The sequence below is a fragment of the Pseudomonas sp. UV AK001 genome (assembly GCF_046097675.1).
GTDB lineage: Bacteria > Pseudomonadota > Gammaproteobacteria > Pseudomonadales > Pseudomonadaceae > Aquipseudomonas > Aquipseudomonas kribbensis.
Genome location: NZ_JBJUVZ010000006.1, coordinates 173,015 through 226,813, shown reverse-complemented (window position 1 = coordinate 226,813; position 53,799 = coordinate 173,015). Strand labels below are relative to the sequence as shown.

At 60.8% G+C, this 53,799-nt stretch carries 60 protein-coding genes (2 of these 60 only partly in view); 28 read left to right on the top strand and 32 right to left on the bottom strand.

Annotated elements, in window-relative coordinates:
- Both ACKLNA_RS18235 and ACKLNA_RS18230 read left to right on the top strand, forming a co-directional pair.
- Positions 1–67 carry the 3' end of a PAS domain-containing protein gene (locus tag ACKLNA_RS18235; RefSeq protein WP_408986651.1) on the top strand. It extends 410 nt beyond the left edge of the window, so the window shows 67 of its 477 coding nt (coding positions 411–477); the start codon falls outside the window, past its left edge; it ends in the stop codon at positions 65–67.
- A 54-nt stretch (positions 68–121) separates the two neighbouring features.
- Positions 122–727: a hypothetical protein gene (locus ACKLNA_RS18230; RefSeq protein WP_114881443.1), complete on the top strand. Its 606-nt coding sequence runs from the start codon at positions 122–124 to the stop codon at positions 725–727.
- Positions 728–730: 3 nt separating this feature from the next.
- Here the strand turns inward: ACKLNA_RS18230 and ACKLNA_RS18225 are convergent, their stop codons facing one another.
- Complete coding sequence (locus ACKLNA_RS18225) at positions 731–1,690, bottom strand: MerR family transcriptional regulator (RefSeq protein WP_408986650.1); 960 nt, start codon at positions 1,688–1,690, stop codon at positions 731–733.
- 213 nt (positions 1,691–1,903) lie between these two features.
- On the opposite strand from ACKLNA_RS18225, the gene ACKLNA_RS18220 reads away from it, so the two are divergent.
- From ACKLNA_RS18220 to ACKLNA_RS18195, 6 genes are all read left to right on the top strand, one after another.
- Positions 1,904–2,473 carry an antibiotic biosynthesis monooxygenase gene (locus ACKLNA_RS18220; RefSeq protein WP_408986649.1) on the top strand — a complete coding sequence of 190 codons (570 nt, stop codon included), beginning with the start codon at positions 1,904–1,906 and terminating at the stop codon, positions 2,471–2,473.
- 56 nt (positions 2,474–2,529) lie between these two features.
- The gene (gene folM, locus ACKLNA_RS18215) at positions 2,530–3,240 is read left to right on the top strand and encodes a dihydromonapterin reductase (RefSeq protein ID WP_408986648.1); all 711 of its coding nucleotides are present in this window, start codon (positions 2,530–2,532) and stop codon (positions 3,238–3,240) included.
- A gap of 22 nt (positions 3,241–3,262) precedes the next feature.
- The gene (gene folE / locus ACKLNA_RS18210) at positions 3,263–3,823 is read left to right on the top strand and encodes a GTP cyclohydrolase I FolE (RefSeq protein WP_408986647.1); all 561 of its coding nucleotides are present in this window, start codon (positions 3,263–3,265) and stop codon (positions 3,821–3,823) included.
- On the top strand, positions 3,824–4,195 hold the full coding sequence (folX, locus tag ACKLNA_RS18205) for a dihydroneopterin triphosphate 2'-epimerase (RefSeq protein WP_408986646.1): 372 nt from the start codon (positions 3,824–3,826) through the stop codon (positions 4,193–4,195).
- A 68-nt stretch (positions 4,196–4,263) separates the two neighbouring features.
- Positions 4,264–4,560, top strand: coding sequence for a DUF1244 domain-containing protein (locus tag ACKLNA_RS18200; protein ID WP_085711760.1), 297 nt, complete (start codon positions 4,264–4,266; stop codon positions 4,558–4,560).
- Positions 4,553–4,891, top strand: a complete 339-nt coding sequence (locus ACKLNA_RS18195; protein ID WP_011332495.1) for a HopJ type III effector protein — start codon at positions 4,553–4,555, stop codon at positions 4,889–4,891. Before ACKLNA_RS18200 ends, ACKLNA_RS18195 begins: the two co-directional genes overlap by 8 nt.
- Before the next feature lie 64 nt (positions 4,892–4,955).
- Here the strand turns inward: ACKLNA_RS18195 and trxB are convergent, their stop codons facing one another.
- Positions 4,956–5,918, bottom strand: a complete 963-nt coding sequence (trxB, locus tag ACKLNA_RS18190) for a thioredoxin-disulfide reductase (RefSeq protein ID WP_085711762.1) — start codon at positions 5,916–5,918, stop codon at positions 4,956–4,958.
- A 312-nt stretch (positions 5,919–6,230) separates the two neighbouring features.
- Between trxB and cysZ the strand changes: the two genes are divergently transcribed.
- Positions 6,231–6,983, top strand: coding sequence for a sulfate transporter CysZ (gene cysZ / locus ACKLNA_RS18185; RefSeq protein WP_114881439.1), 753 nt, complete (start codon positions 6,231–6,233; stop codon positions 6,981–6,983).
- Between the two features lie 42 nt (positions 6,984–7,025).
- Positions 7,026–8,246: a glycosyltransferase family 4 protein gene (locus ACKLNA_RS18180; protein ID WP_408986645.1), complete on the top strand. Its 1,221-nt coding sequence runs from the start codon at positions 7,026–7,028 to the stop codon at positions 8,244–8,246.
- On the opposite strand, the gene ACKLNA_RS18175 is transcribed toward ACKLNA_RS18180, so the two are convergent.
- The 3 genes from ACKLNA_RS18175 to ACKLNA_RS18165 all read right to left on the bottom strand — a co-directional run bounded on the left by ACKLNA_RS18175 (position 8,215) and on the right by ACKLNA_RS18165 (position 10,567).
- Complete coding sequence (locus ACKLNA_RS18175) at positions 8,215–9,318, bottom strand: NADH:flavin oxidoreductase (RefSeq protein ID WP_408986644.1); 1,104 nt, start codon at positions 9,316–9,318, stop codon at positions 8,215–8,217. The two genes, ACKLNA_RS18180 and ACKLNA_RS18175, sit on opposite strands and share 32 nt — an antisense overlap.
- A 158-nt stretch (positions 9,319–9,476) precedes the next feature.
- A complete protein-coding gene (locus ACKLNA_RS18170; RefSeq protein WP_007959082.1) occupies positions 9,477–9,959 on the bottom strand; it encodes a glutathione peroxidase in 483 nt (160 codons plus the stop codon).
- Between the two features lie 122 nt (positions 9,960–10,081).
- Positions 10,082–10,567 (bottom strand): peptidylprolyl isomerase, encoded by a 486-nt coding sequence (locus tag ACKLNA_RS18165; protein WP_085711766.1) that lies wholly within the window; start codon positions 10,565–10,567, stop codon positions 10,082–10,084.
- Here ACKLNA_RS18165 and ACKLNA_RS18160 point away from each other — a divergent pair.
- The 3 genes from ACKLNA_RS18160 (at position 10,536) to ACKLNA_RS18150 (ending at position 13,933) form a co-directional block, all read left to right on the top strand.
- Positions 10,536–10,862 carry a DUF3565 domain-containing protein gene (locus tag ACKLNA_RS18160; protein ID WP_408986643.1) on the top strand — a complete coding sequence of 109 codons (327 nt, stop codon included), beginning with the start codon at positions 10,536–10,538 and terminating at the stop codon, positions 10,860–10,862. The two genes, ACKLNA_RS18165 and ACKLNA_RS18160, sit on opposite strands and share 32 nt — an antisense overlap.
- 61 nt (positions 10,863–10,923) lie before the next feature.
- On the top strand, positions 10,924–13,023 hold the full coding sequence (pta, locus tag ACKLNA_RS18155) for a phosphate acetyltransferase (RefSeq protein WP_119426715.1): 2,100 nt from the start codon (positions 10,924–10,926) through the stop codon (positions 13,021–13,023).
- 4 nt (positions 13,024–13,027) lie between these two features.
- Positions 13,028–13,933, top strand: coding sequence for an acyltransferase (locus ACKLNA_RS18150; protein ID WP_408986642.1), 906 nt, complete (start codon positions 13,028–13,030; stop codon positions 13,931–13,933).
- 89 nt (positions 13,934–14,022) lie between these two features.
- On the opposite strand, the gene cysN is transcribed toward ACKLNA_RS18150, so the two are convergent.
- The 3 genes from cysN to ACKLNA_RS18135 all read right to left on the bottom strand — a co-directional run bounded on the left by cysN (position 14,023) and on the right by ACKLNA_RS18135 (position 17,755).
- Positions 14,023–15,921, bottom strand: a complete 1,899-nt coding sequence (gene cysN / locus ACKLNA_RS18145) for a sulfate adenylyltransferase subunit CysN (protein WP_408986641.1) — start codon at positions 15,919–15,921, stop codon at positions 14,023–14,025.
- 9 nt (positions 15,922–15,930) lie between these two features.
- Entirely contained in the window at positions 15,931–16,848 is a 918-nt protein-coding gene (gene cysD / locus ACKLNA_RS18140) for a sulfate adenylyltransferase subunit CysD (protein WP_007953546.1), read from the bottom strand.
- A gap of 148 nt (positions 16,849–16,996) precedes the next feature.
- On the bottom strand, positions 16,997–17,755 hold the full coding sequence (locus ACKLNA_RS18135) for a Nif3-like dinuclear metal center hexameric protein (protein WP_248738300.1): 759 nt from the start codon (positions 17,753–17,755) through the stop codon (positions 16,997–16,999).
- Positions 17,756–17,858: 103 nt separating this feature from the next.
- Here ACKLNA_RS18135 and algW point away from each other — a divergent pair, with 103 nt between their 5' ends.
- Both algW and ACKLNA_RS18125 read left to right on the top strand, forming a co-directional pair.
- Positions 17,859–19,016, top strand: a complete 1,158-nt coding sequence (algW, locus tag ACKLNA_RS18130) for a Do family serine endopeptidase AlgW (protein WP_408986640.1) — start codon at positions 17,859–17,861, stop codon at positions 19,014–19,016.
- 166 nt (positions 19,017–19,182) lie between these two features.
- Positions 19,183–19,563: a hypothetical protein gene (locus ACKLNA_RS18125; protein ID WP_408986639.1), complete on the top strand. Its 381-nt coding sequence runs from the start codon at positions 19,183–19,185 to the stop codon at positions 19,561–19,563.
- An 82-nt stretch (positions 19,564–19,645) separates the two neighbouring features.
- On the opposite strand, the gene hisC is transcribed toward ACKLNA_RS18125, so the two are convergent.
- From hisC to ACKLNA_RS18075, 10 genes are all read right to left on the bottom strand, one after another.
- Entirely contained in the window at positions 19,646–20,698 is a 1,053-nt protein-coding gene (gene hisC / locus ACKLNA_RS18120; protein ID WP_408986638.1) for a histidinol-phosphate transaminase, read from the bottom strand.
- Between the two features lie 2 nt (positions 20,699–20,700).
- Positions 20,701–22,026: a histidinol dehydrogenase gene (gene hisD, locus ACKLNA_RS18115; RefSeq protein ID WP_085711773.1), complete on the bottom strand. Its 1,326-nt coding sequence runs from the start codon at positions 22,024–22,026 to the stop codon at positions 20,701–20,703.
- 125 nt (positions 22,027–22,151) lie between these two features.
- On the bottom strand, positions 22,152–22,787 hold the full coding sequence (hisG, locus tag ACKLNA_RS18110; protein ID WP_007953554.1) for an ATP phosphoribosyltransferase: 636 nt from the start codon (positions 22,785–22,787) through the stop codon (positions 22,152–22,154).
- A 127-nt stretch (positions 22,788–22,914) separates the two neighbouring features.
- Entirely contained in the window at positions 22,915–24,180 is a 1,266-nt protein-coding gene (murA, locus tag ACKLNA_RS18105) for a UDP-N-acetylglucosamine 1-carboxyvinyltransferase (RefSeq protein ID WP_114881431.1), read from the bottom strand.
- A 22-nt stretch (positions 24,181–24,202) separates the two neighbouring features.
- Positions 24,203–24,442, bottom strand: coding sequence for a BolA family protein (locus tag ACKLNA_RS18100; protein WP_096818978.1), 240 nt, complete (start codon positions 24,440–24,442; stop codon positions 24,203–24,205).
- 115 nt (positions 24,443–24,557) lie between these two features.
- Positions 24,558–24,863: a lipid asymmetry maintenance protein MlaB gene (locus ACKLNA_RS18095; protein ID WP_085711775.1), complete on the bottom strand. Its 306-nt coding sequence runs from the start codon at positions 24,861–24,863 to the stop codon at positions 24,558–24,560.
- Positions 24,860–25,510 (bottom strand): phospholipid-binding protein MlaC, encoded by a 651-nt coding sequence (locus ACKLNA_RS18090; protein ID WP_085711776.1) that lies wholly within the window; start codon positions 25,508–25,510, stop codon positions 24,860–24,862. The genes ACKLNA_RS18095 and ACKLNA_RS18090 overlap by 4 nt, the downstream gene beginning before the upstream one ends.
- An 11-nt stretch (positions 25,511–25,521) precedes the next feature.
- Positions 25,522–25,989 (bottom strand): outer membrane lipid asymmetry maintenance protein MlaD, encoded by a 468-nt coding sequence (gene mlaD / locus ACKLNA_RS18085; protein WP_085711777.1) that lies wholly within the window; start codon positions 25,987–25,989, stop codon positions 25,522–25,524.
- Positions 25,989–26,786 (bottom strand): lipid asymmetry maintenance ABC transporter permease subunit MlaE, encoded by a 798-nt coding sequence (mlaE, locus tag ACKLNA_RS18080; RefSeq protein WP_114881430.1) that lies wholly within the window; start codon positions 26,784–26,786, stop codon positions 25,989–25,991. The genes mlaD and mlaE overlap by 1 nt, the downstream gene beginning before the upstream one ends.
- Entirely contained in the window at positions 26,786–27,595 is an 810-nt protein-coding gene (locus tag ACKLNA_RS18075; protein ID WP_085711779.1) for an ATP-binding cassette domain-containing protein, read from the bottom strand. Before ACKLNA_RS18075 ends, mlaE begins: the two co-directional genes overlap by 1 nt.
- A 276-nt stretch (positions 27,596–27,871) precedes the next feature.
- On the opposite strand from ACKLNA_RS18075, the gene ACKLNA_RS18070 reads away from it, so the two are divergent.
- The 10 genes from ACKLNA_RS18070 to ACKLNA_RS18025 all read left to right on the top strand — a co-directional run bounded on the left by ACKLNA_RS18070 (position 27,872) and on the right by ACKLNA_RS18025 (position 34,898).
- Positions 27,872–28,846, top strand: a complete 975-nt coding sequence (locus ACKLNA_RS18070) for a KpsF/GutQ family sugar-phosphate isomerase (protein ID WP_085711780.1) — start codon at positions 27,872–27,874, stop codon at positions 28,844–28,846.
- Positions 28,847–29,371, top strand: coding sequence for an HAD family hydrolase (locus ACKLNA_RS18065; protein ID WP_011332476.1), 525 nt, complete (start codon positions 28,847–28,849; stop codon positions 29,369–29,371).
- A gap of 8 nt (positions 29,372–29,379) precedes the next feature.
- Positions 29,380–29,952: an LPS export ABC transporter periplasmic protein LptC gene (gene lptC, locus ACKLNA_RS18060; RefSeq protein ID WP_085711782.1), complete on the top strand. Its 573-nt coding sequence runs from the start codon at positions 29,380–29,382 to the stop codon at positions 29,950–29,952.
- Positions 29,939–30,484 (top strand): lipopolysaccharide transport periplasmic protein LptA, encoded by a 546-nt coding sequence (gene lptA, locus ACKLNA_RS18055; protein WP_065260850.1) that lies wholly within the window; start codon positions 29,939–29,941, stop codon positions 30,482–30,484. Before lptC ends, lptA begins: the two co-directional genes overlap by 14 nt.
- Complete coding sequence (gene lptB / locus ACKLNA_RS18050; protein ID WP_007953572.1) at positions 30,484–31,209, top strand: LPS export ABC transporter ATP-binding protein; 726 nt, start codon at positions 30,484–30,486, stop codon at positions 31,207–31,209. Before lptA ends, lptB begins: the two co-directional genes overlap by 1 nt.
- 186 nt (positions 31,210–31,395) lie before the next feature.
- Positions 31,396–32,889, top strand: a complete 1,494-nt coding sequence (locus ACKLNA_RS18045) for an RNA polymerase factor sigma-54 (RefSeq protein ID WP_085711783.1) — start codon at positions 31,396–31,398, stop codon at positions 32,887–32,889.
- Between the two features lie 73 nt (positions 32,890–32,962).
- Complete coding sequence (gene hpf / locus ACKLNA_RS18040; protein WP_007953578.1) at positions 32,963–33,271, top strand: ribosome hibernation-promoting factor, HPF/YfiA family; 309 nt, start codon at positions 32,963–32,965, stop codon at positions 33,269–33,271.
- A gap of 11 nt (positions 33,272–33,282) precedes the next feature.
- The gene (ptsN, locus tag ACKLNA_RS18035; protein WP_085711784.1) at positions 33,283–33,747 is read left to right on the top strand and encodes a PTS IIA-like nitrogen regulatory protein PtsN; all 465 of its coding nucleotides are present in this window, start codon (positions 33,283–33,285) and stop codon (positions 33,745–33,747) included.
- Positions 33,748–33,749: 2 nt separating this feature from the next.
- Entirely contained in the window at positions 33,750–34,607 is an 858-nt protein-coding gene (gene rapZ / locus ACKLNA_RS18030) for an RNase adapter RapZ (protein ID WP_096818961.1), read from the top strand.
- Between the two features lie 15 nt (positions 34,608–34,622).
- A complete protein-coding gene (locus ACKLNA_RS18025) occupies positions 34,623–34,898 on the top strand; it encodes an HPr family phosphocarrier protein (protein WP_085711786.1) in 276 nt (91 codons plus the stop codon).
- A gap of 37 nt (positions 34,899–34,935) precedes the next feature.
- Here the strand turns inward: ACKLNA_RS18025 and ACKLNA_RS18020 are convergent, their stop codons facing one another.
- The 6 genes from ACKLNA_RS18020 to pmbA all read right to left on the bottom strand — a co-directional run bounded on the left by ACKLNA_RS18020 (position 34,936) and on the right by pmbA (position 40,212).
- Positions 34,936–35,829: a ZIP family metal transporter gene (locus ACKLNA_RS18020; protein WP_408986637.1), complete on the bottom strand. Its 894-nt coding sequence runs from the start codon at positions 35,827–35,829 to the stop codon at positions 34,936–34,938.
- 30 nt (positions 35,830–35,859) lie between these two features.
- Positions 35,860–36,471: a superoxide dismutase gene (locus ACKLNA_RS18015; RefSeq protein WP_408986731.1), complete on the bottom strand. Its 612-nt coding sequence runs from the start codon at positions 36,469–36,471 to the stop codon at positions 35,860–35,862.
- 1 nt (position 36,472) lies between these two features.
- A complete protein-coding gene (locus tag ACKLNA_RS18010; protein WP_114881426.1) occupies positions 36,473–36,913 on the bottom strand; it encodes a hypothetical protein in 441 nt (146 codons plus the stop codon).
- A gap of 27 nt (positions 36,914–36,940) precedes the next feature.
- Entirely contained in the window at positions 36,941–38,317 is a 1,377-nt protein-coding gene (locus tag ACKLNA_RS18005) for a class II fumarate hydratase (RefSeq protein ID WP_408986636.1), read from the bottom strand.
- On the bottom strand, positions 38,298–38,705 hold the full coding sequence (locus tag ACKLNA_RS18000; protein ID WP_248743961.1) for a FagA protein: 408 nt from the start codon (positions 38,703–38,705) through the stop codon (positions 38,298–38,300). The genes ACKLNA_RS18005 and ACKLNA_RS18000 overlap by 20 nt, the downstream gene beginning before the upstream one ends.
- Before the next feature lie 160 nt (positions 38,706–38,865).
- Entirely contained in the window at positions 38,866–40,212 is a 1,347-nt protein-coding gene (gene pmbA / locus ACKLNA_RS17995) for a metalloprotease PmbA (protein ID WP_408986635.1), read from the bottom strand.
- Positions 40,213–40,320: 108 nt separating this feature from the next.
- On the opposite strand from pmbA, the gene yjgA reads away from it, so the two are divergent.
- The gene (yjgA, locus tag ACKLNA_RS17990; protein ID WP_305836625.1) at positions 40,321–40,845 is read left to right on the top strand and encodes a ribosome biogenesis factor YjgA; all 525 of its coding nucleotides are present in this window, start codon (positions 40,321–40,323) and stop codon (positions 40,843–40,845) included.
- A gap of 51 nt (positions 40,846–40,896) precedes the next feature.
- Here yjgA and tldD read toward each other — a convergent pair whose 3' ends face one another.
- The 8 genes from tldD to mreB all read right to left on the bottom strand — a co-directional run bounded on the left by tldD (position 40,897) and on the right by mreB (position 52,102).
- Complete coding sequence (gene tldD / locus ACKLNA_RS17985) at positions 40,897–42,339, bottom strand: metalloprotease TldD (protein WP_085711794.1); 1,443 nt, start codon at positions 42,337–42,339, stop codon at positions 40,897–40,899.
- Positions 42,340–42,344: 5 nt separating this feature from the next.
- Positions 42,345–43,205, bottom strand: a complete 861-nt coding sequence (locus ACKLNA_RS17980; protein ID WP_408986634.1) for a carbon-nitrogen hydrolase family protein — start codon at positions 43,203–43,205, stop codon at positions 42,345–42,347.
- A 58-nt stretch (positions 43,206–43,263) separates the two neighbouring features.
- Positions 43,264–47,067, bottom strand: coding sequence for a YhdP family protein (locus tag ACKLNA_RS17975; protein ID WP_408986633.1), 3,804 nt, complete (start codon positions 47,065–47,067; stop codon positions 43,264–43,266).
- Positions 47,068–47,142: 75 nt separating this feature from the next.
- Positions 47,143–48,600: a ribonuclease G gene (gene rng, locus ACKLNA_RS17970; RefSeq protein ID WP_065260839.1), complete on the bottom strand. Its 1,458-nt coding sequence runs from the start codon at positions 48,598–48,600 to the stop codon at positions 47,143–47,145.
- A gap of 58 nt (positions 48,601–48,658) precedes the next feature.
- Entirely contained in the window at positions 48,659–49,255 is a 597-nt protein-coding gene (locus ACKLNA_RS17965) for a Maf family protein (RefSeq protein ID WP_408986632.1), read from the bottom strand.
- Between the two features lie 43 nt (positions 49,256–49,298).
- Complete coding sequence (mreD, locus tag ACKLNA_RS17960) at positions 49,299–49,790, bottom strand: rod shape-determining protein MreD (RefSeq protein WP_085711798.1); 492 nt, start codon at positions 49,788–49,790, stop codon at positions 49,299–49,301.
- On the bottom strand, positions 49,790–50,923 hold the full coding sequence (gene mreC, locus ACKLNA_RS17955; RefSeq protein ID WP_408986730.1) for a rod shape-determining protein MreC: 1,134 nt from the start codon (positions 50,921–50,923) through the stop codon (positions 49,790–49,792). The genes mreD and mreC overlap by 1 nt, the downstream gene beginning before the upstream one ends.
- 141 nt (positions 50,924–51,064) lie before the next feature.
- Positions 51,065–52,102, bottom strand: coding sequence for a rod shape-determining protein MreB (mreB, locus tag ACKLNA_RS17950; protein WP_002555108.1), 1,038 nt, complete (start codon positions 52,100–52,102; stop codon positions 51,065–51,067).
- Between the two features lie 211 nt (positions 52,103–52,313).
- On the opposite strand from mreB, the gene gatC reads away from it, so the two are divergent.
- Both gatC and gatA read left to right on the top strand, forming a co-directional pair.
- Entirely contained in the window at positions 52,314–52,601 is a 288-nt protein-coding gene (gene gatC, locus ACKLNA_RS17945; protein WP_007953612.1) for an Asp-tRNA(Asn)/Glu-tRNA(Gln) amidotransferase subunit GatC, read from the top strand.
- A gap of 16 nt (positions 52,602–52,617) precedes the next feature.
- A protein-coding gene (gatA, locus tag ACKLNA_RS17940; protein ID WP_408986631.1) for an Asp-tRNA(Asn)/Glu-tRNA(Gln) amidotransferase subunit GatA crosses the window boundary here: on the top strand, positions 52,618–53,799 show its 5' portion. 270 nt of this gene lie beyond the right edge of the window; only the first 1,182 of its 1,452 coding nucleotides appear in the window; the start codon lies at positions 52,618–52,620; its stop codon lies beyond the right edge, outside the window.

The window sequence follows — 53,799 nt, the reverse complement described above, 5'->3', positions numbered from 1 at the left end:
CGCGGCACTTGAAGCAGAAATCGCTGCCCTGAAAACGACGAACGGCGCAAACAAAACTGCGAACTAAGTGTCATTAACTACAATCACCAATGACTTTGTAATTATTTATTTCGAGCTAGCCATGCAACGCGACGCCCTCCTGACCCAGGATGAGCTGGATTTCATCCAGACCATGCAACACAACCCGCAGCTCAATGTGCGGGATGCGACGTCGAGCCTGCTGGTCAATGGTGGTTCGCAGATCCGTGATCTGCTTACGCGCCTGGCGGCCCATGAACAAGTCACCATCCAGGCCAACTTCGAAAACCAGCAGATGACCTTTCCGCTGCATCTGGTGGAAGACGAATTCCATGCCCTGCATTTGCGTCTGGGTGTACCAAGCATTTATGAAGACGGACCGATGGTGCGCCCATGGCGTCTGGCCCTTGAAGAACCGGTAGCTCTGGAGAATGCCAAAGGCCAACCGGGCATGCTGTGGGTTCACGAGGTTTCGCATAAAGGCGTGTTGCTGGAAGTGCGCAACAAGACCAAGCCACCGAAGCATTTCGCCCTGTGGTTCAGCCCTTCAGGCTATGAGCGGATTTCCCTGCGCGGCACCTTCGAACGGGAAACCGAAAGCGGTTTCTTCGCTTACGACCTGAGCCAGAGCGACGCTGACGAAACCGAGCGGCTGCGCCAGTTCATCCTTCAGCAACATCGCCTGACCCACCCTGCCCTGCACACCTGAGCCTCAGGTATCCAGCGTCCCCGCGAGAAACTGATTCATGCGTTGACGCATGGTTGTCCCTTCATTGCCCAGACAGCCCACCGAAGATCCGGCCAGGCTGTCCTGCGCCAGATCCGCTGCATCCCCTGCCAACATCAGCTGACAATCGAGGCTCAGGGCCAGGCGATTCAAACGTCTTGGCAATTCCGCGGTCGGGGCGTGATTGGAAAACAGCACCAGCGCCACAGGCCGGGTCTTTTCACACACCAGCGTCAGCTCATCGAACGGCTGGCCGGTGGTCAGCACACGAACGCCAGCATCATTGCCACTGAGAAACAGCGCCGCCACCAGCAATTCAAGCTCGCGACATTGCCCCGCCAGAGCGCTGACAATCACCTTGCGCGGTTGCGAACCACGCAGCATGACGATGCGCTGAAGCACCCGCGCTCTCAAAAACCCATCGAAAAACAGCCACTCGCTGGTTTGCCCGAATGAATCCTGGCGCTGCAACAGCTGCAGCCACAGCGGCATGAGAATGTCCTGAAATACCACAGGCAGCGCGTAAGAAGAGAAGATCTGCCCGTAGACCCGATCCAGTTCCTGGTCATCGAACGAACTGACCGCCCGCTGAACCTGCTCCTGCCATTGCAGGTAGTCGGCCTGTACCAGGTCATCGGGAATGATATGCGCGAGTGCCTTCATCGGCTCGGTCTTGGCCAGGATCCTGCCGACCTTGCTCACCGAGACGCCACGATCGATCCAATCGACGATACTGCGAACGCGCTCGATATCGGTCATCGAGTACAACCGGTGCCCACTTTCGGTGCGTATCGGCTGGATCAGACCATAGCGCCGCTCCCATGCGCGCAGCGTGACCGGGTTGACACCGGTCAGCCGTGCCACCTCGCGTATGGGGAAAAGCTCCTCGTGCTCAAGCGCAACATATGCCTGCGAGGAAGGGCGAACGTCAGTAATGACAGGCATGTGTGCAGACACGTCCTTGTTGGCGTAGTTGGATCCCATTCTATCCCTGATGCCCCATTCCGATTCAAGCGATGAAATGGGACGAACGTCTATGGTTCCGTCACAATAATCAGGAATAATCCTTGCTTGTCGAAAAGCGCAGCCCTCTACCCCGGTGCTGCGTCAGGCGAAACTCCTACCCGGAGCGACGCACATGCAATTCGGAGATACACAATGTCTACTTCCCCCGTCACGCTGATGGTCGCCCGTCGCGTCGCCGATGGTCGCTATCAGGATCTGATCGCCTGGCTGCGCGAAGGCGAACAACTGGCCACCGATTTTCCCGGCTATCTCGGTTCCGGCGTCCTGGCTCCGCCTCCCGGCGATAATGAATTCCAGATCATTTTCCGCTTTGTCGACGAACAGACTCTGCATGCCTGGGAGCACTCTGCATCGCGCACCGCGTGGCTGTCCCGTGGCAGTGATCTGTTCGCCCATCCGAAGGAACACCGGGTCAGCGGCATCGAAGGCTGGTTCGGCGCAGCAGGCGTCCGCCCACCGCGCTGGAAACAGGCCGTAGCCATCTGGTTGGCGTTCTTCCCGGTGTCACTGCTGTTCAACTTCGTGCTGGGTCCACTGCTCGGTGAAATGAGCCTGTTGCCCCGCGTATTCATCAGCACGCTGTGCCTGACACCGTTGATGGTCTATTTCTTCATCCCGCTGTCGACGCGTCTGCTGGCCGGCTGGCTCAACAGCGCCCCGACCCGTCCATTGCCCGGTGCGGCGCCCGCGCAAAATCGCTGAAACCATCGCTCGCGTCGCTGTTATAGTTTTTGCTCAGACCTCGACGCGAGCCGTTCATGACCTCTCTTGCAGCTCCCATTCTCATTACTGGCGCCGGCCAGCGTGTCGGGCTGCATTGCGCGCAGCGGCTGCTGGAAGACGGCCACCGGGTCATCTTCACCTACCGCAGCGAACGCCCCGGTGTGAAAACGTTAAGGGATCTGGGCGCCATCGGGGTATTCGCGGATTTTTCCAGTGAGGCCTCGATCCTCGCTTTCATCGCTGAACTGAAGACCCACACCGACAGCCTGCGGGCCATCGTGCACAACGCCTCCGAATGGCTGGCGGAAAACGGCGACGGTGAAGCCGAAGCCTTCACCCGCATGTTCAACATCCACATGCTGGCGCCGTACCTGATCAATCTGCATTGCGCTGATTTGCTGCAACGTTCGAACCCCGCCGACATTATTCACATCAGCGACGACGTCACGCGCAAGGGCAGCAGCAAACACATCGGCTATTGCGCCAGCAAGGCCGGGCTCGACAGCCTCACGCTGTCCTTCGCCGCGCGCTACGCTCCACAAATCAAGGTCAACGGTATCGCACCCGCCCTGCTATTGTTCAAACCCGACGATGACGCCGCGTACCGCGCCAGGGCGCTGGCCAAGTCCGCGCTGGGCATCGAGCCGGGCAGCGAAGTGATCTATCAGAGCCTGCGCTATCTGCTCGACAACCCTTATGTCACCGGCACCACCCTGACCGTCAACGGCGGGCGGCACGTCAAGTAATACGCCCCCGCGAGGATGCTCCATGAGCCGCTCACTGCCCGAAAACTACCGCGAGATCCTCATTGGCCTCGGTGAAGATCCCGACCGTGAAGGCTTGCTCGACACCCCCGAGCGCGCAGCCAAGGCCATGCAGTATCTGTGTCACGGCTATGAACAGAGCGTCGACGAGATCGTCAATGGTGCGCTGTTCGCTTCCGACAGCGACGAGATGATCATCGTCGCCGACATCGAGCTCTACTCGTTGTGCGAACATCACTTGCTGCCCTTCATCGGCAAGGCCCATGTGGCTTATATTCCGACAGGCAAGGTACTGGGACTGTCGAAGATCGCACGGCTGGTGGACATGTTCGCCCGCCGCCTGCAGATCCAGGAAAACCTCACCCGACAGATCGCCGAGGCGGTGCAGCAAGTCACCGATGCCGCCGGTGTCGCGGTGGTCATCGAAGCCCGGCACATGTGCATGATGATGCGCGGTGTCGAGAAACAGAATTCGACCATGAACACCTCGGTCATGCTCGGTGCCTTCCGCGAGTCGAGCAACACCCGACAGGAGTTCCTGCAATTGATTGGACGGAGCAAGTAAATGCCACAACTTCAACCGGGAATGGCGCGCATCCGGATCAAGGATCTGCGCCTGCGCACCTTTATCGGGATCAACGAGGACGAAATCCTCAACAAGCAGGATGTGCTGATCAACCTGACCATCCTGTACGCCGCGCAGGAAGCGGTGCGTGACAACGACATCGACCACGCGCTGAACTACCGCACCATCACCAAGGCGATCATCGCCCATGTGGAGGGCAACCGTTTTGCGCTGCTCGAACGCCTGACCCAGGAGTTGCTGGATCTGGTGATGGCCAACGAATCGGTGCTGTACGCCGAGGTCGAAGTCGACAAGCCTCACGCATTGCGTTTTGCCGAGTCGGTGTCGATCACCCTCGCCGCCAGCCGCTGAGTGCGTCTGGCGCTCCGGGCGTCAGACTTTTATCATCCGCGCCACGATTTGACTGCACAGAGCCCATCATGACCGAGCAACAACGCCTCGAACTCGAAGCCGCCGCCTTCCGCCGGCTGGTCGCCCACCTGGACAGCCGCAAGGACGTGCAGAACATCGACCTGATGAACCTTTCCGGCTTCTGCCGCAATTGCCTGTCGAAGTGGTACAAGGCCGCCGCCGACGAGCGCCAGATCGAGGTCAGCCTCGACGATGCCCGGGAAGTGGTTTACGGCATGCCGTACGCCGAGTGGAAAGCCCAATATCAGCAAGAAGCCAGCGCCGAACAACAAGCGGCGTTCGCCAAAGGAAAACCCAATGAGTGATCTGAACACCCTGCGCGCCAGCCTCAAGAGCGGCGAACACGTTTTTGCCGACACCTTGTCCTTCATCGCCGCCGGCTACGACTACCAGCCTCAGGCGTTCAACAACGGCGGTGTGGAAAACGCGGCCGGGCAGAACGAAGGTTCGTGCAAGACGTTGGGTCTGGCGCTGCTGGAAGGCTTGAGCGATGAAGAAGCGCTGCTGGCGTTCGGCGAACACTACCGTTCGGTCGTGGCGACGCCTGAAGGCAGCGATCACGGCAATATCCGTGCGCTGATCCAGCACGGTCTGGCTGGCGTGAAGTTCGAAGCGCAACCGCTGACCCGCCGTTGATTCTTCGTCGAATCGCGAGCATGAAAAAACCGGCCGATTGGCCGGTTTTTTCGTTTCTGCGATCTTAGAACGAAGCGTTCTGCAGATCGTCCAGATAACGCTCGGTGTCCAGGGCCGCCATGCAGCCGGCGCCGGCCGAGGTGATGGCCTGACGGTAAACGTGGTCGGCCACGTCGCCGGCAGCGAAGATGCCCTCGACGCTGGTCGCGGTGGCGTTGCCTTCACGGCCGCCCTGAACCACCAGGTAGCCGTCCTTCAGCTCCAACTGACCTTCGAACAGCGAGGTGTTCGGAGTGTGGCCGATCGCGATGAACACGCCGTCGACCTTGATTTCGTCGAAGCTGCCGTCGTTGTTCTTCAGACGTGCACCGGTCACGCCCATGTTGTCGCCCAGCACTTCGTCCAGGGTCGCGTTCAGCTTCAGCTCGATCTTGCCTTCGGCCACACGGGCGTTGAGCTTGTCGATCAGGATCTTCTCGGCGCGGAAGGTTTCGCGACGGTGGATCAGGGTGACCTTGCTGGCGATGTTGGCCAGGTACAGGGCTTCTTCGACAGCAGTGTTGCCGCCACCGACCACGGCCACCGGCTTGTTGCGATAGAAGAAACCGTCGCAGGTCGCGCAGGCCGAAACGCCTTTGCCCATGAACGCTTCTTCCGACGGCAGGCCCAGGTAACGAGCGCTGGCGCCGGTGGCGATGATCAGGGCGTCGCAGGTGTAAGTGCCGCTGTCGCCGGTCAGGCTGTACGGTTTGGAAGCGAAGTCCACGGCGTTGATGTGATCGAAGACGATCTCGGTTTCAAAACGCTCGGCGTGCTCGCGCATGCGCTCCATCAGCACCGGACCGGTCAGGCCGTGGACGTCGCCCGGCCAGTTGTCGACTTCGGTGGTGGTGGTCAGTTGACCGCCGGCCTGCATGCCGGTGATCAGCAGCGGCTTGAGGTTGGCACGGGCAGCGTAGACAGCAGCGCTGTAACCGGCAGGGCCGGAACCGAGAATGATCACTCGCGAATGACGGACTTCAGACATGAACCTGTCTCCTGTTGACCGGCCGATACATCAGGCGCGGACGCCGGACTGCCGGCGAGAATAAAAAAGGACTGTGGATAACCTTGGGGAAGGCGTGAGCTCGACAGTCCTGTAAAAAGTTGGGTGCAGCGTATCGAGGGGGGCAAGATTAAGGAAATACGGTTTAACAATCCAGCTCATAGGTGGTCTCTATGCCGACACACTGACGAGATGGACGTCTTTGTTACAGTGAATGTCGATCCCGCTGCCGCGCTTTCACAGCTTATGCAAAGCCGGTAAGGTCGGCGCGTTTTCCCTTGCTCGGAGCACCCTATGCCCGCCCCTGTTCTCTCCGGCCCGCAATACCTGCGCGAAGGCCTGAAACTGGTCCTGAGTCCTGGCCTGCGCCTGTTCGTGCTGCTGCCGCTGGCGATCAATCTGGTGCTGTTCGTCGGATTGATCTATTTCGCCGGCCACCAGTTCAGCCTGTGGGTCGATTCCCTGATGCCGTCGCTCCCCGACTGGCTGAGCTTCCTGAGCTACATTCTATGGCCGCTGTTCGTGGTGCTGGTGGCGTTGATGGTGTTCTTCACTTTCACCATGCTCGCCAACGTGATCGCCGCGCCGTTCAACGGTTTTCTCGCGGAAAAAGTCGAAGTCGTGGTGCGCGGCACCGACGACTTCCCGGCCTTCAGTTGGGGCGAACTGATCGCGATGATCCCGCGCACCCTCGCCCGTGAAATGCGCAAACTGGGCTACTTCCTGCCCCGGGCCATCGGCCTGTTCATCCTGTCGTTCATCCCGATGGTAAACATTATCGCCGCGCCGCTGTGGCTGCTGTTCGGCGTATGGATGATGGCGATCCAGTACATCGACTACCCGGCGGACAACCACAAACTGGGCTGGAACGAGATGCTCGCCTGGCTGCGCCAGAAGCGCTGGCAGAGCATGAGCTTCGGCGGGATCGTTTACCTGGCGCTGCTGATTCCGGTGGTGAACATCCTGATGATGCCCGCTGCCGTGGCCGGGGCTACGTTGTTCTGGGTGCGCGAGCGCGGGGCCGAAAATCTTGTGACACAACGCTGAGCGCACGTCACAAATCCATCATCCGAACGTCACAAGCGCGACATGGCCTCAGCCGACACTGAGGCCATGACGACAGCTCTACACATCACTCTGATCAGCGAAACCTTCCCACCGGAAATCAACGGCGTGGCCAATACCCTTGGCCGCTTGTGCGACGGCTTGCGCGCGCGGGGGCATCGGGTGGAGCTGGTGCGGCCGCGTCAGGGTGACGATCCGCAACGCACTGAGGACGACGCGCTGCTGTTGTGCCGGGGCTGGCCGCTGCCGGGTTATCCGGGGTTGCAATGGGGTCAGTCGTCGATGCACAAATTGTTGCGGCGCTGGACACGTCAGCGCCCGGACGTGCTGTACATCGCCACCGAAGGTCCGCTCGGGTTGTCGGCACTGCGCGCGGCACGTCGCCTGGGCATCGCCGTGGTCAGCGGTTTCCACACCAATTTCCAGCAGTACACCAACCAGTACGGTCTAGGCCTGCTGACGCGTTTGCTGACTCATTATCTGCGCTGGTTCCACAATCGTTCGGCACTGACCCTGGTGCCTAGCGTCAGCCAGCGCCTGGAACTGGAACGGCGGCATTTCGATCGCCTCGCGCTGCTGTCCCGAGGCGTCGACAGCCAGTTGTTCCACCCGACCAAACGCCTGAACGCCTTGCGCGAACAATGGGGATTGAGCGAGCAGGACATCGCCGTGATTCACGTAGGACGCCTGGCGCCGGAAAAGAATCTTGGTCTGCTCAAACGCTGCTTCGACAAGCTCGCCGGCGCGTACCCGCAACGCAATCTGAAACTGATCATCGTCGGTGACGGACCGCAGCGTGTAGCTCTGGAAAAGGAATTGCCCGACGCGATCTTCTGCGGCTCCCAACGTGGCGAAGCATTGGCGGCGCACTATGCGTCCGGCGATCTGTTCCTGTTTCCGAGCATGACCGAGACCTTCGGCAACGTCGTGCTGGAAGCCCTGGCGTCAGGTCTTGGCGTGGTGGCCTACGATCAGGCGGCGGCTGCGCAGCATATTCGCCACGGCTACAACGGCGTGCTGGCGATGCCGGGGGATGAAGAAGCGTTTTGCGATGCAGCGCAGTGGCTGCTGGAAGAGGATGAAACCTTGCGCTGCGTCAGATTGAACGCTCGCCAGCATGCCAGTCGTCAAGGCTGGGCGGCCATCATCGAGCAGTTTGAAAACCACTTGCAGGGAGCTTGCCGCGACCTGCGCGACAAGCCCCCCACTGCAATCAAACCAGCGTCATCAACGCCTCACGGCTGAACGGCAGAATGTCCTGCTCGCGACCTTCGCGCACTTTCTGCGCCCAGTCCGGATCCACCAGCAGCGCACGGCCCACGGCCACCAGATCGAACTCATCGTTGTTCAGACGCTCCAGCAGCTTTTCCAGGCTGGCCGGTTGCGCCACCTTGTCGGTGTTGACCATGAACTGCAGGAACTCGCCATCGAGGCCAACGCTGCCGACGGTGATGGTCGGTTTGCCGGTCAGCTTGCGAGTCCAGCCCGCCAGGTTCAGTTCGGAACCGTCGAATTCCGGCTCCCAGAAACGGCGCGTCGAGCAGTGGAAAATATCCACGCCGGCGTCGGACAACGGTTTGAGGAACTCGCCCAGCGCCTCCGGGGTTTGCACCAGACGTGCGGTGTAATCCTGCTGTTTCCACTGCGAGAAGCGGAAGATGATCGGGAAGCCCTCGCCCACGGCAGCGCGCACGGCCTGGATCAACTCGATGGCGAAACGCGACCGGTTGGCCAGGCTGCCGCCGTATTCGTCGGTGCGCTGGTTGCTGCCTTCCCAGAAGAACTGGTCGATCAGGTAACCGTGGGCGCCGTGGATCTCCACGCCGTCCATGCCGATGCTCTGGGCATCTTTGGCCGCTTGGGCGAAGGCTGCGATCACGTCCTGGATATCCTGTTTGGTCATGCCGTGCACCACGACCTGACCGTCCTTGAGTTTCTCGGTCGGACCATAACCCGGCACGCTGGCATCCGGCTCGGTGCCGATGCGGCGAACGCTGCCGACGTGCCACAGTTGCGGAACGATCTTGCCGCCTTCGGCGTGCACTGCGTCGATGACTTTCTTCCAGCCGGCCAATGCTGCTTCACCAAAGAATTGCGGCACATTCGGGTAACCGTTGGAGGCCTTGTGGCCGACGGTGGTGCCCTCGGTGATGATCAGGCCGACACCGGCCGCCGCGCGACGACGGTAGTACTCGATCACTTTGGAATTGGGTACGCCACCCGGAGAGAACGAACGGGTCATCGGTGCCATGACCACGCGGGTCGGTAGTTCGAGGGCACCGAGCTGGAACGGTTTGAACAAGGCTTGAACAGGCATGGGAGGCTCCACGAAAAATTGATCGGCGGGCATTGAATTCAATATGACGGCGATAATATGCGGAGTTCCAACTGTGTCATAGCACTATTGATCTGAATGATTAAGGGTCAAAAGGCAGGCAAAAAAAATCGCAGCTCGATGGCTGCGATTTTCGCGTTTCAGCTCAGGGCTTTTTCGATCGCCGTGATCACCGAAGGATCATCCGGCGCCGTGCGCGGCGAGAAACGGGCCAGTACACGACCGTCCTTGCCGAGCAGGAATTTCTCGAAATTCCAGGTGATGTCGCCGGGAAATTCGGCGCCCTCGCCCGCCAGCAGACGGTAGAGCTGATGACGGTCGTGGCCGTTGACTTCGAGCTTCTTCGACAACGGAAAACTCACGCCATAGTTGAGGCTGCAGAATTCCTGGATCTCCTGCTCGCTGCCCGGTTCCTGGCCGGCAAACTGGTTGCACGGCAGGCCCAGCACGCTGAAGCCTTTGCCCTTGTATTGCTGATAGAGGTTTTCCAGCGCCGCGTACTGTGGGGTCAAGCCGCATTTGGAGGCGACGTTGACCACCAGCACGACTTGGCCCTTGAAGGGTGCCAGCGGTAGCTCCTGACCATCCAGGGCTGTCAACTTAAGGTCGTGAAAAGCACTCATGACGAACTCCAGATTCCCGTGTTCTACTCGAAACAGCCACTTGGCGAGACTACCAAGGACAGCCGCGGACTAAAAAGGCGCCCTCGGGCGCCTCTCCAGTTCTCTGAGCTTAGCGCAGAAAATCAGTGGTGATGGCCACCTTCGCCATGGACGTGACCATGAGCGACTTCTTCCTGGCTGGCGTCACGGATGGCAACGACCTTCACTTTGAAGTTCAGGCGCTGACCGGCCAGCGGGTGGTTGCCGTCGACGGTCACGTCGTCGCCGTCCAGATCACGGATGGTGACGATCTGCATCTGGCCGTCCGGCGCCGAAGCGTGGAACTGCATGCCGACTTCCAGCTCGTCGACACCTTCGAACATGCTGCGGCTCAGGGTGCTGACCAGTTCGGCCGAGTACTCGCCGTAGGCATCTTCCGGCTCAACGGAAACTTCCAGCTCGTTGCCGACTTCCTTGCCTTCCAGGGCTTTTTCCAGGCCCGGGATGATGTTGCCTGCGCCATGCAGGTAAACCAGCGGAGCGCCGCCGGCGGAGCTGTCGATGACCTCACCAGCGTCGTTGGTCAGGGTATAGTCGATGGAGACAGCCTTATTGGCGGCGATCAGCATGGGGCGAGACCTTTTGCATAAGAATATAGAAAGGCCAAGTTTAGCGAAGCAATCGCTCGAAAGCGAACACAACCCTGACAAACGGGATTCGACGATCACAGGCTTCCATCAGGACGAGGACGGTCACTGGGTGACCGAGCTCTCCTGCGGCCACACCCAGCACCTGCGTCACCAGCCGCCCTGGCAGTCGCGGGCGTGGGTGCTGGACGCAACGCAACGTATTGAAAAAATAGGCCAACCCTTTGCTTGCGGTTGGTGCGCTCAAGGCGCGGTTAGCGCTAACCTTGACGCCTGAAAAACCGGTGGAAGGCCAGCCATAGGCCCACGCCCTTGCCATGCACCCTTAGAGAATCCGCATGCAAACTTTTTTTATCGCGCCCACCGATTTTGGTGTGGGTCTGACCTCCATCAGCCTCGGGCTGGTGCGTACGCTGGAACGGGCCGGGCTGAAAGTCGGCTTCTTCAAACCGATTGCCCAGCCGCATCCGGGCGACACCGGCCCTGAGCGCTCCACCGAACTGGTGGCCCGCACCCACGGCCTGAAACCGCCGCAGCCCCTGGGCCTGGCCCATGTCGAGCGGATGCTCGGCGACGGTCAGCTCGACGAGTTGCTCGAAGAAATCATCGCGCTCTACCAGCAGGCAGCCATCGGCAAGGACGTGCTGGTCGTCGAAGGCATGGTGCCGACTCGCAGCGCCAGCTATGCCGCACGGGTCAACCTGCACCTGGCCAAGAGTCTGGATGCCGAGGTGATTCTGGTCTCGGCGCCGGAAAACGAAGTGCTCACCGAACTGTCCGGCCGCGTCGAGTTGCAGGCGCAACTGTTCGGCGGGCCGAAAGACCCGAAAGTCCTCGGCGTGATCCTCAACAAGGTCAAGACCGACGAGAGCATGGACGCCTTCGCCGCGCGCCTGAAAGAACATTCGCCATTGCTGCGCAGCGGCGATTTCCGCCTGCTGGGCTGCATTCCGTTCCAGCCGGAACTCAACGCCCCGCGCACCCGCGACGTCGCCGACCTGATGGGCGCCCAGGTGCTCAACGCCGGCGACTACGAAACCCGGCGCATGACCAGGACCATCATCTGCGCCCGCACCATGCGCAACACTGTGGATCTGCTCAAGCCCGGCGTGCTGGTGGTGACCCCCGGCGACCGCGACGACATCATCCTCGCCGTCAGCCTCGCCGCGATCAACGGCGTACCGCTGGCCGGCCTGCTGCTGACCAGCGACACCCTGCCGGATCCGCGCATCATGGACCTGTGCCGTGGCGCGCTGCAGGCCGGTTTGCCGGTGTTGTCGGTGAGCACCGGCTCCTACGACACCGCCAACCTGCTCAACGGCCTGAACAAGGAAATCCCCGTCGATGACCGCGAACGCGCGGAGATCATCACCGACTTCGTCGCCAGTCATCTGGATGCCAAGTGGCTGCATCAGCGCTGCGGCACACCGCGGGAAATGCGCCTGTCGCCAGCTGTATTCCGTTATCAATTGATTCAACGCGCTCAGGCTGCAAACAAACGCATCGTCCTGCCCGAAGGCAGCGAGCCGTTCACCGTGCAGGCGGCGGCGATCTGTCAGGAACGCGGGATTGCCCGTTGCGTGCTGCTGGCCAAACCGGCAGACGTCGAAGCCGTCGCCCGGGCCCAGGGCATCGTGTTGCCGCCGGGGCTGGAAATCCTCGATCCGGATCTGATCCGCGAGCGCTACGTCGAACCGATGGTCGCCCTGCGCAAGAGCAAAAGCCTCAACGCGCCGATGGCCGAGCAGCAGCTGGAAGACACCGTTGTGATCGGCACCATGATGCTGGCACTGGATGAGGTCGACGGACTGGTTTCCGGCGTCATCAACACCACCGCCAACACCATCCGCCCGGCCCTGCAATTGATCAAGACGGCTCCGGGCTGCACGCTGGTGTCGTCGGTGTTCTTCATGCTGTTCCCCGAGGAAGTACTGGTCTACGGCGACTGCGTGATGAACCCGCACCCGAGTGCCGCCGAGCTGGCGGAGATTGCCCTGCAAAGCGCCGACTCGGCCGCCGCGTTCGGCATCACGCCACGGGTGGCGATGATCAGCTACTCCAGCGGTGAATCCGCCACCGGCGAAGAAGTCGAGAAAGTCCGCGAAGCCACCCTGCTCGCCCACGAACAACAGCACTCGCTGCTGATCGACGGGCCGTTGCAGTACGACGCCGCCGCCAACGAAACCGTGGCCCGGCAACTGGCGCCGAACAGCCAGGTGGCCGGTCGCGCCACGGTGTTCGTGTTCCCCGACCTGAACACCGGCAACACCACCCACAAAGCCGTGCAACGCAGCGCCGATTGCGTGAGCCTCGGCCCGATGCTGCAAGGCCTGCGCAAACCGGTGAACGATCTGCCGCGCGGCGCGCAGGTCGACGACATCGTCTACACCATTGCCCTGACTGCGATTCAGGCTGCCAACCGACCTCTGGATATCTGACCCGATGCTGGCTTTTCTCCCTGCCACCCTGCGCGGCGTGATCGCCGCGCTGCTGTTGGCGCTGAACACGATCCTGCTGTGCTCGTTCCTGTTTCTCGTGGCGCTGATCAAAGTGTTGCCGTTCGACCTCGCACGCCGCGCCTCGCGCTGGCTGATGAGCCACACCCACGAAGCCTGGATCAGCAACAACAAAGGCTGGATGAACCTGGTGCGCCGTACCCGTTGGCACCTCAGCGGCCTGCAGGGCCTGGACTATCAACACTCGTATCTGATCACCAGCAACCACCAGAGCTGGGTCGACATTCTGGTGCTGCAATACGTGCTCAACCGTCGTATCCAGCCGCTGAAATTCTTCCTCAAGCAGGAACTGATCTGGGTCCCGGTGATTGGCCTGGCGTGGTGGACGCTGGGCTTTCCGTTTATGAAACGCTATTCGAAAGCCTACCTGGAGAAGCACCCGGAAAAGAAAGGCAAAGACCTGGAAACCACCCGCAAGACCTGCGCGAAATTCCGCGACAACCCGGTGGGCATCTTCAACTTCGTCGAAGGCACTCGCTTCACCGAAGGCAAGCACGCGCAGCAGCAATCACCGTTCAAATACCTGCTCAAACCCAAGGCCGGCGGCATTGCCTTCGTGCTGGATGCGATGGGAGAACAGCTGGAATCCATCGTCAACGTGACCATCCACTACCCGGGCGGGCGCCCAGGCTTCTGGGATCTGCTGTGCGGCAACGTGCGGGACGTGGTGGTGCATTTTGAAGAACTGCAAATCCCGCCACAGTTCATCGGCAAAAACTACGACCAGGACGGCGAATACCGCCTGCAATTCCAGGGCTGGATCAACCAGCTGTGGCAGGACAAGGATGCGTTGCTGGAGCAGATGCACCGCGAGTATCCGAACCAACGCTGATCAGCCAAATAAAAAGCCCGCCGATGATTGCTCATCGACGGGCTTTTTCTTGCAGCTTGAAGCTCGAAGCTTGTAGCTGTTCTTCTGGCTTAGATCGCGCCACGCTTGCGCAGCAGATCCAGCACTTGCTTGACGCCTTCTTCCAGCGACAGCGACTGGGTATCGATCACCAGATCAGCATCCAGCGGCACGTCATACGGGAAAGACTCGCCCGGAATGTTATCGCCACCCGCCGCGTACAACCCTTGCGGATCACGCTCTGCGCAAACAGTCGGCGAAGCCTGGACATAGACCGTCAGCAGACGCTCCTTGCCGATCAGGTCCTTGGCCTTCTCGCGACCTTCCGCACTCGGCGCCACGAATGCCGCCAGCGTCAGCAGGCCGGCTTCGTTGAACTGACGGGCAACGTGCGCCGCACGGCTCCAGTTCTCGGTGCGACCGGCGCGATCCTGCGGCAGACCCTTGTTGAGATCGTGACGCAGGTTCTGGCCATCCAGCACGAACACTGCACGCCCCATGTCGAACAGCTTGCGCTCGACCGCGTAGGCCAGCGTGCTCTTGCCCGCGCCGGACAGACCGCTGAACAGCACGGTGGCCGGTTGCTGACCGAAGCGCTGGGCACGCTCGGTAGTCGCTACATGTGCCAGCTTGCCGTGGTGCGTGGCCGAGCCGTGAGCCAGCGGCTGGGCGACGATCATGCCGGCGCCGACGGTGCCATTGGTCAAACGGTCGATGACGATGAACGCGCCGGTGGTGCGGTTGCTGTCGTAACCGTCAAGGGCGATCGGCGCATCGAGCGCGATCTTCACCTTGCCGATTTCGTTGAGCTGCAACGCGCTCGCCGGGCCTTCTTCGAGGGTGTTGACGTCGACCTTGTTGACGATGCTGGCGATGGAGCCCGGCACGTAACTGGTGGCACGCTTGATGTCGTATTTCTTGCCCGGCAGCATCGGCTCTTCAGCCATCCACACCAGCATCGCTTCGAAGCTGTCGGTCACCGGCGGAACGTTGTCGGCGTGTACCAGCAGGTCGCCACGGGAGATGTCGATTTCGTCTTCCATGGTCAGCGTCACCGCCTGACCCGGGCCTGCATGCTCCAGCTCACCTTCGAAAGTGACGATGGATTTCACGCGGCTGCTCTTGCCCGACGGCAAGACCACGACTTCGTCACCCTTGTGCACGATGCCGCTGGCCAGGGTGCCGGCGAAACCACGGAAGTTCAGGTTCGGACGGTTGACATACTGCACCGGGAAACGCAGATCGGTGAAGTTGCGGTCGCCCGCCACTTCCACGGTCTCGAGGATTTCCATCAGCGACTGGCCGGTGTACCAAGGCGAGCGTTCGGACTTGTTCACCACGTTGTCGCCCTTCAGGGCGGACATCGGCACGAAGTGCATGCTGGTCGGCTTCATCTTCAAGCCTTCGGCGAACTTCAGGTAGTCGGCCTTGATCGACTCGAACACGCCCTGATCGAAGCCCTTCAGGTCCATCTTGTTGATGGCGACAACGATGTGCTTGATGCCCAGCAGCGAGGCGATGAAGCTGTGGCGACGGGTCTGGGTCTGCACGCCATAACGGGCATCGACCAGGATGATCGCCAGGTCACAGGTGGAGGCACCGGTGGCCATGTTGCGAGTGTACTGCTCATGGCCGGGGGTGTCGGCGATGATGAATTTGCGCTTGGCGGTGGAGAAATAGCGGTAGGCGACATCGATGGTGATGCCCTGCTCGCGCTCGGCCTGCAGGCCGTCGACCAGCAATGCCAGGTCGATGTCGTCACCGGTGGTGCCGACTTTCTTCGAATCGCGGGTGATGGCTTCGAGGTGATCTTCGTAGATCATCTTCGAGTCGTGCAGCAGGCGCCCGATCAGGGTGCTCTTGCCGTCATCGACGTTACCGCAGGTCAAAAAGCGCAGCAGCTCTTTACGTTCGTGCTGGCCCAGGTAGGCGAGGATGTCCTCGCTGATCAAATCAGATGCGTGCGACATGACAGCCCCTTAGAAATAGCCTTGACGTTTCTTGTCTTCCATCGAGCCTGCGCCATCGTGGTCGATGACACGGCCCTGGCGCTCGGAAGTTCGCGTCAGGAGCATTTCCTGAATGATGTCCGTCAGGCTTTCGGCCTCGGACTCCACCGCGCCCGTCAACGGGTAGCAGCCAAGGGTACGGAAACGCACTTTCTTTTTGACGATGCGCGCCTTGTCCTCGTCGGACAGGTGCTCGAGGATGCGCTCGTCGTCGATCATGATCAGCGTGCCGTTCTTCTCGATCACTTCGCGTTCGGCGGCGAAGTACAGCGGAACGATCGGGATGCCTTCGAGGTAGATGTACTGCCAGATGTCCAGTTCGGTCCAGTTCGACAGCGGGAACACACGAATGGACTCGCCCTTGTTGACCTTGCCGTTGTAGACGTTCCACAGCTCCGGACGCTGGTTCTTCGGATCCCAGCGGTGCTTGCTGTCACGGAACGAGTAGACACGCTCCTTGGCGCGAGACTTCTCTTCATCGCGACGGGCACCGCCGAACGCGGCGTCGAAACCATGCTTGTCGAGTGCCTGCTTCAGGCCCTCGGTCTTCATGATGTCGGTGTGTTTGGCGCTGCCGTGGGTGAACGGGTTGATGCCCTGCGCAACGCCATCCGGGTTGACGTGGGTGATCAGGTCCAGACCAAGCTCTTCGACCATCTTGTCGCGGAACTTGTACATCTCCTGGAATTTCCAGCGGGTGTCGACGTGCATCACCGGAAACGGCAGTTTGCCCGGGAAGAACGCCTTGCGTGCCAGATGCAGCATCACGGCGGAGTCTTTACCGATGGAGTACAGCATCACCGGGTTGTCGAACTCGGCGGCCACCTCGCGGATGATGTGGATGCTTTCCGCCTCCAGCTGTTTCAGATGCGTCAGTTTGTCGACCATGGCTACTCACGAAAGCTTTCTTATGAACGGCCAGCGGGCCGTGTTCGAGCGGGGAATCCTAGCACAGCGCCCTTCTTCTAATCAGGGCGCGGACTAGAACGAAAGAGCATATGAATATGCCTGTCCGTTCGGCGGCTATTGGGGTGAGTCAGATCGGATTCGGACAGTCGATGAAGATGTGTTCGAGCGCGAATCGCTTCGCCAGATAATCGCCCAGCGCCTGCACGCCGTAGCGTTCAGTGGCGTGGTGGCCGGCGGCGATGAAGCTGATGTCGTTTTCCCGGGCGCTGTGGAAGGTCTGCTCGGACGCTTCACCGCTGATAAACAGATCGACGCCGGCCGCGATGGCATTGTCGATGTAGCCCTGACCGCCGCCTGTGCACCAGCCGACTCGACGGATCATCGCGCTGCCCTCGATCAGCAGCGGCTCGCGGCCCATGCGTTCCTGCACACGACGGGCGAAATCGCGGGCGGTTACCGGTTCATCCAGGGAGCCGACCAGCCCGACAATCTTCAGGTTATCCGGGTCCAGCGGTCCTTCGACAGTGATGTCGAGCTGCCGGGCCAGTTGCACGTTGTTACCGACGTCCGGGTGCAGATCCAGCGGCAGGTGATAGGCCAGCAGACTGATGTCGTGTTTGAGCAGGGTTTTCAGGCGCCGCTGCTTCATGCCGGTGATGCACGGGTTCTCGCCTTTCCAGAAATAGCCGTGATGCACCAGCACCAGATCGGCCTCGGCTTCGACGGCGGCATCGAGCAATGCCTGGCTGGCGGTGACGCCGCTGACGATGCGCATCACCTGCGGACGGCCCTCGACCTGCAGGCCGTTGGGGCAATAATCGGCAATTTTCGCACTGCCGAGGTAGCGGTCGGCTTCTTCGACCAGGGTACTGAGGGCAACGGCCATGAAAGACTCCTGAAAATCCCGTTCAGAGGCGCGCGCGGCCTCGTATAATGCGCGACATTATGGGCGGTCTGACCCCGCCTGCAACCTTTCCAGGACGTGCTTAATGCTCAAGGCGCTGCGTTTTTTCGGCTGGCCGCTGTTGGCCGGTGTGCTTATCGCTCTGTTGATTATTCAGCGTTACCCGCAGTGGGTCGGGCTTCCGAGCCTCGACGTCAACCTGCAACAGGCCCCGCAGACCACCAGCGTGCAACAGGGGCCGGTATCCTACGCCGACGCGGTGGTGATTGCCGCGCCGTCGGTGGTCAACCTCTATACCACCAAAGTCATCAACAAACCGGCGCACCCGCTGTTCGAGGATCCGCAGTTCCGCCGCTTCTTCGGTGACAACTCACCGAAACAGAAGCGCATGGAGTCGAGCCTCGGCTCCGGCGTAATCATGAGCCCGGAAGGCTACATCCTGACCAACAACCACGTCACCACCGGCGCCGACCAGATCGTCGTGGCGCTCAAGGATGGCCGTGAAACCCTGGCCCGGGTCATCGGCAGCGACCCGGAAACCGATCTGGCAGTCCTGAAGATCGACCTGAAAAACCTGCCGGCGATCACCGTCGGCCGCTCCGACAACATCCGCATCGGCGACGTCGCACTGGCCATCGGCAACCCGTTCGGGGTCGGCCAGACCGTGACCATGGGCATCATCAGCGCCACCGGCCGTAACCAGCTGGGCCTGAACAACTACGAAGACTTCATCCAGACCGACGCGGCGATCAACCCGGGCAACTCCGGCGGCGCACTAGTGGACGCCAACGGCAACCTCACCGGCATCAACACCGCGATCTTCTCCAAGTCCGGCGGCTCCCAGGGCATCGGTTTCGCGATCCCGGTGAAGCTGGCGATGGAAGTGATGAAGTCGATTATCGAGCACGGTCAGGTGATTCGTGGCTGGCTGGGAATCGAAGTGCAGCCGCTGACCCAGGAACTGGCGGAGTCGTTTGGCCTGTCCGGTCGTCCGGGGATCGTGGTAGCGGGGATTTTCCGCGACGGCCCGGCACAGAAGGCCGGCCTGCAACTGGGCGACGTGATTCTGAGCATCGACGGCGAACCGGCCGGCGATGGCCGCAAGTCGATGAACCAGGTGGCGCGGATCAAGCCAACCGATAAGGTCACGATTCAGGTGATGCGCAATGGCAAGGAGTTGAAGCTGACCGCCGAGATCGGTCTGCGTCCGCCACCGGCGCCGGTTCAGGAAAAAGAAGAATAGGGCGTTGCAGGCCGCGCTCTAATTTCCTTTTGACTTGTTTCAAGGCGAGTTCACCGCAAAAACGGTATTGATACCTGTCATTTCTGTCAGTAGAACGGTTTTCGCATTACCCATAGCCTGATCCTTGTTGTTGCACACTTTCATTTATCAACACAAGGATCAGCACATGGACTTTTCTAAAGAACTCAAAAACTCGAAAAGCAGCGGCCATTTAACAGCCACTCTCAGCGATGGGCAAAAATTCCATTCGGTTCTGGTAGATATTATCCCGACAGCTACAGGCGCAATTCTCATAGGGGTGAATGCGACCGATAATGTGAGACTGGATCAACCAAAACTTAGTGCGGGCACCCACACGGTAAAATTCGGCGAAAACCATAATGCATGGTTTTCACTGCAAGGGGAGTCATTCGAAAGTGTAAGCGGGGAAATGAAGGTGAAGGTTGATGGCCAACTAACCGCGGCCGAAGGGATATTCAACTGTGTTACTAACAATGGTTTGGAAGTGAGTGGCGAGTTCAACATCCAACCCGTCAAAAAACCATAACAAATCAAATTTTGATTTTTTTGGAATGCATAAATATCCCCGTTTCTGAGCAGATCGGAAACGGGGATAGTCGCGTTAACGGTTAGAGGTCACCGAGACCGTCGATCAACGCCTGATTCTGCTCCGGCGTACCGATCGAGATCCGCAGGAATTGGGCAATCCGCTCCTGTTTGAAGTGGCGCACGATCACACCCTGCTCACGCAGCTTGGCCGCCAGCCCCGCCGCATCATGTTGCGGATGCCGGGCGAAGATGAAGTTCGCCGCTGACGGCAGCACTTCAAAACCCTTGGCCTGCAACTGCGCAACCACCCATTCGCGACTCTCAATGACCAGTGCGCAGGTCTTGTCGAAGTATTCGCGATCCTCGAACGCCGCTGCCGCACCAACATTGGCCATGCGATCGATCGGGTAGGAGTTGAAGCTGTTCTTGACCCGTTCGAGCGCCTCGATCAGGTCCGGGTGGCCGACCGCCAGACCGACCCGCAGGCCCGCCAGCGAACGGGACTTGGACAGGGTCTGGGTCACCAGCAGGTTCGGATAACGGTCCACCAGACTGATCGCGGTTTCGCCGCCGAAGTCGATGTAGGCCTCATCGACCACCACCACCGAATCCGGGCTGGCCTTGAGGATCTGCTCGACCGCTTCCAGTGCCAGCAGGCAACCGGTCGGCGCGTTCGGGTTGGGGAAAATGATCCCGCCGTTCGGTTTGGCGTAGTCCGCCGGGTTGATGCGGAACTGCGCGTCCAGCGGCACCGCGTCGAACTTGATGCCGTACAGGCCGCAGTAGACCGGATAGAAGCTGTAGCTGATATCCGGGAACAGCAGCGGCTGATCATGTTGCAGCAGGCCGTGGAAGATGTGCGCCAGCACTTCGTCCGAACCGTTGCCGAGGAACACCTGATTGCTCTGCACGCCGTAATAGTTGGCGACTGCGTTTTTCAGCAGATCGCTGTTCGGATCCGGGTACAGACGCAGGTTGTCGTTGAGTTCGGCCTGCATCGCGGCCAGGGCTTTTGGCGACGGGCCGTAGGGGTTCTCGTTGGTGTTGAGTTTGACCAGACGGGTCAGCTTCGGCTGCTCGCCCGGCACGTAAGGCACCAGATCCTTGACGAACGGGCTCCAGAATTTACTCATGTTCAGTTCCCCTTCACTTCGTCTTTGATGCGGTATTCGGCGCTGCGAGCGTGAGCGCTCAGCGATTCGCCACGGGCCAGAATCGAGGCGGTCTTGCCAAGTTCCGAAGCACCGGCCTCGGAGCAGAAGATGATCGACGAGCGTTTCTGGAAGTCGTACACGCCCAGCGGCGAGGAGAAACGCGCGGTGCCGGACGTCGGCAGCACGTGGTTCGGACCTGCGCAGTAGTCGCCCAGCGCTTCGGAGGTGTGGCGGCCCATGAAGATCGCGCCGGCGTGGCGGATCTGCGGCAGCCAGGCCTGCGGATCGGCGACCGACAGTTCAAGGTGTTCCGGCGCGATGCGGTTGGCGACTTCGATGGCCTGCGCCATGTCACGCACGTGAATCAGGGCGCCACGGCCATTGATCGAAGTTTCGATGATGGTCGCGCGATCCATGGTCGGCAGCAGTTTGTCGATGCTCGCGGCGACCTTGTCGAGGAACTCGGCGTCCGGGCTGACCAGAATCGCCTGGGCGTCTTCGTCGTGCTCGGCCTGGGAGAACAGGTCCATGGCGATCCAGTCCGGATCGGTCTGGCCGTCGCATACCACGAGGATTTCCGACGGGCCGGCGATCATGTCGATACCGACCTGGCCGAACACGTGGCGCTTGGCAGTCGCTACATAGATGTTGCCCGGGCCAACGACCTTGTCCACCTGCGGCACGCTTTCAGTGCCATAAGCCAGCGCCGCAACGGCTTGCGCGCCACCGATAGTGAACACCCGGTCAACGCCGGCGATGCACGCCGCCGCCAGTACCAGTTCGTTGACCTCGCCACGCGGGGTCGGCACCACCATCACCACTTCGGTGACACCGGCAACCTTGGCCGGAATCGCGTTCATCAAGACCGACGACGGGTACGAAGCCTTGCCGCCCGGCACGTACAGGCCGGCGCGGTCCAGTGGTGTGACTTTCTGGCCCAGCACCGTGCCGTCGGCTTCGGTGTAGCTCCAGGAGTCCTGCTTCTGTTTTTCGTGGTAGCTGCGAACGCGGGCGGCGGCTTTTTCCAGCGCTTCGCGCTGCGCCACGGTGATACGGGTCAGTGCCAGTTCCAGGCGCTCGCGCGGCAGGATCAGGTCCGCCATCGAAGCGACTTCGAGGCCGTCGAACTTCTGGGTGAACTCGACAAGCGCCGCGTCACCACGCTCGCGCACAGCCTTGATGATGTCCAGCACCCGCTGATTGACCGAGTCGTCAGACACACTTTCCCAGCTCAGCAGATGATCCAGATGATGCGCGAAATCCGGGTCAGCAGCGTTGAGTCGGCGAATTGCAGTCGGTGCGGTCATAGCGAGAGCCTCATAGGAATGGCAAAAAACTCAGGCGCCCGAAACTACCATTCGATCCGCTTGGGCACCTGAGATTCTGGCTATGAGGCGGATAGACGGGCGCGACTTAAGGTCGCGCAAGTACATCAGCCGCGGTGTCGAGACTCCACTGCCTTGCGCAGTGTGTCGATCAACGCCTGGATTCGGGCGTGTTGCATTTTCATCGAAGCTTTATTGACCACCAGACGCGAGCTGATCGTGGCGATCAGTTCCTGGGGTTCCAGACCGTTGGCACGCAGAGTGTTGCCGGTGTCAACCACGTCGATGATCTTGTCGGCAAGACCGATCAGCGGTGCCAGTTCCATCGAGCCGTACAGCTTGATGATGTCGACCTGACGGCCCTGTTCGGCGTAGTAACGCTTGGCAACGTTGACGAATTTGGTCGCAACGCGCAGACGACCCTTGGGCTCGACGGCGCCGACCTTGCCGGCGGTCATCAGCTTGCACTGGGCAATCTGCAGGTCCAGCGGCTCGTACAGGCCTTGACCCGTGTACTCCATCAGCACGTCTTTACCGGCAACGCCGAGGTCGGCCGCGCCATGCTCGACATAGGTCGGCACGTCGGTGGCACGCACGATCAACAGGCGTACGTCTTCCTGGGTCGTGGGAATGATCAGCTTGCGGCTTTTGTCCGGATTCTCGGTCGGCACGATGCCCGCTTCGGCGAGAAGCGGCAGGGTGTCGTCAAGGATGCGGCCCTTGGACAGTGCGATGGTCAACATGGGAAACGTCAGTCCTTATCAAGGTACTCATGCCCGGTCGCAATCGGCGCCGGACATACATCGAGGGCGTTACCACCCCCGATCAAAACGAATTCAACGGACACTTCCCTGTGTCCCGATGCAGCGACTAGCCCGGAACGCGACGGATTTTGGCGCCCAGCATCTGCAGTTTTTCCTCGATGCACTCGTAACCACGGTCGATGTGGTAGATGCGGTCGATCAGGGTATCGCCTTCGGCCATCAGGGCCGAGATCACCAGGCTGGCAGAAGCCCGCAGGTCGGTTGCCATCACTGGCGCGCCCTTGAGGATTTCAGTGCCGGTGACGATGGCAGTGTTGCCTTCGACCTGGATCTTGGCGCCCATGCGGTGCAGTTCGTAGACGTGCATGAAACGGTTTTCGAAGATCGTTTCGATCACGGCACCGGTGCCTTCGGCAATGGCGTTGAGCGAAATGAACTGCGCCTGCATGTCGGTCGGGAACGCCGGGTACGGCGCGGTGCGCACGTTGACCGCTTTCGGGCGTTTACCGTGCATGTTCAGCTCGATCCAGTCTTCACCGGTGGTGATTTCTGCACCGGCTTCACGGAGCTTTTCCAGAACCGCTTCGAGGATGGTCGGATCAGTGTCCTTGACCTTCACGCGACCGCCGGTGACCGCAGCGGCTACCAGGTAGGTGCCGGTTTCAATACGGTCAGGCATGACCTTGTAGAAGGCCGAACCCAGACGCTCGACGCCATCGATGGTGATGGTGTCGGTGCCGGCGCCGGAAACCTTGGCACCCATGGCGTTCAGGAAGTTCGCCAGGTCGACCACTTCAGGTTCGCGGGCGGCGTTCTGCAGCACGCTGCGGCCCTTGGCCAGAGCAGCGGCCATCATGATGTTTTCGGTACCGGTCACGCTGACGGTATCGAAGAAGAAGTGCGCACCGCGCAGGCCGCCTTCAGGCGCCTTGGCCTTGATGTAGCCGCCTTCGACGTCGATGATCGCACCCATGGCTTCAAGGCCGCGGATGTGCAGGTCGACCGGACGCGAACCGATGGCGCAGCCGCCAGGCAGCGCGACTTCGGCTTCACCGAAACGGGCGACCATCGGGCCCAGCACCAGGATCGACGCACGCATGGTTTTCACCAGCTCGTACGGGGCGACCAGGGTCTTGATGGTGCGCGGGTCGATTTCGACGCTGAGCTTCTCGTCGATCACAGGCTCGATGCCCATGCGGCCGAACAGCTCGATCATGGTGGTGATGTCGTGCAGGTGCGGCAGGTTGCCGACGGTGACCGGGCCATCGCACAGCAAGGTGGCAGCCAGGATCGGCAGGGCGGAGTTCTTCGCCCCGGAAATGCGGATCTCGCCATCAAGACGAGCGCCACCGGTAATAATCAATTTATCCATAACAATCTCGACGCCCTAGGGCTCAGGTGCGCTCGGCCCAGGCCGCGCTGCTGAAAAATTTCATAGTGACCGCGTGGATGCTGCCATCGGCGATCCAAGGGTTCAAATGGGCATAGATGCTTTGCTGACGCTTGACCGGGCTCAACGCCGCCAGTTCATCACTAATCACGTTCAGCTGAAAGTTGCAGCCTTCGCCTTCAACTTCCACCCGGGTTCCGGGCAGATTTGCTTCAAGGAAGCTCTTCACTTCTACGGCCTGCATGCTCAACCTCAATCGGCGCCCTGTGCGCACGGGTCGGACATCATACAAAAAAGCCCCGCGCCTGCGAACCCCGCTGCGCAGGACTCTGACGGGGGGCTTCTTCATAGATGCGGGTTCAGGGTTGCGCCAACAGCTCGGTCAGCTCGCTGACCTGAGCGATTTCACGCATGTCTTCCGGCATCCCGCGGATGCTGACCGCCTTGCCGGCGGCTTTCGCATCGCGAATGAAGCACAGCAGCAACGACAGGCCGACGCTGCTGGACTTTTCCACCGCCGAACAATCGATCACCAATGCCGGGGCATTGCACGACTTGATCAGCGCCCGGCCCTGCTCGCGAAGGCCGGGACCGGTACGGTAATCCAGCACACCGGTGAGCTGAAGCTGGCTGGCTTCGTCCAGACGAATGGCCGACTCGGTCATTGGGCAGGCTTCTCTTGTTTCTCGGCAGTCTGCTTGGCCTTGGCCACTTCGCCGGCCCAGCCGTTGATGGTCTTGTCCAGGTCGTTGCCGTTGCGCTGCATCGCGTCGGCGAACTGGTCACGGAACAGCTTGCCGATGTTGATGCCGTTGATGATCACGTTGCGCAGCTTCCACTCGCCGTTGATCTTCTCCAGCGTGTACTGAACCGGATAGATCGCGCCGTTGTTGCCCTTGACGGTCATGCCGACGCTGGTGCGGTCGCCCGACTCATCCTTTGGCGCATCGACGGTGATGCCCTGGTTGTTGTATTCCAGCAAGGCGTTGCCATAGAACTGGAACAGGCCACGCTTGAAGTTTTCCTGGAAGGTCTGCATCTGCGCCGGGGTGGCCTTGCGAGAGTACTTGACCGTCATGATGCTTTTGGAAATGCCTTCGGCATCCACCACCGGACCCACGATGGTATTCAGCGCGGTGTAGAAGTCCTGCGGGTCCTGCTTGTACTTCTCTTTATTCGCCGCCAGATCGGCGAGCATCCGGTTGGTGGTGTCCTGGACCAGATCGTGCGCCGACTGCCCGGGCGCAGCGTTCGCCAGCAGTGGCAGTGTCGCGAGCAACACCAACAGGCCACGTCGCAAGGTAGAGATCATTCAAAAGCTCCTCATTTGGCGTCTTTGCTAACGGTATTGAGCAGGAATTTACCGATCAGGTCTTCCAGCACCAGAGACGACTGGGTGTCGTGAATGGTTCCACCATCCTTGAGCCGGGTTTCTTCCCCGCCCACACTGATGCCGATGTACTTCTCGCCCAACAGGCCAGCGGTCAGGATAGACGCTGTGGAGTCGGTCGGCAGGTTGTCGACCTTTTTATCCACCAGCAGGGTCACCCGGCCGGTAAAGCTGTCGCGGTCAAGATCAATCGCCGTGACCTTGCCGATGGTCACACCGGCCATGGTCACTTTGGCTCTGACCGTCAGACCGGCGATATTGTCGAAGTAGGCATAAAGCTTGTAGGTATCGGTGGTCGAAGTCGGAGACAGGCCACTGACCCGCAGGGCAAGCAGCAACAAGGCCAGGATCCCTGCCAGCAGGAACAGGCCGACACCGATTTCCAGGGTGCGGTTTTGCATCAGAAATCTCCAAACATCAAAGCGGTCAGAATAAAGTCCAGGCCGAGCACTGCCAGCGAGGCGAATACTACGGTCTTGGTAGTGGCACGACTGATTCCCTCGGAAGTGGGCTCACAGTCATAGCCTTGGAATACGGCGATCCAGGTCACGACAAAGGCGAAAACGATACTTTTGATCACGCCGTTAAGCACGTCGCTGGAGAAGTTCACGCTGTTCTGCATGTTCGCCCAGTAGGAGCCTTCATAGACGCCCAGCCAGTCGACCGCGACCCAGGAACCGCCCCAGATGCCGACCACGCTGAAGATCATCGCCAGCACCGGCAGGGAAATGAAACCGGCCCACAGACGTGGAGCGATGATGTACTTGAGCGGATCGACACCGATCATTTCCAGGCTGGACAACTGCTCGGTGGACTTCATGTTGCCGATTTCCGCCGTCAGCGCCGAACCGGCACGACCGGCGAACAGCAGCGCCGTCACCACCGGGCCCAGCTCACGCAACAAGGTCAAGGCAACCATCTGCCCCACCGCCTGCTCCGAGCCATAGCTCGACAGGATGTTGAACCCCTGCAGCGCCAGCACCATGCCGATGAAAATCCCGGAGACCACAATGATCACCAGCGACATCACGCCGACCGAATGCAGTTGCTTGACCAGCAGGCCGAAACCGCCGCCTATGCCACCACGCCCCAGCAGGGCATGAAACAGGAACAGCGTCGCCCGTCCGAATACCGCGACGGCATCGATAGCCGATTCGCCGAACCGACGTACGCGTTCTATTAATGAGATTCTGCGCATCAACGTTTCCCCAGAAGATCTGCGCGGTAATCCGTCGCTGGAAAGTGATACGGAACCGGACCATCGGGATCGCCGGTCATGAACTGACGGATACGCGGCTCATCCGAGTTCATCAACTCGTCCGGCGTACCCTGCCCCAGCACCTGACCATCGCCCACCACATAGATGTAATCGGCAATGCTCGCGGTTTCGGCGAGATCGTGGGAAACCACGATACTGGTGATCCCCAACGCATCGTTGAGCAGGCGGATCAGGCGCACCAGAACGCCCATGGCGATCGGGTCCTGGCCGACGAACGGTTCGTCGTACATGAGGATCTGCGGATCAAGCGCAATCGCCCGGGCCAGGGCCACGCGGCGCTTCATGCCGCCGGACAGCTCATCGGGCATCAGCTCGATGGCGCCCCGCAGACCGACCGCCTGCAACTTGAGCAGCACGATGTCGCGGATCATCTCTTCCGGCAACTGGGTATGAACGCGCAGGGGAAAGGCGACGTTCTCGAACACATCGAGATCGGTAAACAGCGCGCCGCTCTGGAACAGCACGCCCATGTGCTTGCGCGCATCGAACAGATCGCTGCGCGACAGCTTCGGCAGGTTCTGGCCATTGACCCAGACCTCGCCCTGCGACGGTCGCAACTGGGCACCCATCAGGCGCAGCAGCGTGGTCTTGCCACACCCGGAAGGCCCCATGATGCCGGTGACCTTGCCGCGCGGGATGCGGATATCGACGTTATTGAAAATGCTCCGCGCACCGCGCTTGAAGGAGACTCCCTTCAGCTCGACCGCGTAGGCGTTATCGGCACTCATCTAAACTCCTTGCGATGCAGCCTCTCACTCGGACGCCTGGCTTTCTGGAGAAAGCCCTTACATCCCGGGCAGGCCGAACTGGCGGCGAACTATATCACTGCAAAGGGCGAGCGCCCAAGGCCTCTCCCCGGCCACGTTCAGCGATATGACAGGCCCGAAGCTTCTATGTAAGAGGTTTTAGTAACCGGGAATGACAAAGCACGACGAACTTGCGTGAGGCTTTTCAACATAACCGCTATAATCGCCGCCTTTTCATCGGGCTATACGATTTCTGACATGAGCCAAACCAGCGACCTGATTCAATCGGCACAACGCACCATCCGCCTCGAAGTGGAAGCCGTACAAGGCTTGTTGCCCCATATCGACGCCGATTTCGTACGCGCTTGCGAGATGATTCTGGCCAGCAAGGGCCGTGTAGTGGTGGTCGGCATGGGCAAGTCCGGACACATCGGCAACAAGATCGCCGCGACCCTGGCCAGCACCGGCACCCCGGCGTTTTTCGTACACCCGGCCGAGGCCAGTCATGGCGACATGGGCATGATCACCCGTGACGACGTGATCCTGGCTCTGTCGAACTCCGGCTCCACCAACGAAATTGTCACGCTGCTGCCGCTGATCAAGCGCCTGGGCATCCAGTTGATCAGCGTGACCGGCAACCCGCAATCGCCTCTGGCAAAAGCGGCGGAGGTCAATCTCAACGTTCACGTCGAGCACGAAGCCTGCCCGCTGAACCTGGCGCCGACCTCCTCGACCACTGCGGCACTGGTCATGGGTGATGCCTTGGCCGTGGCGTTGCTGGAAGCCCGCGGTTTCACCGCCGAAGATTTCGCCTTTTCCCACCCGGGCGGCGCACTCGGCCGACGCCTGCTGCTGAAAGTGGAAAACGTCATGCACGCAGGTCAGGAGCTGCCGCAGGTACAACGCGGCACCCTGCTCAAGGACGCACTGATGGAAATGACCCGCAAGGGTCTGGGCATGACCGTCATTCTCGAAGCCGACGGCAAGCTTGCCGGGATCTTCACCGACGGCGATCTGCGCCGCACACTGGATCGCAGCATCGATATCCACAGCGCGACCATCGATCAGGTGATGACCGTGCACGGCAAGACCGCTCGCGCCGAGATGCTCGCCGCCGAGGCCCTGAAAATCATGGAAGACCATCGAATCAACGCGCTTGTCGTCGTGGATGAGGACGATCGCCCGATCGGCGCCTTCAACCTCTCCGACCTGCTGCGCGCAGGAGTGATGTAAATGAGCACCGATCTGCTGCAACGCGGCAAAGCCATCAAACTGGCGGTTTTCGACGTCGACGGCGTCCTCACCGACGGACGCCTGTACTTCCTTGAAGACGGCAGCGAGTTCAAGACTTTCAATACACTCGACGGCCAGGGCATCAAGATGCTGATGAACGCGGGCGTACAGACCGCCATCATCAGCGGCCGCAAGACCCCGGTGGTCGAGCGTAGGGCGAAGAACCTGGGCATCCCGCACCTGTTTCAGGGCCGCGAAGACAAACTCGTCGTCCTCGACGGCCTTCTCGAGCAACTGGGCCTAAGCTATGAACAGGTCGCCTATCTTGGTGACGACCTGCCCGACCTGCCGGTGATCCGCCGGGTGGGACTTGGCATGGCGGTGGCCAACGCGGCCGCCTTTGTGCGCGAGCATGCCCATGGCGTTACCCAGGCCCGCGGTGGCGAGGGTGCCGCCCGTGAATTCTGCGAATTGATCCTGCGCGCCCAGGGCAGCCTCGATGCCGCCAACAACGCGTACCTGTGAGTCAAACCATGTTTAGCAAAAAGTTTCGCAACATCCTGCTGTTCGGTTGCATCGCCGCCATTTTCGGCGCGGTCGGCTACTGGAACATCAGCCCGGAACGCTTCCTCGACAAGCCTCCTGTCTCGGCAGAAGAGAGCCCGATCGACTGGTACGCGACCAACACCCACACCTTGCAATACCTGGAAGACGGCAAGGTGCAGTACGAAATGACGTCCGACAAGGCCGAGCACGTCAAGGCGACCGACATTACACTGGTCACCAAACCCGACCTGAACATGTATCGCGGCACCGATTTCCCGTGGCACGTGACCAGCGAACGTGGCGAGGTGAATTCCGGTGGCACCGAGGTCGAACTGATCGACTCGGTTCGCGTCAAGCGCACCGATGAAAAGAACCGCGACACCCTGATCACCAGCACCCGCATGACGGTGTTCCCTCAGCAGCAATATGCGCAGACCCAGCAACCCGTTAGAATCGACGGCGCTGGCGGTGTATCGACCGGCGTGGGAATGAAAGCGTATTTGAAGGAAAGCAGGATACACCTGCTATCGAACGTAAGAGGACAGTATGAGGCTCGTTAAAACCCTCCCTATTTTGCTCAGTCTGGGCGCAGCACTGGGAAGCGTGAGCGCCTGGGCTCTGCCGAACGATCAGGAGCAGCCAATCCGCATTCAGGCCGACGATGCCCAGCTGGACGACAAGAATGGCGTTGCCACTTACAAGGGCGCTGTGATCATCACCCAGGGTTCGATGATCGTCAAAGGCGATACCGTAACGCTGACGCGCAACCCGGCCGGCGAGATCGACGTGGTGACTTCGGTAGGCAACCTGGCCTATTTCGAACAACTGCAGACCGCTGGCGACAAGAAACCCGTCCAGGGCTGGGGCGTGACCATTCAGTACCACGCGCAGCAAAACCGCGTCGTGCTGATCGACAAGGCCAAGGTCGTCGACAAGGACAACAACACCACTCAGGGCGAGAAGATCGTCTATGACACGGTGAAAAAACTCGCCAGCGCCGGTCGCGCTACCGGCAACAAGGTCACCGAAGCGCGTCCGCGCATCGACATGGTGATCCAGCCGAAGAAGAAAACCGACGAGAAAACCCAGTAATGGCAACTCTGAAAGCTCAGCACCTGGCCAAGGCCTATAAAAGCCGCCAGGTCGTGCGTGACGTCAGCCTGTCGATCGACAGCGGCCAGATCGTGGGCCTGCTCGGCCCCAACGGCGCCGGCAAGACCACCTGCTTCTACATGATCGTCGGCCTGGTGCAGGCCGATCAGGGTCGCGTGCTGATCGACGACCTGGACGTCAGCCACCAGCCGATGCACGGTCGCGCCAAGGCCGGTATCGGCTATCTGCCGCAGGAAGCCTCGATTTTCCGCAAACTGTCGGTGGCCGACAACATCATGGCCATCCTCGAGACCCGTCAGGAGCTCGACAAGGCCGGCCGTCGCAAGGAGCTGGAAAGCCTGCTGCAGGAATTCCACATCAGCCATATCCGCGACAACCTCGGCATGAGCCTGTCCGGTGGCGAGCGTCGCCGGGTGGAAATCGCCCGCGCACTGGCCACCGCACCGAAATTCATCCTGCTCGACGAACCGTTCGCCGGCGTCGACCCGATCTCCGTGGGCGACATCAAGCAGATCATCCACCACCTCAAGGCCAAGGGCATCGGTGTACTGATCACCGACCACAACGTCCGCGAGACGCTGGATATCTGCGAAACGGCCTACATCGTCAATGACGGCCAACTGATCGCCGAAGGCGACTCCGCGACCATCCTCGCCAATGATCTGGTGAAGGAAGTGTATCTGGGTCACGAGTTCCGTCTGTAAGCGCGACAGCATTCGACCAGCCGTCCGGGTGCTGTAACGTTGAAGCGCATTTTTATACGCTTTTATTGTTACAGCGCTCTAGGCAAACACGACAGTTTCAGGCATATAATTTGCTTAAGTTTGGCGCCTCGGCGCCCTGTAGTGGATGGCGCATAGCGCCGGCGAATAAGGTGTTAAGCCCCTGCCATGAAACCATCGCTAGTCTTGAGAATGGGCCAGCAGCTGACGATGACACCGCAGCTGCAACAGGCCATCCGCCTGCTCCAATTGTCGACCCTGGATCTGCAACAGGAAATCCAGGAGGCTCTGGAATCCAACCCGATGCTCGAACGCCAGGAAGACGGCGACGACTTCGACAATTCCGACCCGCTGGCCGACAACGCCGAACAGAAGCCCAATACCGAGATCCAGGAACCTTCCTACCAGGAAACCGCGCCGACGGTCGACAATCTCGAGGACGGCGAATGGAACGAGCGAATCCCCAACGAACTGCCTGTCGACACCGCCTGGGAAGACGTCTACCAGACCAGCGCCAGCAGCCTGCCGAGCAGCGATGACGACGAGTGGGATTTCACCACCCGCACTTCCGCCGGCGAAAGCCTGCAAAGCCACCTGCTGTGGCAGCTGAACCTGGCGCCGATGTCCGACACCGATCGCCTGATCGCCGTAACCCTGATCGATTGCATCAACAATCAGGGCTACCTCGACGAAACCCTCGAAGAAATCCTCGATGCCTTCGATCCGGAGCTCGACATCGAGCTGGACGAGATCGAAGCGGTCCTGCACCGCATCCAGCAATTCGAACCCGCCGGCATTGGCGCACGCAACCTGGGCGAATGCCTGCTGCTGCAATTGCGCCAGCTGTCAGCCAAGACTCCTTGGCTGGCCGAAGCCAAGCGCCTGGTCACCGATTACATCGACCTGCTCGGCAGCCGCGACTACAGCCAGCTGATGCGCCGCATGAAGCTTAAGGAAGATGAGCTGCGCCAGGTCATCGAACTGGTCCAGAGCCTCAACCCGCGCCCCGGCTCACAGATCGAATCCACCGAAGCCGAATACGTGGTGCCTGACGTGATCGTGCGCAAGGACAACGAGCGCTGGCTGGTCGAACTGAACCAGGAGTCGGTGCCGCGCCTGCGGGTCAACGCTCAATACGCCGGTTTCGTCCGTCGCGCCGACACCAGCGCCGACAACACCTTCATGCGCAATCAGTTGCAGGAAGCCCGCTGGTTCATCAAGAGCCTGCAGAGCCGCAACGAAACCCTGATGAAGGTGGCCACCCAGATCGTCGAGCATCAGCGCGGTTTCCTGGAGTACGGCGACGAAGCGATGAAGCCACTCGTGCTGCACGACATCGCAGAAGCGGTGGGCATGCACGAGTCGACGATTTCCCGGGTGACCACGCAGAAATTCATGCATACCCCCCGGGGCATCTATGAACTGAAATACTTTTTCTCCAGCCACGTCAGCACCTCCGAAGGCGGCGAATGCTCGTCCACGGCGATCCGCGCGATCATCAAGAAACTGGTCGCCGCGGAAAATCAGAAAAAGCCGTTGAGTGACAGCAAGATCGCTGGTTTACTGGAGGCACAAGGCATTCAGGTGGCTCGCCGCACCGTCGCCAAGTACCGCGAATCCCTCGGGATCGCGCCTTCGAGCGAACGCAAGCGGTTGATGTAAGCCACGTTACAGCGTTCCAGTGGCAGGCTCTTCGGCCTGCCGCTTTATGCACTGGCAACGAAGGAGAAGCTGTATGCAAGTCAACATCAGTGGACACCAACTGGAAGTTACCCAACCTCTCCGTGAATACGTTGAGCAGAAGCTCAAGAGGCTTGAGGGACATTTCGACAAGATCACCAACGTGCAAGTCACGATGTGCGTCGAAAAGCTGAAGCAGAAAATCGAAGCCACGCTGCATATTCCCGGCAACGAGGTCGTCGCAAACGCGGAACATACCGACATGTACGCAGCGATCGACGCGCTGACCGACAAGCTTGATAAACAACTCAAAAAGCATAAGGAAAAGACCCAGAGCCTGCTTCAGGGCGCTACCGGTCGATAACCCCCACCCCCATGATCCGACTTGAAAGCATCCTGACCCCCGGCCGTTCCCTGGTGAACGTGCCGGGCGGCAGTAAAAAGAAAGCCCTCGAACAAATTGCCAACCTGATCGCCCGGGAAAAGCCGGATCTGGAGATGCAAGATGTCTTCGAGGCGCTGATTGCCCGTGAAAAACTCGGTTCGACCGGTTTTGGCAACGGCATCGCCATCCCCCATTGCCGCCTCAAGGGTTGTGAATCGCCCATCAGTGCCTTGATGCACCTTGAAGCACCTATCGATTTCGATGCCATCGATGGCGCACCGGTCGACCTGCTGTTCGTGCTGCTGGTCCCGGAAGCTGCCACCGATGCACACCTGGAACTGCTGCGCCAGATCGCCAGCATGCTCGATCGCAAGGAAGTACGCGAAAAGCTGCGTCGCGCCACCACCAACGAAGCCTTGTATCAGGTTGTCCTGGACGAGCAAAACGGGCACTAAACATGCGCTTGATCATCGTCAGTGGCCGCTCCGGCTCGGGCAAAAGCACGGCCCTGGATGTCCTTGAGGACAACGGCTACTACTGCATCGACAATCTGCCGGCCGGCCTGCTGCCGGAGCTGGCGGAACGCGCACTGATTCATACGGAACTGTCTCAGCCACTGGTCGCGGTATCGATCGATGCGCGCAACCTGCCAAGCCACCTTTCGCGCTTTCCGGAGTTGCTTGAAGAGGTTCGCAGTCGGCACATCCAGTGCGACGTTCTGTATCTGGATGCCGATGAAGAAACCCTGCTCAAGCGTTTTTCGGAAACCCGTCGCCGTCACCCGCTGAGCAGTGCCAACCGCTCGCTGGCTGAAGCCATCAACGATGAAACTGCCCTGCTGGGCCCGATCGCCGATCTGGCCGACCTGAAGGTCAACACCACCAATCTGAACCTGTATCAGTTGCGCGACACCATCAAGTTGCGGCTGCTGAACCAGCCGGAGCCCGGTACGGCGTTTCTGGTGGAGTCGTTCGGTTTCAAACGCGGCATGCCGGTGGATGCGGATCTTGTGTTCGATGTACGCTGCCTGCCCAACCCGTACTGGAAACCGGAATTACGTGCGCAATCCGGGCTCGATGAGCCGGTGGCCGAGTACCTGGCGGCACAGCCGGAAGTCGAAGAGATGTTCCAGGACATCTATGCGTATCTGTTCAAATGGTTGCCGCGCTTCGCTGCGAGCAATCGTGCCTACGTAACCATTGCCATTGGCTGCACCGGCGGACATCACCGTTCCGTCTACCTGACCGAACGCCTGGGTCAGGCCCTGCAGAAAACCCTGAAGAACGTCCAGGTTCGCCACCGCGACCTCAGCTAAAGGATTCACACCGCGATGCCTGCTCTGGAAATCGAAATCATCAACAAGCTGGGCCTGCATGCCCGGGCGTCGGCAAAGTTCGTGGGCGTGGCGGGTCAGTATCCCGACTGCACGATCAGAGTGGGTCGCACCCCGGAAACCACGGTAGATGGCAAAAGCATCATGGCGATGATGATGCTCGCTGCCGGCAAGGGCACCAAAATCCACCTGAGCACCGAGGGTCATCAGGAACAGGAAGCCATGGATGCTCTGGTGGCACTGATCAACAACTACTTCGACGAAGGCGGCTGAAAGTCCTTTGTGGCGAGAGATACGTCTCTCGCCACGCTTATCCCAGCGCCGTGTCCATCACCATCATCAGGCAGAACCCGATCAACAATCCCAGGCTCGCCAGTTTGTCGTGACCATTGCGTCGCGATTCCGGGATTACTTCGTGGGTCACCACCAGCAACATCGCCCCGGCCGCCAGCGCCAATCCGAGGGGCAACAACAATTCCGCCAGACTGACCAGCCACGCACACAGCAGCGCGAACACCGGCTCGACCAGACCTGACGCCGCCCCGATCAGAAACGCCTTGACCCGCGACATCCCCGCCCCGGCCAGCACCAGCGCAATCACCAGCCCTTCCGGCACATCCTGCAAGGCGATGCCCATCGCCAGGCTGTCAGCGTCCGGCATGCCGCCACCAGCAGAGACGCCGACGGCCATGCCTTCCGGGATGTTATGGGCAATGATGGCAAACACGAACAGCCAGATCCGCGGCGGAATCACCGGATGCTCGACGGTGCCGATGAGCATTTCCGGTGAAGCGCCGGACAACCTGCGGTCGACAAGATACAGAGCGAAAGCACCGAGCATGATGCCGAAACAGATCAGGCCGCTGGCGCCCCAAGGACTCATCCCAAGGCTTTCGGCAGCGGCAATCCCTGGCACGATCAGCGAAAACGCGGTCGCCGCCAGCATCACACCAGCACCAAACCCCAGCAATGTGTCGCCCAGCGCCTGGGGCATATTGCGGATCACCAGCACCGGAACCGCTCCGAGTGCCGTGCCGAGCGCGCAGATCGCACCACCCTGCAATGCCCGGGACAGTTTCGGTTCCAGGTTCAGCCATTCCAGCCCGTGGGCCACCAGCAAGGTCATGCCCGCCAACAGCAGGAGCGACCCGAATGCGTAACGAAACATTCGTCCGCTTCCGATCGCCAGTGTTTCAGTGCCCATAGTCAGCCCTGGATTGTTTTTATAGGAGACTTAAACCAGTGCAGCCTGATAACGCGCAGCGACTTCAGGCCAGTTGATCACGTTGTAGAACGCGCTGATGTATTCCGGGCGGCGGTTCTGATAACGCAGGTAATAGGCGTGCTCCCACACGTCGAGGCCGAGAATCGGTGTGTTGCCGCCCATCAGCGGGCTGTCCTGGTTGCCGCTGCTTTCCACCACCAGTTTCTTGTCGGGGGTGACACTGAGCCACGCCCAGCCGCTGCCGAAACGGGTCAAGGCTGCCTTGGTGAAGGCTTCCTTGAAGCTGTCGAGACCGCCCAGTTGCTCATCGATCGCCCTGGCCAGCGCGCCGTCCGGCTTGCCGCCACCACCTGGCACCATCACTTCCCAGAACAGCGAATGGTTGGCGTGACCACCACCTTGATTGATCACCGCCGCGCGCAGCTTTTCCGGCAGCTGCTGGACGCTGGCCACCAGTTTCTCCACCGGCCACTCGGCGTATTCCGTGCCCTCGACCGCGGCGTTCAGGTTGTTGATGTAGGTCTGGTGATGCTTGGTGTAGTGAATCTCCATGGTCTGCGCATCGATGTGCGGCTCCAGTGCGTCATAGGCGTAAGGCAGGGCTGGCAGGGTAAAAGCCATTTCAGTGGACTCCATGGTGATGTTGGGCTGGGGCGCGGCGCGCATTGCCGGTATCCGGGTGCAGCAAGCGCTGCGTGCGCGGGTATTCGCCGTGTTCGCTGATGAAATTGAGCAGTTCGACATAGGTCTTGCTGCTCTGGCGCAACGCCGCTTCACGCAGGGCCGGACGCAGGCGCTCGTCCTGCATGGTCTGCAACAGGCGTTGATGGATCGCGCAGAGGTATTCGGCGCTCTCCTCCGGCTGGTTCAGACGCAGATGCAGATCGGCAAGGTTGTGATGGGAAATGACGCAGGCCGCCACCGCTTCGTCGGCATCGGCCCAGCGCTCGAACAGCACTTGCGCCAAAGCGAGGGCTTGCAGATAAGCCTCTCGGGCGTCGATCAACTCGCCCAGCATGAAGCAGCGATTGGCCCGTTCGATCGTACGTTTCCAGTGCTCCATGATGAGCCTCCAAAGCGGTTGCGGTGTTTACACGCCGCCGGCGGTGAGTTTCTCGGGATTGAGCAACTCTTCCAGCTGGCTGCGCGACAGGTCGGTGTGTTCCAGCGCGACGTCGATCACCGGACGGCCCTGTTTGTAGGCCTGCTTGGCGATTTCGGCGGCCTTCTGGTAACCGATGATCGGGTTGAGCGCGGTGACCAGAATCGGGTTGCGCGACAGCGCTTCCTTGAGCCGCGACTCGTTGACCTTGAAGCTGGCAATCGCCTTGTCACCCAGCAGACGGCTGGAGTTGGCCAGCAACTCGATGCTGCTCAACAGGTTCTGGGCGATGATCGGCAGCATCACGTTCAGTTCGAAATTGCCTGACTGACCGGCGATGGTGATCACCGAGTCATTGCCGATCACTTGCGCGGCGACCATGGCGGTAGCTTCCGGAATCACCGGATTGACTTTGCCCGGCATGATCGACGAGCCCGGCTGCAGGCCTTCCAGCTCGATTTCACCGAGGCCGGCGAGCGGGCCGGAGTTCATCCAGCGCAGGTCGTTGGCGATTTTCATCAACGACACGGCGGTAGCCTTGAGCTGGCCGGAAACGGCCACGGCGGTGTCCTGCGAACCGATCAGGGCGAACAGATTCTTGCCCGGCGTGAACTGAACGTTGGTCAACTGACTGAGTTGACGACTGAAACGCGCAGCGAATTCCGGATGCGCATTGATCCCGGTGCCGACCGCCGTACCGCCCTGGGCCAGGGATTGCAGGCTTGGCAGCAAGTCCTGCAGATGACCGATATTGGCCTTGAGCTGTTGCGCCCAACCGTTGAGTACCTGGCTCATGCGCACCGGCATGGCGTCCATCAAGTGAGTACGGCCGGTCTTGACGTGGTGATGCACCTCCCCGGCCTTGCGCTCGATCACTTGCACCAGATGCAGCAGCGCCGGCAGCAACTGTTCGTGCAGGGCCAGCGCGGCGCTGACGTGAATGGTGGTCGGGATGATGTCGTTGCTGCTCTGCCCGCAGTTGACGTGATCGTTGGCATTCACCGGCTCGTCGAGCAGGCGGCTGGCCAGGGTGGCGATCACTTCGTTGGCGTTCATGTTGGAGCTGGTGCCGGAACCGGTCTGGAAGATATCCACCGGGAAATGCTGCATGAAATCGCCTTCAAGCAGCCCCTGGGCCGCGTCGCTGATGGCCTTGCCTTGCGCGGCGCTGAGCTGATTGAGTTCGACGTTGGCCCGGGCGGCGGCGGCTTTTGCCAGGATCAGCGCGCGGATGAACTGGGTCGGCATCGGCTTGCCGCTGATCGGGAAGTTATCCACTGCGCGCTGGGTTTGCGCGCCGTAGAGAGCGTCCACCGGCACCTGCAGTTCGCCCATGCTGTCGCGCTCAATACGTGTCTTGGTCATCGGTAAATCCTTGGACTAATTCAATGAGAGGAATCGAGGGTTGCAACTCGCAGGTGGCGAGCTGCCAGGTGTAGCTTTGCCAGCGTTTGAGCCGGCATTTGCACAGTGACAGGCGTTCCATCTCACGCAGCGGGCGCCAGGCCTGATCGAGACAGAGGCTGCGCCAGTGCCACGGCAACGCGGTGTCGGTGGCCGTGTCGAGCAGCAGACGGAAAGAGGTTTCAGCGACAGTCCAGGGCGAGGTCGCCGTGCAGCAGGCCAGATACCGGCCTTCGGCCAGGTAGTGTTCGATCAGACGCGGTTCGTCGGGATCCATGGCGCAACGGATCTGGCGACTCATCCAGCGCCAGCTTTCGAGGTACGGCTGCTCGTGCAAGGCAGAACTCATGATCCTGGGCTCATCCGATAATGAGATTTATTATTAGATGATAATGAGAACCAAAACAAGAGTGGCTTTTTTAGCTGCCCCGACCCGCTCAAACAAATTCAGGACACAAAAAATGCGCGCCACCCAATCGGGTGGCGCGCCTTTTTGTATTGGCCCGGGCTTAGCTGCCCGCGACAGTCATCTTCTCGATCAACACCGAACCTGTGCGAATGTTGCTGCGCAGCTCCAGATCGTTACCGACCGCGACGATCTGCTTGAACATGTCGCGCATGTTGCCGGCAATGGTCACTTCCTGCACCGCGAACTGAATTTCACCGTTCTCGACCCAGAAACCCGCCGCACCGCGCGAGTAATCGCCGGTCACCATGTTCAAGCCATGGCCCATCAACTCGGTGACCAGCAGCCCACGGCCCATGCGCCGCAGCAGTGCGGCCTGATCTTCATCACCATGGGTGACGAACAGGTTGTGCACCCCACCCGCGTTGGCGGTGCTCGGCATGCCGAGTTTGCGCCCGGAATAAGTGCCGAGGATGTACGACACCAACTCGCCCTTCTCGACGAACGGTTTGGCATAGGTCGCCAGACCGTCACCGTCATACGACGCACTGCCCATGGCGCGCATCAGGTGCGGACGCTCGTCGATGGTCAGCCACTCCGGAAACAGTTTCTGCCCCAGCGTGCCTTCAAGGAACGACGACTTGCGATACAGACTGCCGCCGGAAATCGCCGACAGGAAGCTGCCAAACAACCCACCCGCCAGCTCCGCCGAAAACAGTACCGGCACTTCGCAGGTCGGCACCGGACGCGCACCCAGACGGCTCGCAGCTCGTTGCGCGGCACGCTGGCCGATGCTCACCGGGTCGGCCAGCAAGCTGCCCTGACGGTTCACGTCATACCAGTAATCACGTTGCATCTGGCCGTCGGCCTCGGCAATCATCACGCAGCTCAAGCTGTGCCGGGTCGACGCATAACCGCCGATGAAACCGTGGCTGTTGCCGTACACGCGGCAGCCCTGATGAGTGCTCAACGTGGTGCCATCGGCGTTCTTGATGCGGGCATCGGCGTCGAACGCGGCGGCTTCACAGAGCAGCGCCTTCTCGATGGCCTGTTCCGGACTGATGTCCCATTGGTGGAACAGGTCGAAATCCTGAATATCCCTGGCCATTAGCGCGGCATCGGCCAGCCCCGAGGCTTCGTCTTCGGAGGTGTGCTTGGCAATCGCCAGCGCCGCAGCAACGGTCTCGCGAATCGCATCCGGCCCGGTGGCGGACGTGCTGGCCGAGCCCTTGCGCTGACCGACATACAAGGTGATGCCAAAGCCCTGATCGCGGTTGAACTCGACCGTTTCGACTTCACGCTGACGCACCGACGTCGACAAGCCCTGCTCCAGCGACACCGCCACTTCGCACGCGCTGGCACCCTGACGCTTGGCTTCGGCGATGATCTGCTCGACCTGTTCCTGCAGTGCCGGCAATGCCTGTGGGCCGACGCTTTCAACTGCACTCATGCTCATCTCCACTCAAATTCTGCTTTCGGCTGGGGCCTTCGAGCGACCGGGCCGGACAAGCGGCCCCCGACTGGTTATCATGGCGGCGTTTCTTTGCGGACTGCCACCATGGTTGATTCTTACGACGACTCCCTCGATACGGGAGAAAAAAGCAAATCCCAGGTCAAACGCGAGCTGCATGCTCTGGTTGACCTTGGCGAGCGCCTTACAACGCTCAAGCCCGACTTGCAGGCGAAACTGCCATTGACCGACGCTTTGCGCCGGGCCTTGGCCGATGCGCCCAAGCACACCGCGAACATCGCGCGTAAACGGCACTTGCAGTTCATCGGCAAACTGATGCGTGATCAGGACACTGACGCGATTCTCACCTTGCTCGATCAACTCGATGCCTCTACCCGTCAGTACAACGAGCGTTTCCACAACCTCGAACGCTGGCGTGACCGCCTGATCGCCGGTGACGATGCCGTGCTGGAGAAATTCGTCGTCGAGTACCCGGACGCCGACCGCCAGCAACTGCGTTCCCTGATCCGTCAGGCCCAGCACGAGGTTGCGCATAACAAGCCTCCTGCCTCGAGCCGTAAAATCTTCAAGTACATCCGTGAGCTGGACGAGACTCAACGCGGTCTGCGTTGATATTCGCCACCGGGTGGCCGCACTGCGCGCCACCCGAAGCTCCATCCCTTCTTACGCGCCCGTGCCACCCACGGTGATCGCATCGATTTTCAGCGTTGGCTGACCCACGCCCACCGGCACCGACTGCCCGTCCTTGCCACACGTCCCCACACCGCTGTCCAGCGCCAGATCGTTACCAACCATCGACACCCGGCTCATCGCTTCCGGGCCGTTGCCGATCAACGTCGCGCCTTTGACCGGCGCGGTGATCTTGCCGTCCTCGATCAGGTACGCCTCGCTGGTGGAGAACACGAACTTGCCGCTGGTGATGTCGACCTGACCGCCACCGAGGTTGGCGCAGTAGATGCCCTTTTTCACCGACGCGATGATTTCCGCCGGATCGCTCTGGCCGCCGAGCATGTAGGTGTTGGTCATCCGTGGCATCGGCAGGTGTGCGTAGGATTCACGACGACCGTTGCCGGTACGGGCCACGCCCATAAGACGCGCATTGAGCTTGTCCTGCATGTAGCCCTTGAGCACGCCGTTTTCGATCAGCGTGGTGCACTCGGTCGGTGTGCCTTCGTCGTCGACACTCAGGGAGCCGCGACGACCGGCCAACGTGCCGTCATCGACGATGGTGCAGAGTTTCGAGGCAACCATCTCACCCATGCGCCCGCTGTAGGCCGAACTGCCCTTGCGGTTGAAGTCACCTTCCAGACCGTGGCCGACCGCTTCGTGCAGCAGCACGCCGGACCAGCCCGAGCCCAGAACGACCGGCAAAGTGCCAGCCGGTGCCGGAATCGCTTCCAGGTTCACCAGTGCCTGACGAAGCGCCTCGCGGGCGTAACCCATGGCACGGTCTTCGGCGAGGAAATAACGGTAGTCGGTACGCCCGCCGCCACCATGGCCACCACGTTCACGACGACCGTTCTGCTCGACAATCACACTGACGTTGAAGCGCACCAGCGGACGCACATCGGCCGCCAGGCCGCCGTCGGTCGAGGCCACCAGAATCCGCTCCCAGACCCCGGCCATGCTCACACTGACCTGCTGGATACGCGGGTCGAGGGCGCGGGTGGCAACATCGATGCGCTTGAGCAGTTCGACTTTTTCAGCGCGACTCAGCACTTCCAGCGGGTTGTCCGGCGCATACAGCTGGGCGACGTCCTGGGTGCTGAACGCCTGCACCGTACCGTTCTGCCCGGCGCGGGAAATCGAGCGGGCAGCACGGGCCGCCGCGCCGAGGGCTTCAAGGGTGATCGCGTTGCTGTAGGCAAAACCGGTTTTTTCCCCGGACTGTGCACGCACGCCGACACCCTGGTCGAGGTTGAAACTGCCTTCCTTGACGATGCCGTCTTCCAGCGACCAGGACTCGGAAATCTGCCCCTGGAAATACAGGTCGGCCGCATCGATGCCTGGACCCGCCAGATCACCGAGCACGCCTTGCAGGCTCTCGATCGTCACGCCGCCGGGCGCCAACAGGTGATCACTGACTGAGGACAACAACTCGCTCATAGGTTTTACGCCTTAAATTCGTGTTCTGAAGCAGGTCGTTGTGCGCCCTGCGAAAAAAACCGCCGATGACCCGTCACCGGCATTCGCGCCCGGATGGACGCCTGTTCGTCACTGTCGCGTTCGGCCAGCAATACGGCCTCGCCTTGTTCCTGCTGCGCCAGCACGCGTCCCCACGGATCGACAATCGCCCCGTGGCCAAAGGTTTCTCGCGGCCCCGGATGCGTTCCGCCCTGGGCCGCCGCCAGCATGTAACACTGGGTTTCAATCGCCCGTGCACGGATCAACACGTCCCAGTGCGCCGCTCCCGTCACCGCGGTGAAGGCCGACGGTGCGGTAATCAGTTCAGCCCCGGCCGCACGCAATTCGCTGTACAGCTCGGGGAAGCGCAGGTCGTAACACACCGTCAGGCCGAGTCGGCCGACCGGCGTGTCCGCCACCACCACATGACTGCCATAAGCATAGTCATCGGATTCGCGGTAACGCCCACGATTGTCCGCCACGTCCACATCAAACAGATGCAACTTGTCATAGCGGGCAACGATTTCGCCCTGATCGTCCACCAGCAACGAGCAGGCATTTGACTTCGCTTCAGGTTGCCCCGCCGGTGGCAACGGCAAGGTGCCGGCCACTATCCATAACTTGAGGTCGCGGGCGGTCTGTTTCAACCACGGCAGGATCGGGCCTTCGTCAAGTGCTTCGGCGCGGCCGATATCGGCGATGTCGCGACGCCCCATGGCGGCGAAGTTTTCCGGCAGCACCGCCAGTTTCGCGCCAGCGCTGGCCGCTTGTTCGAGCAAACGCCGGGCATCGCGCAGATTGGCCAGCACGTCGCTCTGGCTGACCATTTGAATCACCGCAAAAGACATGGCGAACTCCGCAAGAGGTAGGCAGCCATGCTACTCCATCGGTTTGCGGCCTGGCTGATCAAAAAGGCTTGTCGAAGGTGATTTTCGGCTCTTTCCACGGGCCTTTGACCGTGTATTTGACGCTGGCAAACCGCGCCACGCGGTCACCGATCAGTTTGTCGATCAGGAACAGCGCGCCGCCGACCGCCGGTGCACCGACGATCAACGCGGCGATAGGCAGGTTGTTGGTCACCGGCAGGGTCACCAGCAATTTGGCGTCAACCTGATCGCCCACCAGATCCAGCGTGCCGTTCAGTTCAATGTTGCTCGACGGTCCGGTCAGTTTGATCGGTTCCTGCGTCACGTAGACGCCGTTGTTCGCCACCAGCAGTCCCTTGACCCGGTCATAGCTCAAGCCTTTGCCGAACAGGTCGGAGAAGTCCAGGCGCAGACGCCGGCCGATGGAGTTGAAGTTGAGCAGACCGAACACCCGAAGCGCCTGGGCGCCGCCCTCGACCTCGACGAACTGGCCCTTGTTCAGCGACGCATCGAGCGTGCCGGAGAAGCGCTTGGTCGCCAGCCATGCCGGCGAGCCGGGCCAGCGGCCATCGACATCCATATGGAATTCTTCACTGGTCACGCTCGGCGCAAAGCCCCAGCCCTTGAGCACATCGGCGAGATTCTTGCCGCCGATCCGACCCTTGTACCAACTGCTGGTGGCGCCAGGTGTCCCCTCCCAGCCACCGCTGCCCTGCAACAGAATGCCTTTGAGGCCCATGTCCAGATTGTTCAGGGCGATACCTTTGGCCGTCGGCCGGACTTTCAGCGACCAGCCACCGACCAGATCCTGGCCCTGGAACAGCTGATTGATGGTGATATCGAGCGCCGGGATCTTGGTCGGATCGACCGAGGCCAGCGGGTCAGGCGCGTTCTCGTCTGCCTGCACCGTCGGGTCCGGCGCCGGCAGACGCACATATTGCAGGTTCACCACAATCGGCGCGGCCTTGGCATCTGGAATGGCTGCGGTGCCTTTGGCCTGCTGACTGTCGAGGGCCAGGGTCCAGGCGCCGGGCTTGCGATCCAGTTGCACCGCCGCCTGATCCAGCGTAGTACCGAAGGCCGTCAGTTTGCCGACCTTGAAGTCCGCGCTGCTAAGCAATTGCTTGGCGCTGCCGCCCGGGTCCTGACCGGCGTACTTGTCCACCAGATCCTGCCAGGGTTTGACGTCCAGCTCCGACAATACGCCGCGTATGCGCAAGCCTTTGTTGCCCGGCAATGCCGCTTCGCCGGCACCGAGGAACAACTCGCCACGGCCATCGGCGAAATTGCTCGGCGGCGCGGCGAACGTGAAGTTGGCCAGTTGATCGTAATTGACCCAGTAACGCCGCTCCTGCCCTTGCAGGGTCATGCGGAACACCGTGTCACGTCCGACATCGGCGGCCATGCCGAACGGCGCGGGCAGATCCACCGCCACGCCCTTCATACTGGAGCTGACCATCAATTGACTGTCGGCACCGTCCAGATTCACTTGCAACTGGTAAGGAATCGTCCCGGACACCGGCAATGGCTGAGTCACGCCGAGCCAGTCAGTGAGTTTCTTGACCTCGACCTGCCCCGACGCCGCCACCCGGGTCTTGAGCTTGCCGGGGCCGCCGTCTGCGAAGATCTGCGCGGTGACCGGTTTGTCGAAGGCCCGGGCGCTGATGTTCTGCCCGCTCAGTCCTTTAGCACTGTCGAAGCGGAAATCACCCTTGAGCTGGCTCAATTCCAGCTTCGGCTCGGCCAGTTTCAATCGCGCATTGGCGGTTTTGAAGTCCACGAGGATCTTCGGCTGATCGCCCTTGGCCAACGGCACATCCAGTTTGAGTTTGCCTTGCAAATCGCCCTCGCCTTCCCAGCCGGCGAAGGTGTCGGCGGTGCCGATCGGCGCTTCCTGGAGAATCTTCAAGCCGTCGCCCAGGCCGCCGGCAAACCCGCCGTCGAGGAACATATGGCTGTGCTCGCCACTGGGCACATGGGGAATATTGACGAAAACGTCGCTGACCTGGGTGTCGAGCAACTGCCCCTTGCTGGCGACAATCCGCACACCGCTGTCCTCGATGAACACATCGCCGCTGACCTTGCTCACGTGCGGCCAGCCTGGCTGGAACGCCAGTTCGGCGTCGTGCACCTTGAAGAACAGGCTGATGCTGCGATCCGCATCCGCGGCGCCTTTGTTCAGGGAACCCTGATACTGGAAGAACCCTTGATCCACCGCCCCTTTGAGAATCGCCGTGCGCAGCCATTCGTCGAGGGCCGGGCTCAGGACTTCCGGCAGGTATTTGGCGGTGTAGCGACCGTCGCCATCCACCAGGCCGACCCGCAGGTCCATGTAGTCTTCCTGGTCGTGGTCGAAATGCAGGCGGATCAGGAAGTCGCCGGCAATCTTGCCTTCCTCGCCGAACACCTTCAGGTACGGCGCAATCAGGGTGAAGCCTTCCTTATCGAGTTTCCAGGTCAACCGGGCGTTGGCCTGAATGTATTGCCATGGTTTGGCGAAGATCGGGTCGAGGTGCAGGACGAAGTCCTTGCTGTCCATGCGCAGCTCACCGCCGCCGAGGTTGCCGGTCAGGCTGCCGCTGACATTCCGCGCTGCGGGTGCGCCGTGATAGGCGTCGAAACCGACCTGATCGAGGTTGGCGGCGAAACTGAATTTGCTGTCGTCGGTGGCGTTCGGGCGGAAATCCAGCAATACGTTGCGCAAGCCACCGGTCACTTTCAGATGCTCGACTACGGTGGCAAAGCCCTGTGGCAACGGGCCCAGCGCATTGAGTAACGGAGTGATCGGCGTCAGATCGAGGCGATCGGCCTGCAGGTGCCAGAGCTCGTCAACCTTGTCGGTGGCGGCGGTCTGCTTGACCTGGACACGGGACTCCCAACGGGTTTCGCCAAAATTCATCGCCAGCGAATCGAGAGTGACGGTTGCACCCTCGGCACTGCGCTGGAAGTAACCGTTGAGGGCCAGGTTGTTGATCTGGATCGGCTTGCGCTCGCCGTAGGCACCGTTGAGTTGCGGGGCGTTGAGGCGGATGGCGGCACTTTGCAACGCGCCCTCGCTCCAGTTGACCCACAGCTCACCGCCGGCCTTGATCTCGGAGAAATTCCATTGTTGGGTCAGGCGCTCGGGCAACCATTTTGCCCAATCGCTTTGCGGCAGGCTGACATAGCCCTCGACCGCGCTGTCCTGCAACTGGCTGGCACGAATCCGCGTACGCAGGCTCAGTGCGACAGGCTGCCCGTCAGGCAAGGTCAACCGCGCGTCGAGGCGCTGGCGATTGAGGCCGGTCTTGAGGTTGAGCCCGACATAGGTAAAGGTCAGCGGCGCCTGCTCCAGCGGCTGCAAGGTCACCTGACTGTCGAGCACCGACAATTGCTGGACCATTTGCATGCGGTTGAACAGTTGCTCGGGATCCATGGGCTGATCCTTCTGCACCGGCAAGCCTTCGAGCGCCCATTGGCCGTCATCACCCTCTTTGAGGCTGATCTTCAGACCATTGAGTTCAAGATGCGCGATACGTACTTCCCGGGCCAACAGACTGGCCCAAAGGTCCGGCACTGCGCGCACGTGATCCAGACGCAAAGCATTGGCGCCGTCGCCGACCGTCACGTCGTGAGCCAGCAGGATCGGTGCGAAACCGCTCCAGTTACCCTCCAGCTCACCGATCTGCAGCGGCATGCCCAGGGCCGCGCTGGCCTTGTCTTCGATGTCGGTACGGTATTCGGCCACCAGTGGCGCGAGTTCCCGGCCGAGGCTGACGTACAACGCTATCAACACCAGAACCAACGCGCACAGGCCCAGCCCCCAGCGAGTCAGTGCAGCCAAAATGCGTGTCAGACGTTCCATGTCAGTTGGCTCCCATGGCAAAAATACTGCAAAAAGCTGAGGCCAGCCGTTTCAGGAAAAAGGTGACGCAGGGGATCAGAGCAGCACCACGTCATATTGTTCCTGGGAATACATGGTTTCCACCTGGAAGCGTATGGTGCGCCCGATGAACCCTTCAAGCTCGGCAACGTTACCGGACTCTTCATCGAGCAGCCGATCGACGACTTTCTGGTTCGCCAGTACACGATAACCCTCGGCCTGATAGGCCCGGGCCTCGCGCAGGATCTCGCGGAAAATCTCGTAGCAAATGGTTTCCGGCGTCTTCAGCTTGCCGCGTCCCTGACAACTGCTGCAAGGCTCGCACAGCACCTGCTCCAGGCTTTCGCGAGTCCGTTTGCGAGTCATCTGCACCAGACCCAGCTCGGTGATGCCGATGATGTTGGTCTTGGCGTGATCGCGCTCCAGCTGTTTCTCCAGGGTACGCAGAACCTGACGCTGGTGCTCTTCATCTTCCATGTCGATGAAGTCGATGATGATGATCCCGCCCAGATTGCGCAGACGCATCTGCCGGGCAATCGCCGTGGCGGCTTCGAGGTTGGTCTTGAAGATGGTTTCTTCGAGGTTGCGATGCCCGACGAACGCCCCGGTGTTGACGTCGATGGTGGTCATGGCTTCCGCCGGATCCACCACCAGATAACCGCCGGACTTCAGCGGCACTTTGCGCTCGAGGGCTTTCTGGATTTCGTCTTCGACGCCGTACAGGTCGAAAATCGGCCGCTCGCCCGGATAATGTTCCAGACGGTCGGCGATCTCCGGCATCAGTTCGGCGACGAACTGCGTGGTTTTCTGAAAGGTTTCCCGGGAGTCGATGCGGATCTTCTCGATCTTCGGGCTGACCAGATCACGCAAGGTGCGCAGGGCCAGACCGAGGTCTTCGTAGATCACGCTGGGTGCGCCGATGGTCTTGATCTGTTCGTTGATCTGATCCCACAGGCGGCGCAGGTAGCGGATATCCATCAGGATTTCATCGGCCCCGGCCCCTTCGGCGGCGGTGCGCAGGATAAAGCCGCCGGCCTCCTTGATGCCTTCTTTGGCCACACAATCGCTGACCACCTGTTTCAGGCGCTCGCGCTCGGCTTCGTCCTCGATCTTCAGGGAAATGCCGACGTGGGCGGTGCGCGGCATGTACACCAGGTAACGCGAAGGGATCGACAGCTGAGTGGTCAGCCGCGCCCCTTTGGAGCCGATCGGATCCTTGGTGACTTGCACCACCAAACTCTGACCTTCATGCACCAGCGCGCTGATGCTTTCCACCGCCGGGCCTTCGCGCAGGGAAATTTCCGAAGCGTGGATGAACGCCGCACGGTCCAGGCCGATGTCGACGAAGGCCGCCTGCATGCCCGGCAGTACCCGCACGACCTTGCCTTTATAGATGTTGCCGACGATCCCGCGTTTTTGCGTGCGCTCGACGTGTACTTCTTGCAGCACACCGTTTTCGACCACCGCCACGCGCGATTCCATCGGCGTGATGTTGATCAGAATCTCTTCACTCATGGCAGGGTCTCGTTCAGGCATGTTCACGATAATGGCCGCATCTTGTTCCGTTCGACGCTTACTGCGCACTCAGGTTTTGCCAACAGGGTATGCCGAAATGACCGAGCAGTTCTGCGCTTTCGCACACCGGCAAACCGACTACGGCTGAATAGCTGCCGTTGAGACCGGCGACGAACACCGCGCCCAGCCCCTGAATGCCGTAACCGCCGGCCTTGTCCCGAGGCTCGCCGCTGGCCCAGTAGGCGGCAGCTTCTTCGCGGCTGATCGCCCGGAACCGTACCAGACTGCGCACCACTTGCGACTCGCAGAGCGCACCGTCAAGCACAGCGATGGCTGTCAGCACTTCGTGTTCCTTGCCGGACAACATCATCAGCATGGCGCATGCGTCGGCTTCGTCCACCGGTTTACCGAGAATTTTGCCGTCCAGCACCACAGCGGTATCGGCGCCCAACACGCAAAACGGTTTATCGCTGACGACAGAGCGCCGCCCGGCCTCGGCCTTGCCGCGCGCCAGGCGCTCGACATAGGCCGACGGGGATTCATTGGCGAAAGGGGTTTCATCGATATCCGCACTGATGGCGGTGAACGGAACGCCGATCTGCGTGAGCAATTCACGCCGACGCGGCGATCCGGAGGCGAGGTAAAGCGGCTTCATCAAGACATCTCCCTGTCGAGGTGCGGGCAAATGCCTGACCGAATCAGTTGATTTTGTAGCGCCGGCGCAATCCACGCAAAGCGAAGCTGACCCACGGCCAGAGCAAGGCGCTGACCAGTGCCGGCAGGACCAGCGCCAGGGTCGGCTGACGGTTGCCGGTCAGGGCGCTGAGCCACAATTGCACAAGCTGCGCGAGGCCGAAAATCACCAGGATCACCAGGCACTGCTGCCACATCGGGAACATCCGCAGGCGTTGCTGCAACGACAGCACCAGGAACGTGATCAACGTCAGGATCAACGCGTTCTGTCCCAGCAGCGTGCCATACAGCACGTCTTCAGCAAGCCCGAGGCAAAATGCAGTGACCATGCCGACCTTTTGCGGCAGGGCCAGTGCCCAGAATGCCAGGAGCAAGGCCAGCCAGAGCGGGCGCAGGATTTCCATGAATTGCGGCAACGGCGACACGCTGAGCAGCATGCCGATCAGAAATGTCAGCCAGACGATCCAGCCGTTTCGGGAGGCTTTGACACCGACCATTATTCTCGTCCCCCAGTGGTGGCCGGCGCAGTGACAGGCGGTTTGGCGGCCGGCCGCGCGTTGGCAGGCTGAGCGGCCGGAGGCTTGCTGGCGGCCGGCGTCGCTGCGGGTGGTTTGGCTGGCGGCTTGCTCGCGGCGGGTTTGGCCGGCGTAGCAGCAGCGGGTGCAGCGGCAGGCGTGCCCGACGCAGCAGGCGCCTGAGCCGGTGTATTCACCGTTTTCGGCACCGTGGCTGGAATGATCGGGCCACCGCCAAACGCATCAAGATTTTCCTGAGCCTGCGCCGCATCGTTCGCACGTTCTTCAGCCGTACGGTTGTCGCTGAACACCAGCAACAGGTAGCGGCTGCGGTTCAGAGCGGCAGTCGGCACGGCGCGGACAATGGCGAATGGCTGGCCGGAATCGTGGATCACTTCCTTGACCGTCGCCACCGGATAACCGGCCGGGAAGCGCTGACCCAGGCCGGAGCTGACCAGCAGATCACCTTCCTTGACATCGGCGGTGTCGGCCACATGGCGCAGCTCCAGACGCTCAGGGTTACCGGTGCCGCTGGCAATCGCCCGCAGACCGTTACGGTTCACCTGCACAGGAATGCTGTGGGTCGAGTCGGTCAGCAGCAGGACACGGGAGGTGTACGGCATCAGCTCGACCACCTGCCCCATCAGGCCACGCGCATCGAGCACCGGCTGACCAAGCACCACGCCGTCGCGTTCACCTTTATTGATGATGATGCGATGGGTGAAGGGATTGGGGTCCATGCCGATCAGTTCGGCAACTTCGACCTTTTCGTTGACCAGCGCGGAGGAATTGAGCAACTCGCGCAGACGGACGTTCTGCTCGGTGAGGGCGGCAAGCTTCTGCATGCGACCCTGCAACAGCAGGTTCTCGGTCTTGAGTTTTTCGTTTTCGGCGACCAGCTCGGTGCGGCTGCCGAACTGACTGGCGACACCTTCCCACAGCCTGCCGGGCAGGTCGGTGATCCAGTAAGCGTCCATCAGCACCAGCGACATCTGGCTGCGGGCAGGCTTGAGCAGGCTGAAACGGGCATCGACCACCATCAGCGCGACCGACAGCACGGCCAGCACCAACAAGCGCACGCCCAGTGAGGGGCCCTTGGCGAAAAGCGGTTTAATAGGCCGCTCCTCCCAGGCAAATGTTCTGTTTATTCATACGGCATCAAACCGGCCTGGATGAAGACTGACAGAAGATAAACGCCAACAGGCAGCACTGCAAAGTGCTGCCTGCGCGCTCACCCACGTATTGCGCCCGGCGACTTATTCGCTGGAGAGCAGGTCCATGGTGTGCTTGTCCATCATTTCCAGTGCACGGCCACCGCCGCGAGCCACGCAGGTCAGCGGATCTTCGGCAACGATCACCGGCAGACCGGTTTCCTGGGCCAGCAACTTGTCGAGGTCACGCAGCAGCGCGCCACCACCGGTCAGCACCAGGCCACGCTCGGCGATGTCGGAAGCCAGTTCCGGCGGCGATTGCTCCAGGGCGCTTTTCACGGCCTGAACGATGGTGGCCAGGGACTCTTGCAGAGCTTCCAGCACTTCGTTGGAGTTCAGGGTGAATGCGCGTGGAACGCCTTCGGCCAGGTTGCGACCGCGAACGTCGACTTCGCGAACTTCGCCGCCCGGGTAGGCCGTGCCGATTTCCTGCTTGATGCGCTCTGCAGTCGACTCGCCGATCAGGCTGCCGTAGTTGCGGCGCACGTAGGTGATGATCGCTTCGTCGAAGCGGTCGCCGCCAACGCGTACGGATTCGGCATAGACCACACCGTTCAGGGAGATCAGCGCGATTTCGGTGGTACCACCACCGATATCCACGACCATCGAGCCGCGAGCTTCTTCTACCGGCAGGCCGGCACCGATCGCGGCAGCCATCGGCTCTTCGATCAGGAACACTTCACGGGCACCGGCGCCAAGGGCCGATTCACGGATGGCGCGACGCTCAACCTGGGTGGACTTGCATGGAACGCAGATCAGCACACGTGGGCTGGGCTGCAGGAAGCTGTTCTCGTGAACCTTGTTGATAAAGTATTGCAGCATCTTTTCGCAGACGCTGAAGTCGGCGATCACGCCGTCCTTCATCGGACGAATGGCAGCAATGTTGCCCGGCGTACGGCCAAGCATGCGCTTCGCTTCGGTGCCGACAGCAACGACACTTTTCTGGTTACCGTGTGTCCGAATGGCCACAACCGATGGCTCATTCAGGACGATACCGCGCTCGCGCACGTAAATAAGGGTGTTGGCAGTGCCCAGGTCAATGGAAAGATCGCTGGAAAACATGCCACGCAGTTTCTTGAACATGGGAAAGGGACCCTAGGCAACGCGTGGGTAAAAAAGTGCGGCAAACTCTAACAACGACAGGGATTTTGGGCAAGGCGCCAATATGTTAAATTGGCCGCTTTTCTGTGCACCAAGCCCCACAATCGCGGCCTTATGACCGTAGAAGTGCGGTAGTGTTCCGACAATCTAACACACGGACGCCGTCCGTCCTGTTTTCCACTGGAGAAACCCGATGGCGCTAGAACGCTCCGACGTGGAAAAAATCGCTCATCTGGCCAGCCTTGGCCTGAATGACGCCGATCTTCCACACATCACTTCGGCCCTCAACAGCATTCTCGGGCTGGTCGACGAAATGCAGGCGGTCAATACCGACGGTATCGAGCCGCTGGCCCACCCGCTGGAAGCCAGTCAGCGCCTGCGCGCCGACGTCGTGACCGAAAGCAATAACCGCGAGGCTTATCAGTCCATCGCACCAGCGGTCGAAAACGGCCTGTATCTGGTTCCGAAAGTCATCGACTAAAGGGAAAGAGCCTGCAATGCATCAAATGACTCTGGCCGAGATCGCCCGCGGTCTCGCCGATAAAAAGTTTTCTTCCGAAGAGCTGACCAAGGTCCTGCTGGCGCGCATTTCCCAGCTCGATCCGCAGCTCAACAGTTTCATCAGCCTCACCGAAGAGCTGGCCCTCGAGCAGGCGAAAGCCGCCGACGCGCGCCGGGCCAACGGTGAGAGCGGCGCCCTGCTCGGCGCGCCGATCGCCCACAAAGACCTGTTCTGCACCCAGGGCATTCGCACCAGCTGCGGCTCGAAGATGCTCGACAACTTCAAGGCCCCGTACGACGCCACCGTGGTGTCGAAGCTGGCTGCCGCCGGCACCGTGACCCTGGGCAAGACCAACATGGACGAATTCGCCATGGGTTCGGCCAACGAGTCGAGCTGGTACGGCGCGGTGAAAAACCCGTGGAACCTGGAACACGTACCGGGCGGTTCGTCCGGTGGTTCGGCGGCGGCCGTTGCCGCTCGTCTGTTGCCAGCCGCCACGGCCACCGACACCGGCGGTTCGATCCGCCAGCCGGCCGCGTTCACCAACCTTACCGGCCTGAAACCGACTTACGGTCGTGTTTCGCGCTGGGGCATGATCGCTTACGCCTCCAGCCTCGATCAGGGCGGCCCATTGGCTCGCACGGCCGAAGACTGCGCGATTTTGTTGCAAGGTATGGCCGGCTTCGATCCGAACGACTCCACCAGCATCGATGAGCCGGTGCCGGACTACGCCGCCGGTCTGAATGGCTCGCTGCAAGGCCTGCGTATCGGCGTGCCGAAGGAATACTTCGGCGCCGGTCTCGATCCGCGCATCGCCGACCTGATCCAGAACAGCATCAAGGAGCTGCAGAAGCTCGGTGCCGTGATCAAGGAAATCAGCCTGCCGAACATGCAGCACGCGATTCCTGCGTACTACGTGATCGCCCCGGCAGAAGCGTCCTCCAACCTGTCGCGTTTCGACGGCGTACGCTTCGGCCATCGCTGCGAAGACCCGAAAAACCTGGAAGACCTGTACAAGCGCTCCCGTGGCGAAGGCTTCGGTGCCGAGGTGCAGCGTCGGATCATGGTCGGCGCCTACGCGCTGTCCGCCGGGTACTACGACGCCTACTACCTGAAAGCGCAGAAGATCCGTCGCCTGGTGAAGAACGACTTCATGGCTGCCTTTAATGAAGTCGAC

What these genes read in the sequence shown, in the direction of transcription:
- ACKLNA_RS18230 (WP_114881443.1), top strand. Translation starts at nt 122, where the DNA reads ATGCAACGCGACGCCCTCCTGACCCAGGATGAGCTGGATTTCATCCAG.
- ACKLNA_RS18225 (WP_408986650.1), bottom strand. Translation starts at nt 1,690, where the DNA reads ATGCCTGTCATTACTGACGTTCGCCCTTCCTCGCAGGCATATGTTGCG.
- ACKLNA_RS18220 (WP_408986649.1), top strand. Translation starts at nt 1,904, where the DNA reads ATGTCTACTTCCCCCGTCACGCTGATGGTCGCCCGTCGCGTCGCCGAT.
- folM (WP_408986648.1), top strand. Translation starts at nt 2,530, where the DNA reads ATGACCTCTCTTGCAGCTCCCATTCTCATTACTGGCGCCGGCCAGCGT.
- folE (WP_408986647.1), top strand. Translation starts at nt 3,263, where the DNA reads ATGAGCCGCTCACTGCCCGAAAACTACCGCGAGATCCTCATTGGCCTC.
- folX (WP_408986646.1), top strand. Translation starts at nt 3,824, where the DNA reads ATGCCACAACTTCAACCGGGAATGGCGCGCATCCGGATCAAGGATCTG.
- ACKLNA_RS18200 (WP_085711760.1), top strand. Translation starts at nt 4,264, where the DNA reads ATGACCGAGCAACAACGCCTCGAACTCGAAGCCGCCGCCTTCCGCCGG.
- ACKLNA_RS18195 (WP_011332495.1), top strand. Translation starts at nt 4,553, where the DNA reads ATGAGTGATCTGAACACCCTGCGCGCCAGCCTCAAGAGCGGCGAACAC.
- trxB (WP_085711762.1), bottom strand. Translation starts at nt 5,918, where the DNA reads ATGTCTGAAGTCCGTCATTCGCGAGTGATCATTCTCGGTTCCGGCCCT.
- cysZ (WP_114881439.1), top strand. Translation starts at nt 6,231, where the DNA reads ATGCCCGCCCCTGTTCTCTCCGGCCCGCAATACCTGCGCGAAGGCCTG.
- ACKLNA_RS18180 (WP_408986645.1), top strand. Translation starts at nt 7,026, where the DNA reads ATGGCCTCAGCCGACACTGAGGCCATGACGACAGCTCTACACATCACT.
- ACKLNA_RS18175 (WP_408986644.1), bottom strand. Translation starts at nt 9,318, where the DNA reads ATGCCTGTTCAAGCCTTGTTCAAACCGTTCCAGCTCGGTGCCCTCGAA.
- ACKLNA_RS18170 (WP_007959082.1), bottom strand. Translation starts at nt 9,959, where the DNA reads ATGAGTGCTTTTCACGACCTTAAGTTGACAGCCCTGGATGGTCAGGAG.
- ACKLNA_RS18160 (WP_408986643.1), top strand. Translation starts at nt 10,536, where the DNA reads ATGGAGACAGCCTTATTGGCGGCGATCAGCATGGGGCGAGACCTTTTG.
- ACKLNA_RS18165 (WP_085711766.1), bottom strand. Translation starts at nt 10,567, where the DNA reads ATGCTGATCGCCGCCAATAAGGCTGTCTCCATCGACTATACCCTGACC.
- pta (WP_119426715.1), top strand. Translation starts at nt 10,924, where the DNA reads ATGCAAACTTTTTTTATCGCGCCCACCGATTTTGGTGTGGGTCTGACC.
- ACKLNA_RS18150 (WP_408986642.1), top strand. Translation starts at nt 13,028, where the DNA reads ATGCTGGCTTTTCTCCCTGCCACCCTGCGCGGCGTGATCGCCGCGCTG.
- cysN (WP_408986641.1), bottom strand. Translation starts at nt 15,921, where the DNA reads ATGTCGCACGCATCTGATTTGATCAGCGAGGACATCCTCGCCTACCTG.
- cysD (WP_007953546.1), bottom strand. Translation starts at nt 16,848, where the DNA reads ATGGTCGACAAACTGACGCATCTGAAACAGCTGGAGGCGGAAAGCATC.
- ACKLNA_RS18135 (WP_248738300.1), bottom strand. Translation starts at nt 17,755, where the DNA reads ATGGCCGTTGCCCTCAGTACCCTGGTCGAAGAAGCCGACCGCTACCTC.
- algW (WP_408986640.1), top strand. Translation starts at nt 17,859, where the DNA reads ATGCTCAAGGCGCTGCGTTTTTTCGGCTGGCCGCTGTTGGCCGGTGTG.
- ACKLNA_RS18125 (WP_408986639.1), top strand. Translation starts at nt 19,183, where the DNA reads ATGGACTTTTCTAAAGAACTCAAAAACTCGAAAAGCAGCGGCCATTTA.
- hisC (WP_408986638.1), bottom strand. Translation starts at nt 20,698, where the DNA reads ATGAGTAAATTCTGGAGCCCGTTCGTCAAGGATCTGGTGCCTTACGTG.
- hisD (WP_085711773.1), bottom strand. Translation starts at nt 22,026, where the DNA reads ATGACCGCACCGACTGCAATTCGCCGACTCAACGCTGCTGACCCGGAT.
- hisG (WP_007953554.1), bottom strand. Translation starts at nt 22,787, where the DNA reads ATGTTGACCATCGCACTGTCCAAGGGCCGCATCCTTGACGACACCCTG.
- murA (WP_114881431.1), bottom strand. Translation starts at nt 24,180, where the DNA reads ATGGATAAATTGATTATTACCGGTGGCGCTCGTCTTGATGGCGAGATC.
- ACKLNA_RS18100 (WP_096818978.1), bottom strand. Translation starts at nt 24,442, where the DNA reads ATGCAGGCCGTAGAAGTGAAGAGCTTCCTTGAAGCAAATCTGCCCGGA.
- ACKLNA_RS18095 (WP_085711775.1), bottom strand. Translation starts at nt 24,863, where the DNA reads ATGACCGAGTCGGCCATTCGTCTGGACGAAGCCAGCCAGCTTCAGCTC.
- ACKLNA_RS18090 (WP_085711776.1), bottom strand. Translation starts at nt 25,510, where the DNA reads ATGATCTCTACCTTGCGACGTGGCCTGTTGGTGTTGCTCGCGACACTG.
- mlaD (WP_085711777.1), bottom strand. Translation starts at nt 25,989, where the DNA reads ATGCAAAACCGCACCCTGGAAATCGGTGTCGGCCTGTTCCTGCTGGCA.
- mlaE (WP_114881430.1), bottom strand. Translation starts at nt 26,786, where the DNA reads ATGCGCAGAATCTCATTAATAGAACGCGTACGTCGGTTCGGCGAATCG.
- ACKLNA_RS18075 (WP_085711779.1), bottom strand. Translation starts at nt 27,595, where the DNA reads ATGAGTGCCGATAACGCCTACGCGGTCGAGCTGAAGGGAGTCTCCTTC.
- ACKLNA_RS18070 (WP_085711780.1), top strand. Translation starts at nt 27,872, where the DNA reads ATGAGCCAAACCAGCGACCTGATTCAATCGGCACAACGCACCATCCGC.
- ACKLNA_RS18065 (WP_011332476.1), top strand. Translation starts at nt 28,847, where the DNA reads ATGAGCACCGATCTGCTGCAACGCGGCAAAGCCATCAAACTGGCGGTT.
- lptC (WP_085711782.1), top strand. Translation starts at nt 29,380, where the DNA reads ATGTTTAGCAAAAAGTTTCGCAACATCCTGCTGTTCGGTTGCATCGCC.
- lptA (WP_065260850.1), top strand. Translation starts at nt 29,939, where the DNA reads ATGAGGCTCGTTAAAACCCTCCCTATTTTGCTCAGTCTGGGCGCAGCA.
- lptB (WP_007953572.1), top strand. Translation starts at nt 30,484, where the DNA reads ATGGCAACTCTGAAAGCTCAGCACCTGGCCAAGGCCTATAAAAGCCGC.
- ACKLNA_RS18045 (WP_085711783.1), top strand. Translation starts at nt 31,396, where the DNA reads ATGAAACCATCGCTAGTCTTGAGAATGGGCCAGCAGCTGACGATGACA.
- hpf (WP_007953578.1), top strand. Translation starts at nt 32,963, where the DNA reads ATGCAAGTCAACATCAGTGGACACCAACTGGAAGTTACCCAACCTCTC.
- ptsN (WP_085711784.1), top strand. Translation starts at nt 33,283, where the DNA reads ATGATCCGACTTGAAAGCATCCTGACCCCCGGCCGTTCCCTGGTGAAC.
- rapZ (WP_096818961.1), top strand. Translation starts at nt 33,750, where the DNA reads ATGCGCTTGATCATCGTCAGTGGCCGCTCCGGCTCGGGCAAAAGCACG.
- ACKLNA_RS18025 (WP_085711786.1), top strand. Translation starts at nt 34,623, where the DNA reads ATGCCTGCTCTGGAAATCGAAATCATCAACAAGCTGGGCCTGCATGCC.
- ACKLNA_RS18020 (WP_408986637.1), bottom strand. Translation starts at nt 35,829, where the DNA reads ATGGGCACTGAAACACTGGCGATCGGAAGCGGACGAATGTTTCGTTAC.
- ACKLNA_RS18015 (WP_408986731.1), bottom strand. Translation starts at nt 36,471, where the DNA reads ATGGCTTTTACCCTGCCAGCCCTGCCTTACGCCTATGACGCACTGGAG.
- ACKLNA_RS18010 (WP_114881426.1), bottom strand. Translation starts at nt 36,913, where the DNA reads ATGGAGCACTGGAAACGTACGATCGAACGGGCCAATCGCTGCTTCATG.
- ACKLNA_RS18005 (WP_408986636.1), bottom strand. Translation starts at nt 38,317, where the DNA reads ATGACCAAGACACGTATTGAGCGCGACAGCATGGGCGAACTGCAGGTG.
- ACKLNA_RS18000 (WP_248743961.1), bottom strand. Translation starts at nt 38,705, where the DNA reads ATGAGTTCTGCCTTGCACGAGCAGCCGTACCTCGAAAGCTGGCGCTGG.
- pmbA (WP_408986635.1), bottom strand. Translation starts at nt 40,212, where the DNA reads ATGAGTGCAGTTGAAAGCGTCGGCCCACAGGCATTGCCGGCACTGCAG.
- yjgA (WP_305836625.1), top strand. Translation starts at nt 40,321, where the DNA reads ATGGTTGATTCTTACGACGACTCCCTCGATACGGGAGAAAAAAGCAAA.
- tldD (WP_085711794.1), bottom strand. Translation starts at nt 42,339, where the DNA reads ATGAGCGAGTTGTTGTCCTCAGTCAGTGATCACCTGTTGGCGCCCGGC.
- ACKLNA_RS17980 (WP_408986634.1), bottom strand. Translation starts at nt 43,205, where the DNA reads ATGTCTTTTGCGGTGATTCAAATGGTCAGCCAGAGCGACGTGCTGGCC.
- ACKLNA_RS17975 (WP_408986633.1), bottom strand. Translation starts at nt 47,067, where the DNA reads ATGGAACGTCTGACACGCATTTTGGCTGCACTGACTCGCTGGGGGCTG.
- rng (WP_065260839.1), bottom strand. Translation starts at nt 48,600, where the DNA reads ATGAGTGAAGAGATTCTGATCAACATCACGCCGATGGAATCGCGCGTG.
- ACKLNA_RS17965 (WP_408986632.1), bottom strand. Translation starts at nt 49,255, where the DNA reads ATGAAGCCGCTTTACCTCGCCTCCGGATCGCCGCGTCGGCGTGAATTG.
- mreD (WP_085711798.1), bottom strand. Translation starts at nt 49,790, where the DNA reads ATGGTCGGTGTCAAAGCCTCCCGAAACGGCTGGATCGTCTGGCTGACA.
- mreB (WP_002555108.1), bottom strand. Translation starts at nt 52,102, where the DNA reads ATGTTCAAGAAACTGCGTGGCATGTTTTCCAGCGATCTTTCCATTGAC.
- gatC (WP_007953612.1), top strand. Translation starts at nt 52,314, where the DNA reads ATGGCGCTAGAACGCTCCGACGTGGAAAAAATCGCTCATCTGGCCAGC.